This is a genomic window from Hymenobacter psychrophilus, from assembly GCF_900107135.1.
Taxonomy (GTDB): Bacteria; Bacteroidota; Bacteroidia; order Cytophagales; family Hymenobacteraceae; genus Hymenobacter; species Hymenobacter psychrophilus.
Window position 1 is genome coordinate 115344 of record NZ_FNOV01000004.1, and the last position, 57105, is coordinate 172448.

54 protein-coding genes (2 of these 54 running past the window's edge) are annotated in these 57105 nt (G+C 60.7%); 32 read left to right on the forward strand and 22 right to left on the reverse strand.

Annotated elements, in window-relative coordinates:
• Positions 1–1509, reverse strand: the 5' portion of a protein-coding gene (locus tag BLW21_RS07295; RefSeq protein WP_092738798.1) for a M1 family metallopeptidase. 1470 nt of this gene lie to the left of the window's left edge; 1509 of the gene's 2979 nt are visible here — the first part of the coding sequence; its start codon is at positions 1507–1509; its stop codon lies beyond the left edge, outside the window.
• A 157-nt stretch (positions 1510–1666) separates the two neighbouring features.
• On the opposite strand from BLW21_RS07295, the gene BLW21_RS07300 reads away from it, so the two are divergent.
• Entirely contained in the window at positions 1667–2089 is a 423-nt protein-coding gene (locus BLW21_RS07300; protein ID WP_092738799.1) for a hypothetical protein, read from the forward strand.
• A gap of 126 nt (positions 2090–2215) precedes the next feature.
• Here BLW21_RS07300 and rplS read toward each other — a convergent pair whose 3' ends face one another.
• From rplS to BLW21_RS07340, 8 genes are all read right to left on the reverse strand, one after another.
• On the reverse strand, positions 2216–2596 hold the full coding sequence (gene rplS, locus BLW21_RS07305; RefSeq protein WP_092738800.1) for a 50S ribosomal protein L19: 381 nt from the start codon (positions 2594–2596) through the stop codon (positions 2216–2218).
• A 140-nt stretch (positions 2597–2736) separates the two neighbouring features.
• Entirely contained in the window at positions 2737–3411 is a 675-nt protein-coding gene (gene trmD / locus BLW21_RS07310; RefSeq protein ID WP_092738801.1) for a tRNA (guanosine(37)-N1)-methyltransferase TrmD, read from the reverse strand.
• A gap of 11 nt (positions 3412–3422) precedes the next feature.
• On the reverse strand, positions 3423–4010 hold the full coding sequence (rimM, locus tag BLW21_RS07315) for a ribosome maturation factor RimM (RefSeq protein ID WP_092738802.1): 588 nt from the start codon (positions 4008–4010) through the stop codon (positions 3423–3425).
• Positions 4011–4103: 93 nt separating this feature from the next.
• Positions 4104–4679 carry a 30S ribosomal protein S16 gene (locus tag BLW21_RS07320; protein ID WP_092738803.1) on the reverse strand — a complete coding sequence of 192 codons (576 nt, stop codon included), beginning with the start codon at positions 4677–4679 and terminating at the stop codon, positions 4104–4106.
• A 194-nt stretch (positions 4680–4873) separates the two neighbouring features.
• Positions 4874–5629 carry an acyl-CoA desaturase gene (locus tag BLW21_RS07325; RefSeq protein ID WP_092738804.1) on the reverse strand — a complete coding sequence of 252 codons (756 nt, stop codon included), beginning with the start codon at positions 5627–5629 and terminating at the stop codon, positions 4874–4876.
• Between the two features lie 262 nt (positions 5630–5891).
• On the reverse strand, positions 5892–6599 hold the full coding sequence (locus tag BLW21_RS07330; RefSeq protein ID WP_092738805.1) for an RluA family pseudouridine synthase: 708 nt from the start codon (positions 6597–6599) through the stop codon (positions 5892–5894).
• A 123-nt stretch (positions 6600–6722) separates the two neighbouring features.
• Positions 6723–7538, reverse strand: a complete 816-nt coding sequence (gene panB / locus BLW21_RS07335) for a 3-methyl-2-oxobutanoate hydroxymethyltransferase (protein ID WP_092738806.1) — start codon at positions 7536–7538, stop codon at positions 6723–6725.
• Positions 7539–7777: 239 nt separating this feature from the next.
• On the reverse strand, positions 7778–10720 hold the full coding sequence (locus BLW21_RS07340; protein ID WP_139255120.1) for a putative LPS assembly protein LptD: 2943 nt from the start codon (positions 10718–10720) through the stop codon (positions 7778–7780).
• 88 nt (positions 10721–10808) lie between these two features.
• Between BLW21_RS07340 and BLW21_RS07345 the strand changes: the two genes are divergently transcribed.
• The 11 genes from BLW21_RS07345 (at position 10809) to BLW21_RS07395 (ending at position 19310) form a co-directional block, all read left to right on the forward strand.
• Positions 10809–11621 (forward strand): N-acetylmuramoyl-L-alanine amidase family protein, encoded by an 813-nt coding sequence (locus BLW21_RS07345; protein ID WP_394331646.1) that lies wholly within the window; start codon positions 10809–10811, stop codon positions 11619–11621.
• Between the two features lie 63 nt (positions 11622–11684).
• Entirely contained in the window at positions 11685–12689 is a 1005-nt protein-coding gene (locus BLW21_RS07350; protein ID WP_092738808.1) for an MlaD family protein, read from the forward strand.
• 293 nt (positions 12690–12982) lie between these two features.
• Entirely contained in the window at positions 12983–14611 is a 1629-nt protein-coding gene (locus BLW21_RS07355; RefSeq protein ID WP_092738809.1) for an acyl-CoA carboxylase subunit beta, read from the forward strand.
• 102 nt (positions 14612–14713) lie between these two features.
• On the forward strand, positions 14714–15061 hold the full coding sequence (locus BLW21_RS07360; RefSeq protein WP_449404341.1) for a DUF3592 domain-containing protein: 348 nt from the start codon (positions 14714–14716) through the stop codon (positions 15059–15061).
• 92 nt (positions 15062–15153) lie between these two features.
• On the forward strand, positions 15154–15369 hold the full coding sequence (locus BLW21_RS07365; protein ID WP_092738811.1) for a hypothetical protein: 216 nt from the start codon (positions 15154–15156) through the stop codon (positions 15367–15369).
• A 10-nt stretch (positions 15370–15379) separates the two neighbouring features.
• A complete protein-coding gene (locus BLW21_RS07370; protein ID WP_092738812.1) occupies positions 15380–15856 on the forward strand; it encodes a hypothetical protein in 477 nt (158 codons plus the stop codon).
• Positions 15857–15866: 10 nt separating this feature from the next.
• Positions 15867–16187, forward strand: coding sequence for a hypothetical protein (locus BLW21_RS07375; RefSeq protein WP_092738813.1), 321 nt, complete (start codon positions 15867–15869; stop codon positions 16185–16187).
• Positions 16184–16753, forward strand: a complete 570-nt coding sequence (locus BLW21_RS07380; protein WP_092738814.1) for an ATPase — start codon at positions 16184–16186, stop codon at positions 16751–16753. The genes BLW21_RS07375 and BLW21_RS07380 overlap by 4 nt, the downstream gene beginning before the upstream one ends.
• Entirely contained in the window at positions 16750–16932 is a 183-nt protein-coding gene (locus BLW21_RS07385) for a hypothetical protein (protein ID WP_092738815.1), read from the forward strand. Before BLW21_RS07380 ends, BLW21_RS07385 begins: the two co-directional genes overlap by 4 nt.
• Positions 16933–17098: 166 nt before the next feature.
• Entirely contained in the window at positions 17099–18277 is a 1179-nt protein-coding gene (locus BLW21_RS07390) for a hypothetical protein (RefSeq protein WP_092738816.1), read from the forward strand.
• Between the two features lie 166 nt (positions 18278–18443).
• A complete protein-coding gene (locus BLW21_RS07395) occupies positions 18444–19310 on the forward strand; it encodes a transglutaminase-like domain-containing protein (protein ID WP_092738817.1) in 867 nt (288 codons plus the stop codon).
• Between the two features lie 80 nt (positions 19311–19390).
• Here the strand turns inward: BLW21_RS07395 and BLW21_RS07400 are convergent, their stop codons facing one another.
• Both BLW21_RS07400 and BLW21_RS07405 read right to left on the reverse strand, forming a co-directional pair.
• Entirely contained in the window at positions 19391–19993 is a 603-nt protein-coding gene (locus BLW21_RS07400; protein ID WP_092738818.1) for a redoxin domain-containing protein, read from the reverse strand.
• A 128-nt stretch (positions 19994–20121) separates the two neighbouring features.
• The gene (locus tag BLW21_RS07405; RefSeq protein ID WP_092738819.1) at positions 20122–20775 is read right to left on the reverse strand and encodes a 4'-phosphopantetheinyl transferase superfamily protein; all 654 of its coding nucleotides are present in this window, start codon (positions 20773–20775) and stop codon (positions 20122–20124) included.
• A 169-nt stretch (positions 20776–20944) separates the two neighbouring features.
• Between BLW21_RS07405 and BLW21_RS07410 the strand changes: the two genes are divergently transcribed.
• The 7 genes from BLW21_RS07410 (at position 20945) to BLW21_RS07440 (ending at position 31192) form a co-directional block, all read left to right on the forward strand.
• Positions 20945–21871: a WD40 repeat domain-containing protein gene (locus BLW21_RS07410; protein WP_092738820.1), complete on the forward strand. Its 927-nt coding sequence runs from the start codon at positions 20945–20947 to the stop codon at positions 21869–21871.
• Positions 21872–22006: 135 nt separating this feature from the next.
• Positions 22007–23077 (forward strand): DivIVA domain-containing protein, encoded by a 1071-nt coding sequence (locus BLW21_RS07415; RefSeq protein ID WP_092738821.1) that lies wholly within the window; start codon positions 22007–22009, stop codon positions 23075–23077.
• A 165-nt stretch (positions 23078–23242) separates the two neighbouring features.
• Positions 23243–23605, forward strand: coding sequence for a dihydroneopterin aldolase (gene folB, locus BLW21_RS07420; RefSeq protein WP_092738822.1), 363 nt, complete (start codon positions 23243–23245; stop codon positions 23603–23605).
• Between the two features lie 236 nt (positions 23606–23841).
• Positions 23842–24261, forward strand: a complete 420-nt coding sequence (locus BLW21_RS07425) for a BlaI/MecI/CopY family transcriptional regulator (protein ID WP_092738823.1) — start codon at positions 23842–23844, stop codon at positions 24259–24261.
• A complete protein-coding gene (locus BLW21_RS07430; protein WP_092738824.1) occupies positions 24258–26807 on the forward strand; it encodes a M56 family metallopeptidase in 2550 nt (849 codons plus the stop codon). The genes BLW21_RS07425 and BLW21_RS07430 overlap by 4 nt, the downstream gene beginning before the upstream one ends.
• A 200-nt stretch (positions 26808–27007) precedes the next feature.
• Positions 27008–29644 (forward strand): DUF5916 domain-containing protein, encoded by a 2637-nt coding sequence (locus tag BLW21_RS07435; protein WP_175470893.1) that lies wholly within the window; start codon positions 27008–27010, stop codon positions 29642–29644.
• An 81-nt stretch (positions 29645–29725) separates the two neighbouring features.
• Entirely contained in the window at positions 29726–31192 is a 1467-nt protein-coding gene (locus BLW21_RS07440) for an alpha/beta hydrolase-fold protein (RefSeq protein ID WP_092738826.1), read from the forward strand.
• Positions 31193–31240: 48 nt separating this feature from the next.
• Here BLW21_RS07440 and meaB read toward each other — a convergent pair whose 3' ends face one another.
• Positions 31241–32218, reverse strand: coding sequence for a methylmalonyl Co-A mutase-associated GTPase MeaB (meaB, locus tag BLW21_RS07445; RefSeq protein WP_092738827.1), 978 nt, complete (start codon positions 32216–32218; stop codon positions 31241–31243).
• A 200-nt stretch (positions 32219–32418) separates the two neighbouring features.
• Between meaB and BLW21_RS07450 the strand changes: the two genes are divergently transcribed.
• Positions 32419–33813 (forward strand): DUF5723 family protein, encoded by a 1395-nt coding sequence (locus tag BLW21_RS07450; protein WP_092738828.1) that lies wholly within the window; start codon positions 32419–32421, stop codon positions 33811–33813.
• A gap of 13 nt (positions 33814–33826) precedes the next feature.
• Here BLW21_RS07450 and BLW21_RS07455 read toward each other — a convergent pair whose 3' ends face one another.
• The 3 genes from BLW21_RS07455 to BLW21_RS07465 form a co-directional block, all read right to left on the reverse strand.
• Positions 33827–34948 carry a PD40 domain-containing protein gene (locus BLW21_RS07455; RefSeq protein WP_092738829.1) on the reverse strand — a complete coding sequence of 374 codons (1122 nt, stop codon included), beginning with the start codon at positions 34946–34948 and terminating at the stop codon, positions 33827–33829.
• A gap of 211 nt (positions 34949–35159) precedes the next feature.
• Entirely contained in the window at positions 35160–35720 is a 561-nt protein-coding gene (locus BLW21_RS07460; RefSeq protein WP_092738830.1) for an NUDIX hydrolase, read from the reverse strand.
• 33 nt (positions 35721–35753) lie between these two features.
• Complete coding sequence (locus BLW21_RS07465) at positions 35754–36512, reverse strand: L,D-transpeptidase family protein (RefSeq protein ID WP_092738831.1); 759 nt, start codon at positions 36510–36512, stop codon at positions 35754–35756.
• A 183-nt stretch (positions 36513–36695) separates the two neighbouring features.
• Here BLW21_RS07465 and BLW21_RS07470 point away from each other — a divergent pair, with 183 nt between their 5' ends.
• The 6 genes from BLW21_RS07470 to BLW21_RS07495 all read left to right on the forward strand — a co-directional run bounded on the left by BLW21_RS07470 (position 36696) and on the right by BLW21_RS07495 (position 41932).
• On the forward strand, positions 36696–37649 hold the full coding sequence (locus BLW21_RS07470) for an alpha/beta hydrolase (RefSeq protein ID WP_217633845.1): 954 nt from the start codon (positions 36696–36698) through the stop codon (positions 37647–37649).
• A 133-nt stretch (positions 37650–37782) separates the two neighbouring features.
• Positions 37783–38193 carry a DUF4174 domain-containing protein gene (locus tag BLW21_RS07475; RefSeq protein ID WP_217633846.1) on the forward strand — a complete coding sequence of 137 codons (411 nt, stop codon included), beginning with the start codon at positions 37783–37785 and terminating at the stop codon, positions 38191–38193.
• A 113-nt stretch (positions 38194–38306) separates the two neighbouring features.
• Positions 38307–39023 (forward strand): DUF2461 domain-containing protein, encoded by a 717-nt coding sequence (locus BLW21_RS07480; protein ID WP_092738834.1) that lies wholly within the window; start codon positions 38307–38309, stop codon positions 39021–39023.
• Between the two features lie 183 nt (positions 39024–39206).
• Positions 39207–40358, forward strand: coding sequence for a geranylgeranyl reductase family protein (locus BLW21_RS07485; protein WP_092738835.1), 1152 nt, complete (start codon positions 39207–39209; stop codon positions 40356–40358).
• Positions 40359–40590: 232 nt separating this feature from the next.
• On the forward strand, positions 40591–41370 hold the full coding sequence (locus BLW21_RS07490; RefSeq protein WP_175470895.1) for a CPBP family intramembrane glutamic endopeptidase: 780 nt from the start codon (positions 40591–40593) through the stop codon (positions 41368–41370).
• Positions 41371–41452: 82 nt separating this feature from the next.
• Positions 41453–41932: an ankyrin repeat domain-containing protein gene (locus BLW21_RS07495; protein ID WP_092738837.1), complete on the forward strand. Its 480-nt coding sequence runs from the start codon at positions 41453–41455 to the stop codon at positions 41930–41932.
• Positions 41933–42256: 324 nt separating this feature from the next.
• On the opposite strand, the gene BLW21_RS07500 is transcribed toward BLW21_RS07495, so the two are convergent.
• The 4 genes from BLW21_RS07500 to BLW21_RS07510 form a co-directional block, all read right to left on the reverse strand.
• Entirely contained in the window at positions 42257–42688 is a 432-nt protein-coding gene (locus BLW21_RS07500; protein ID WP_092738838.1) for a hypothetical protein, read from the reverse strand.
• 30 nt (positions 42689–42718) lie between these two features.
• Complete coding sequence (locus BLW21_RS21070) at positions 42719–43441, reverse strand: hypothetical protein (RefSeq protein WP_139255121.1); 723 nt, start codon at positions 43439–43441, stop codon at positions 42719–42721.
• A gap of 27 nt (positions 43442–43468) precedes the next feature.
• Positions 43469–45592: a methylmalonyl-CoA mutase gene (gene scpA, locus BLW21_RS07505; RefSeq protein WP_092738839.1), complete on the reverse strand. Its 2124-nt coding sequence runs from the start codon at positions 45590–45592 to the stop codon at positions 43469–43471.
• A gap of 98 nt (positions 45593–45690) precedes the next feature.
• Positions 45691–47508: a methylmalonyl-CoA mutase family protein gene (locus BLW21_RS07510; RefSeq protein ID WP_175470896.1), complete on the reverse strand. Its 1818-nt coding sequence runs from the start codon at positions 47506–47508 to the stop codon at positions 45691–45693.
• A gap of 173 nt (positions 47509–47681) precedes the next feature.
• On the opposite strand from BLW21_RS07510, the gene BLW21_RS07515 reads away from it, so the two are divergent.
• From BLW21_RS07515 to dnaA, 4 genes are all read left to right on the forward strand, one after another.
• On the forward strand, positions 47682–48935 hold the full coding sequence (locus tag BLW21_RS07515; protein ID WP_092738841.1) for an outer membrane beta-barrel protein: 1254 nt from the start codon (positions 47682–47684) through the stop codon (positions 48933–48935).
• A 94-nt stretch (positions 48936–49029) separates the two neighbouring features.
• Positions 49030–49788, forward strand: coding sequence for a 5'-nucleotidase C-terminal domain-containing protein (locus BLW21_RS07520; RefSeq protein WP_092738842.1), 759 nt, complete (start codon positions 49030–49032; stop codon positions 49786–49788).
• Positions 49789–49919: 131 nt separating this feature from the next.
• Entirely contained in the window at positions 49920–50906 is a 987-nt protein-coding gene (locus BLW21_RS07525; RefSeq protein ID WP_092738843.1) for a bifunctional metallophosphatase/5'-nucleotidase, read from the forward strand.
• Between the two features lie 178 nt (positions 50907–51084).
• Complete coding sequence (gene dnaA / locus BLW21_RS07530) at positions 51085–52584, forward strand: chromosomal replication initiator protein DnaA (RefSeq protein ID WP_092738844.1); 1500 nt, start codon at positions 51085–51087, stop codon at positions 52582–52584.
• A gap of 128 nt (positions 52585–52712) precedes the next feature.
• Here dnaA and BLW21_RS07535 read toward each other — a convergent pair whose 3' ends face one another.
• The 3 genes from BLW21_RS07535 to BLW21_RS07545 all read right to left on the reverse strand — a co-directional run bounded on the left by BLW21_RS07535 (position 52713) and on the right by BLW21_RS07545 (position 54216).
• The gene (locus BLW21_RS07535; protein ID WP_139255122.1) at positions 52713–53186 is read right to left on the reverse strand and encodes a hypothetical protein; all 474 of its coding nucleotides are present in this window, start codon (positions 53184–53186) and stop codon (positions 52713–52715) included.
• A gap of 48 nt (positions 53187–53234) precedes the next feature.
• Positions 53235–53690 carry an OsmC family protein gene (locus tag BLW21_RS07540; RefSeq protein WP_092738846.1) on the reverse strand — a complete coding sequence of 152 codons (456 nt, stop codon included), beginning with the start codon at positions 53688–53690 and terminating at the stop codon, positions 53235–53237.
• 97 nt (positions 53691–53787) lie between these two features.
• On the reverse strand, positions 53788–54216 hold the full coding sequence (locus BLW21_RS07545) for an OsmC family peroxiredoxin (RefSeq protein WP_092738847.1): 429 nt from the start codon (positions 54214–54216) through the stop codon (positions 53788–53790).
• A 163-nt stretch (positions 54217–54379) separates the two neighbouring features.
• Between BLW21_RS07545 and BLW21_RS07550 the strand changes: the two genes are divergently transcribed.
• Both BLW21_RS07550 and BLW21_RS07555 read left to right on the forward strand, forming a co-directional pair.
• Entirely contained in the window at positions 54380–55873 is a 1494-nt protein-coding gene (locus tag BLW21_RS07550; RefSeq protein WP_092738848.1) for a GH3 auxin-responsive promoter family protein, read from the forward strand.
• A gap of 230 nt (positions 55874–56103) precedes the next feature.
• Positions 56104–57105 carry the 5' end (the start) of a SusC/RagA family TonB-linked outer membrane protein gene (locus tag BLW21_RS07555; RefSeq protein ID WP_092738849.1) on the forward strand. The gene runs 2163 nt beyond the window's last position, so only the first 1002 of its 3165 coding nucleotides appear in the window; it begins with the start codon at positions 56104–56106; the stop codon falls past the right edge of the window.

Here is a 57105-nt window from a genome sequence, read left to right on the forward strand (position 1 = left end):
TGCCGCCTGCATATCCTCAGGGTAGGGGTGGTGGAACTGCCACTGCTGGTAGTAGGCGCGCATGGCCGCATCGAATCGCTCCTGCCCCAGGTAACCGGCCAGGTATTGCAGCAGCAGCGCCGTTTCCGAGTACGTGATGAGGGTATAGTTGAAACGGCCGTAATCAGCCGAGGTAACCCCGCTCACGGGCTGGTCGAAGCCGCGGGCCGCCAGGGCAGCAATGGGCAACCGGTCCAGGGCCACGGCCGGTAAGTCGGCGATGCCCGTGGCAGTTTCTACTAAGGGCCACCTGGACAGCAAGCCCATTGCTCCACCGGCGGCCGTGTCGCGTTCGGCCACGCGCTTCTGCGTGTATGTGTTCAGGCCCTCATCCATCCAGGCAAAGTCCCGCTCGTTGGAGCCCAGAACACCATAAAACCAGTTGTGGCCCACCTCGTGCACAATGGCTACGGGCGGGGTTATGGTTACCATCGGATATTCCATGCCCGCGCCGGCACTGCCTACCCCATCTACGGCCGTAGCGGAGGCGTACGGGTACTCGCCCACCCAGCGAGAGTAGTAGGAGAGGGCCTCATTGACGTCCTGAAGGCCTTTTATCCACTGCGTTGCCTCCCGGTTGGTGAACATCACCCAGGAAGTGACCGTGCGGCCCGAAGGCAGCGTGATGCCGCTTTTGAGCACGTTGAAGCGCTTGTCGGCAAACCAGGCAAAGTCGTGGATGCGGTCCTGCACGTAGCGCAGGGTTTTGGTTTCGGGAGCCGAAGCCGGGAATTTGAGGTCGGAGCCAAAGTCTTCGGCCGTTTTCTTGCTGGCTCCGATGGCGGCCAGCGCATCCAGGCGCGCCAGTTCCTCGGGGTTTTGCAGTACGCCGGTAGCTCCTACCACGTAGTTGGCCGGCAGCGTAATGCGCACATCAAACGAGCCAAATTCGGAGTAGAATTCGCCCTGACTGAGGTAGGGCATCGGGTGCCAGCCCTTACGGTCGTACACGGCGGGCTTGGGGTACCACTGGGTTATCTGGTAGTGCTGGCCCACGTGCGCCAACCGGGAAAACGAATCCGGAATTTTCACCCGGAAGGGCGTGGTGATGGTGATACTGGCGCCGGCTGCCAGCGGCTGGGGTAGCAGCAGCCGGGCCATGTCGGGGTTGTCAGTGTCGTACTCCAGGCGGGCGGACTGGCCATTCACCCGAAATTCCAGGCTGTCGATGAAGCCGCGCTGGGCGGGCGTAGCAAACTGGAACGCCCGGTTGCCGTTGCGCAGCTGCTGGCGGGCAAAGGCCGTCGTATTGTCGCGGTAGGCATTGGGCCAGAGGTGAAACCAAATAAAGGGCAGCACGTCGGGCGAATGGTTGGTATACACGATTTGCTCGTGCCCCCGAAGTTCGTGGCGCTGGTCGTCGAGCGCTACCTCGATGGAGTAGTTGGCCTGCTGCTGCCACTCGGTGGCGGGCTGCTGGGCCAGGGCTGGCAGGGCCAGCAGACAGAGTAGGTAGAGGATTGTTTTCATGCAGAAACCAGATACAGCCGGAAGAGAGGAAGAATATGAAGCTAAAAATAGCCTCTCCGGCCGCGAGATGCGCTACAACCTTTCGCGGTTGCCCGCGTTTGCACGGAATAGTATTTTCCATGCCGCCATTTTAGCAGCGGCCTAACCATTCTTTCGCATGTCCTTCCACAAAATCCCCAAAGACGACACTCAGCACCAGGTTCACCTCGACGGCGCTATCACGCTACTCGGCAACAACTTGCAGGATGAAGCCAGCCGCGCCGGTCTCGACAACCACTTCCAGCGCTGGATTGAAGACCTTAAGGATGTCGACAACCCCCAACTCCACCAGATTGTGGTAGACCTGCAGGAGCTGAAGGCCCACTTCGGCGGTGGAGTTGTGAGTGAGGATACTGTTACCCGGCTCATGTCGCGCTTGGGTGCTAACACCGTGTCGGCTGCTGTTTTCGCCGACAACCCAAACACGGCTGAGCGCATTACTAAGCTGGGCGAAGCCCTCAGTGCGGCCTCCAAGCAATTGGGGCATAACGAAAACACGCCCGCCCAGGACCTGAAGAAGGACTCGGCCCAGAACAAGTAATACTGCCTGTTATCCTGCGTATGCTGCTTAATGCGCTACATATGCAGGATAACAGGAATTTTTACATGAAAAAGCCGGCTTCCCTAAAGAGGAGCCGGCTTTTTCTATGCAGGAAAGCAACGCTGCTTACGCGGCTACTACTTTGGGGGCGTTCAAACGACGCTCCTTGATACGAGCTGCTTTGCCCGACAGGCCACGCAGGTAGTACAGACGGGCACGACGCACCTTACCACGACGGATAACTTCTACCTTCTCGATGTTAGGCGAGAGCAGGGGGAAAATACGCTCGGTACCAATCTGGTTCGAGATTTTACGCACGGTGAACGTTTCACCGTTCGTGCTGGTGTTCTTGCGCTGGATTACAACGCCCTGGAACTGCTGCACGCGCTCCTTGTTGCCCTCGCGGATTTTTACGTGGACGTTGATGGTGTCGCCGGCGGCAAAACGGGGGAAGCTGGCGCGGCGCTCCTGGGACTCTTGCTCAATAAAATCGAGTAGTACGCTCATGGTTGAAAAGACGATAAAGGACGGTCGCGCCGCCCCGAGAGGTTTCGGGTAAAGAAGCGCAAATATAGCGCTCTGTTTTTAAATGGTGAAATCGTGAGGTGGTGAAAGGCTGGCAGTTGCCGGCTGGTTCCTTCTGCTCACTATTCCAGTAAGTCCGGGCGGCGCTGTTGGGTGCGGGCCAGGGCTTGTTCGTGGCGCCAGACGTCAATTTTCGGGGTGTTGCCCGAAAGCAGAATATCCGGCACCGGTTGGCCCCGCCATTCAGCGGGCCGGGTATAGATGGGCGGCGAAAGCAGGTTGTCCTGGAACGAGTCGCTCAGGGCCGATTCTTCGTTGCCCAGCACGCCGGGCAACAGCCGAACTACGGCATCAACCAGCACTGCCGCGCCCAGCTCACCCCCGCTCAGCACGTAGTCGCCTACACTGATTTCGTGGGTGATATAGGCCGTCCGAATCCGCTCATCGACGCCCTTGTAATGTCCGCAGAGCAACAGCAGGTTGCCACTGAGCGACAAACGGTTGACCAGCGGCTGGCGCATGGTTTCGCCGTCGGGCGTGAGGTAAATGATGGCATCGTAGGTGCGTTGTGCCAACAGCTCGTCGAAACAGGCTGCAATTGGCTCCACGCGCAACACCATGCCCGCACCACCTCCGAATACGTAATCGTCAATCTGGCCGTGCTTGTTGATGGCATAGCGGCGCAGATCATGCAAGTGAATTTCGGCCAGCCCTTTTTCCTGCGCGCGTTTCACGATGGAATGCGCAAAGGGACTAACCAGCAAATCCGGCTGGCACGTGACGATGTCAATCCGCATAGGTTGAACGGTTACGCGGCCGGCTCAGCGTCGTCCGAATCCTGCTCGTCGTTGGGCGAGGAAGGGCTCAGGTACACGTCGAGCAATCCGTCGGGCAGCTTCACCAGCAAGCGGCGGGCCGCTTGGTCGGCGCGCAGAATCAGCTCATCCACCACCGGAATCAGAACTTCCTGGCCCTGGTAGCGCATGCCCAATACGTCCTGCCGGGGCAGTTCGTAGAAAGCCTCCACAATGCCCAGCTCGCCCAGCGCCTCATCCACCACGAGGTAACCTACCACGTCGTGAAAGTAGAACTGGTCGTCGGCCAGAGCGGGTAGCTCGGCCAGCGGGCGCCAGAGTTTAGCGTTGCGCAGGGGCTCGGCGTCCTCAATTCGGTCGATGCCTTTCAGCTTGAACAAAACCTTGTTGTCGGTCTGGGGCTGAAATTTCTCGACTCCGTGGGCTACAAGTTTGCCGGGGGCGGCGGGCATTTCCAGCCACACCGTCTGCAGTTTGCGGTAGTCGTTGAGGTCGTCCACATCGAAGAAGGCCACCACAAACCCTTTCAGGCCGTGGGGCTTCCCGAGGGAGCCCAGTTGGTAGCAGTCGTCGATTTTCATGGGTGGGTTGAGCGTATAGTAGGATAAGTTGAGCAGTTGGAGGGTTGAAGGGCTAGTACCGCCTCTCCGCTTTCCAACTGCTCAACTCACTAACTATTCGGCAGCGGCTTCGGTGGTTTCTTCGGTCGAAGCAGCAGCTTCGGTCGTTTCGCCTTCGGCTTCCGCAGCAACTTCCTCAGCTACGGGAGCTGGGGCGTTGGCGGCATCGATGGCGGCCTGCTTGGCGCGTTGAGCTTCCGAACGGGCTTCCTTTACCTTGGTTTCGGCGGCCAGACGCTGCTGACGAGCCTCATCCTTGGCGGTGCCGAGGACGGTGCGCTTGCCTTCGATCTTGGAGTCCTTGTCTTCCTTCCAGTCAGTGTAGCGCTGGTCGGCAGTTTCCTGCGAAATAGCGCCTTTGATAACACCCAACTGCAGGTGCTTGCGGTAAAGCACACCCCGGTACGAGAGCATGGCCCGTACGGTATCGGTGGGCTGGGCACCTTTCATAATCCAGTCGAACGCCTTGTCGCCATCGAAGTTGATGGTGGCGGGATTGGTCTGGGGGTTGTAGGTACCGATTTTCTCGATGAAGCGACCATCACGCGGAGCGCGCGAGTCAGCAATAACGATGTCGAACATTGCGGCCTTCTTGCGGCCGCGGCGGGCGAGGCGGATTTTAACTGCCATAAACCGGTTGGGTTAAGCGACGCATCCCGTGCGTCTGGTTGAAAATGAGGTGCAAAGGTACTCACATATTGCGCGGATTAAAAGGATTGCCCGGATTCAAATCTGCTCCTTTTGCCTTTGCTTAGGTTGGAATCAATAAAAAAGGGTTTCCCCACGCGGAGAAACCCTTTTCAATACCGTAAGTATCCAGCCGATTAAGCGGCCATTTGCACGTCTTCCTGCCACTTGCGTTTGATTTTCACCACTTTGACTTTATCAAGCGCCCAGATGAAGGCGTAGGTAGGGTCAAGCTCCCACTTCCGCACGGCAAAGTTGACGCGCATGGGCAGCTTGTGGTGGTTGTTCTGGAACAGTTCGCCAAACGCTAGAAAATCGAAGGGCAGGGTGTTCTTGGAGTGGTCGTGGTTGTCGAAGTTCTGATAGCCGTACTTGTGGCCGCCCCAGTTCACGATGGCGCCATGAATCGGGCCCATCAGGAAGTGCAGCGGCAGCAGCAGAAACTGCCACCAAGCAGTAGCGAAGTTTACATAGAACAGCACGTAAAATGTGCCCCAGGCCACGCGGGAGTACCATTTGTCGCCCAAGTTCTCGATGAGGCTCCACTCGGGATAGTCACCCTCGAACCGTTCGGCGGCGGCATAGTCACGGTTGAGCACGGCATTGTAGATGTTCTTGGTCTTCCACATCATCGTGAAAGCATTCGACGAGTACAGCGGCGAGTGCGGGTCCAACTCGGTATCGGAGTAGGCGTGGTGCATGCGGTGCAGCAACGCGTAGGCCCGCGGCGACAGGAAAGAGGAGCCCTGGCAGATGTAGGTGAACAGGAAGAAGAACTTCTCCCAGAACTTGTTCATCGTAAACATCTTATGCGCCGCATAGCGGTGCAGGTAGAAAGTCTGCGTGAACAGCGACAAATAATAGTGCGCAACGAAGAAAATGAGTATTGCCATGAAGAGGGCAGAAAGAGTGAGGAGGTCGAAGTCAGGGAGCCGCCGAAGCGTATGAGCAGCAAAGCGCGGAAATGCTATATAAGTTCAGCAGTTGTACCGCAAAAATACGCTTACCCCCACCGCCAGTGCAATTTCCCTGCCTAAAAGGCCATAATGTTGTTGCGGTTGGCAAGGTTGGAAGGCACATGTGCCCGAAAACCAAGCCAACATTCTCCGCGAAGCGGAGTCGAAGAATGACGGTCTTTCCGTTACCTGTCAGCGGCTAGCAATACGTCTCGGCAACCTTCCAGTGGGCAATGTCCGGTAGCGGCGCCACAATGCGCATATCTTCTTTCGTAACCGGGTGTTTAAACTGTAGCTCGCGAGCGTGCAGGGCAATGCTCACATCGGGCAGTGGGGCCAGAAAACCGTACTTCACGTCGCCGACGATGGGCGTGCCCAGGCCGGTGCTCAACTGCACCCGAATCTGGTGAGGGCGTCCCGTGATGGGGTTTACCTGCACCAGATAGCGGTTGCCAGCTTCGCCCAGCACTTGGTAATCGAGGTCCGACTTCTGGCCTTGGCCGTGGCGCTCGGGGTAAGCTTTCGTGACGTTGCGAATGGGGTCCTTAACCAGCCAGTGGGTGAGGTGGCCTTCGATGGGAGCAGGGCATTTGCCGGTCAGGGCCCAATAGGTTTTGCTGATTTTGTTGTCGCGGAACAGCTCGTTCATGCGGCTCAGCGCCTTGCTGGTTTTGGCCAGCACCACCACGCCGCTTACCGGCCGGTCGAGGCGGTGCACCACGCCCACGAAGGCGGCGCCGGGCTTCTTGTACTTGAAGCGCAGGTACTCCTCAGCCTTGTTGGAAAGGGGCTCGTCGCCGGTAGCGTCGCCCTGTACGAGCAGACCAGCGGGCTTGTTGATGATGAGCAGGTGGTTGTCTTCGAACAGAATTTCTTTCTGCTCCGACCACAGGTTGGGACGGTTCACTCGGTGGTTAATTATGAATTATGGAATATGAATTTTGAATTGGAAGCGCATGACTCAATTATTCGAGTGCACGCCAATCAATTGGCCAATTCATACTCCATAATTCAACAGTCATAATTAAAATCAATACGCTTCGTCCGCAGTAGGGAAGCCGCGGGCTTTTACGTCACTGATGTAGCGCTGCACGGCGTCGTGCATAGCGTCGCCGAGGTCGGCGTAGCGGCGCAGGAAACGCGGCTTGAACTCCTTGGTAATGCCCAGCATATCGTGCACGACCAGCACCTGCCCGTCTACGTCGGGGCCGGCACCGATGCCGATAACCGGAATGGTGAGCTGCTCGGCGACCTTCTTGGCCAGGCCCGATGGGATTTTCTCCAGCACGAGGGCAAAGCACCCGATTTCCTGCAAGAGCAGCGCATCCTCAATGAGTTTCTGAGCCTCCACTTCTTCCTTGGCCCGCACCGAGTACGTGCCAAATTTATAAATACTTTGCGGAGTAAGCCCCAGATGGCCCATTACCGGAATGCCAGCCGTCAGAATCCGGGTGATGCTATCCTTGATTTCGGCCCCGCCTTCGAGCTTAATACCGTGCCCGCCCGACTCCTTCATGATGCGGATGGCCGAGCGCAGGGCTTCCGACGAATTGCCCTGATAAGAGCCAAACGGCATATCCACCACCACAAAGGCCCGTTTCACGGCCCGCACCACGCTCTGGGCGTGGTAAATCATCTGGTCGAGCGTGATGGGCAGCGTGGTTTCGTGGCCGGCCATCACGTTGGAGGCCGAGTCGCCGACGAGTAGCACGTCGATGCCTGCACCGTCCAGAATCTGGGCCATCGAGAAGTCGTAGGCCGTGAGCATGGAAATTTTCTCGCCGCGCTCCTTCATGGCCAGCAACTGGTGCGTGGTCACGAGTTTCACTTCCTTGTGTTGGGACATGTGTTTTAGCTGTTAGCTAGTAGCTGATGGCTGTCAGCTTCTGTTCGGTAGAATAATTTTCTCCTGGAAAGTCGCCCAAACCTCTCGTAACTGTGCATAAGGAGCTGGGAGCAAAGCACAGGATTGCTTTGCCGGCTTTAGGCGACGCTCACCGGGGACGGAGAGCAACGCGGTGGGTCCTTTGGGGAAACCCGAACAAAGCTAATAGCTATTAGCTTACAGCTGATAGCTAAGTATACCTACAGGTTGTTGAGGAAGGTGCGGTTGCGGCTCAGCTTGAGGCTTTGCAGCAGCGCCGATTTGGCAGCAATGGTAATAAAGTAGCCACGGGCCGGCCCGAAGGGTGTCCAGGTGCCGTTTATTTGCCAGCAGTGCAAGTCCTTGGTGAGGTCGAGGCGGGTGAAAGCAGGCGTTTTGTTCACAAAGTCGTAGTTGCTGCTGAAGCCGAAGCGCAGGGATTCAGTCAGTTTCACCGAGCCGTTCAGGTTGAGCGAGGCGGCCGTGTAAGGGCCCGGGCGCACCCGGCCAAACCGCGCCGGTAGCGGCCCCTGGTTCTGGTAGGTAAGGCCAAAAGTGGTGTTCAGCTCCCAGGGAATCTCGAAGTTTACGTAGTCTTCGTAGGGGTTGAGCGGGGTAACGGCCCCAAGCTGCGGATCATTGAGCGGTGCGACGTCGCGCTTCACGGCCGATTTGCGGTTGCCCTGGCTGGGATTGAACTGGTAGCTCAGGTTTAGGCTGGCGCTGGTGAGGCGGGCCAGTCGCACCTTGGACTGTTGCCACAGATACTTATCGCGCAGCCGGCCCAGCGAATCCTGCTGGTAGGGGTTGAGGCTGCCGTTGATGAACACCGTGAGCTTGCGGGCCACCTCGGTATTGAACGAGAACGAAATTGGCTCCAGCTGAAACGTGTCGCGGCCCAAATCGTAGCCGCCCGAAAAGGTCAGGTCCCGAATCAGCGACACCTTGTTGAAGGGCGTGGTGCCGGTGGTGTCGTCGGAGTTGCGCACCTTCATTTCCACCGAGTTCTGCAGCTGGAAAGACAGGCGCCGGTTGGAACGGTTGAGCGGTACGCCGTAGATGAAGTTGTTGAACTGCGGAAACGGCACGCCATCCCCATACAGTGGGTTGGAGGAGTAGAGCTGGCCGGTAGCGGGGTCGCGCAGGTCGTCGAGTTTTACGTTCTGGAAAGCTGCCGAACCCGGCAACTTTCCGGGGGCGTAGCTGAAACCCACACTAGGCGTAACCTTGTGGCGCAACGCCTGAAACTTGTGGTTGCCCTTGCGGATAATAGTACCGTAAAACGACGTGTTCAGGTTGATATTGGCCGAGCCCGTAGGCAGACGGTTAAAGCTGACCACCGTATCGATGGCCACGGCCCGGGCTAATGGGTTGTAGCTGTATTCGAGCCGCTTGAAGTACCACACCTCGTTGTAGGTAATGCCGGGGCTGATATTGATGTGCTTGACGGTGTAGCTGCCCAGCGTAATGTTGAAGTCGTGCTTCATGCCCGTCTGGGAGTTGCGTAGCAGCTGGCTTAGGTTGCCGAGCTTGATGGGCACAATGTAGGGCTCGCGCGAGCCGCCCAGCAGCGGAATGGATCCGCTATTGAGCAACCGGGCCGGTACATTGTTGGTCAGGCTGTTCTGGAACGTGAGGTTGTAGGAAAACGCCAGCTGCTCGTAGGCCTTGCGGGGCCGGATTTTCAGAATGTCGTACACGTATTGCCGGGCCAGGCCCACCGTCAGGTCGGGCAGGTTGGCCGTCATCGTGCCCAGCCGGGTATCCTGGGTTTGGCTGAGTTGCAGCGAGTAGTTGATGGGCGCGTTGCGCAGCTGCTTGGAGTAGGTGATGTTCGACTGAAAGGCCGCGCTCAGGTAGTTGCGCTGGTTGAACACGGCACTGCGCTGGTAGGCGCCGTTGCTCGACGTCAGGTTCACGCTGGCCGAAAACCGCCCGCCTCCTGGCTGCGGTACCGGCGTGTGCCGCCACGAAAGGAAGAACGAATTCTGGGAGCTGGGCGGCGTGTAAGTAGGGTTGGTGTTGGCGTCGGTGCTATTGAAGGTGCGCTCGATAGGGTTCGAATTGAAGCCGAACGAGAACAGTCCGTTGTACTTGTAACGGGTGATGTACTGCATCTCGGCCGTGCCCCGCCAGCCGCCGAACCGGTCGCCATTGCCGGCGTAAATGTCGCCCGTCAGGCGCACACCAATGTGGTCGTTGGCGGCCCAGTAGTAGCCGCCGTTGCGCAGAAAGAAGCCCCGGTCGGCGGCCTGGCCGAAAGTAGGAATGATGAGACCCGAAGCCCGCTTGTTGGATTTAGGCGTGGGGAAGTAGCCAAACAGGAAGCCCAGCGGCGTCGGAATATCCCCGATAACCAAGTTGAAAGGCCCGGTGATAACCTGCTGCCCGGGGATGAGCTTCATCTTGGAAGCATTGATATAGAAGTGCGGGTGCTCGAGGTTGCAGGTGGTGTAGCTGCCGTGCAGGCCATTGATGTCGCCGTTGGGCTGGCGCTTGATTTTTTCGGCATGAATGAAGCCCTCGCCCTGCTGGGTCACCACATCGGTAATGCGGCCGCGCTTGCTCTTGATGTTGTAGTCGATGCGGCCGGCCTGGTAGGTTTCGGCTCCCTGCGTGAACAGCGGCCGGTCCTGCATCTTGCCCGTCGAGTCGGCCACGCCCTCGGCCGTTACCAGGTTGCGCTCGTAATCCACCGTAATCAGGGCTGCCTTCAGGTTCACGTCGCCGTAGGTTACATCGGCTTTATCGAAGAGAATGGCGCGTTTATTCTGCACCTCGAACCGGATGGAGTCCTTGGCCTTATAAAGCACGGTCGTCTCCACGGCACCCTTGCGGCCCACGCCCAGGCCCACCGAGTCGGGCGTGCCGCCTACCCGCAGGCCGGTGGTATCGGCGCGCACGCGGCCGTCGGGCTTGGGCGGATTCACGATGGTAGGCAGCGGGCGCACATCGCCCTGCACGTTGGTGCTCGGCGACACTTGGGTGCCGGGCGCCGGGGTTGGCTGGGGCACCTGCTGGGCCGGCAGCGGCTGCTGGCGGGTAGGCGTCGGCGTTGTCTGGGCCCGGGCCGGAGCCGTCAGCAACCCCAGGCTCAGCAGCAGCGTAAGCACCACAACCGGCGCTGGCAGGTGCCCGAATAAACGTGTTAAGAGATGAAACACAGGCGCGAATAGAGCCACGTAGTTATTTATCGTTTATTTTGTGGCGGTTTGCAAAGGTAGCCGGTAGCTGCCTCAACTAACGAACTCCGTGCGGAATATTGTCGCTCTGGGCACGGCGGCCCTTCTTCTTTTCGCCGAATTTACTTCTCCCCTCACCCCGGCCCCGCGGTCGGCGGCCCCGCCGCCCGTGCGCTACCGGCTCCGAACGGTGGTGCTTGATGCCGGGCACGGGGGCAAAGACCGCGGCTGCACCGGCGTTTCGGCCCGCGAAGCCGACGTGGCCCTGAAGCTGGTACTGGCCCTGGGCAAGGAAATTGAGTCGAAAATGCCCGATGTGAAAGTGGTGTACACCCGCAAAACCGACGTGTTTGTGGAACTGGCCGACCGCGCCAATATCGCCAATAAGCTCAACGCCGATCTGTTCATCTCCATCCACTGCAACGCCAGCTCGCCCGCGGCCCACGGCACCGAGGTCTGGACCATGGGCCCGCATAAAACCGATGCCAACCTGGCCGTAGCCAAGCGCGAGAATTCGGTAATTCTGCAGGAGGACAACTACAAAGAGCAATACAACGGCTTTGATCCTACTTCGCCGCAGAGTCATATTCTGTTCAGCCTGTTTCAGAGCGCCTACATGGTCAACAGCCTGCGCTTCGCTCAGAAAATCGACCAGCAGTTCCGCACCACGCTCAAGCGGCCTTCGCGGGGCGTGAAGCAGGCGGGCTTTCTGGTGCTCTGGAAATCGGCCATGCCCTCCGTACTGATTGAGTCAGGCTTTCTGACCAACCGGCAGGAAGAACTGTATCTGAACGATAAAACAAATCAGGCGTATATGGCCTCGGGCATCTACCAGGCTTTCCGCGAATACAAGCAGGAGCTGGAAACCGGCTCGGGCGACTAACCCGGCCATATAACTGCCGGCCCGTCTGCTGACTCTTTCCCCTCCATATAACCGCGACCTCCCGTGTCCAAAGAAATAAAAGTAGCCCTGCTGGGTATAGTAGCCGTGGCCCTGCTCATTTTTGGCTTCAACTTCTTGAAGGGCAGCAATATCCTGTCGTCTGACCGCACGTACTTTGCCAAGTATGACAACGTAGACGGGCTGGCTATTGGCAACCCCGTGATTCTGAACGGCATCAAGGTGGGCCAGGTGAAGCAGATGGAACTGCTGCCCGAGGAAGCCAACCGCGTAAAAGTGTCGGTCGAGCTGCAGAAGGGCGTAACGGTGGGCGACTCGACCGTGGCCAGCCTGAGCGGCTCGTTGCTGGGCTCGAAAACCATTACCCTGTTTCTGGGCCGCAACTCCCAGGTGTTTGATGGTGGCGAGGAGCTGAAGTCGTACACCGTGGCCAGCCTCACCGACGCGTTCCAGGCCAAGGCCCTGCCGGTGCTGGGTACCGTCGATTCGACGCTGACCAAGGTAAACGCCTTCCTCAATAAGGATGCCCGCCTGAGCCTGCAAGCCACGCTGCTCAACAGCCAGGCGGCCACCGAGGCGCTCAAAAACCTGCTGCTGCTCAACCAGCGCAACATCAACCAGATTACCAGCAACATGGCCACGCTCACGGCCGACCTGAACAAGACAAGCAAGAAGTTCGACCGCGTAGCCTCCAACTTCGCCCTGCTTAGCGACTCGCTAAAGGATGCGCCCGTCGGCCCGGCCATGCGTAAGCTCAACAACACCATGACCGAGGCCCAGAGCGCCATTACCACCCTCAACCGCTCGCTCACCGACCAGCAGGGCTCGTTGGGTAAGCTGCTCAGCGACAGCACTCTCTACCGTAACCTCAACGCCACCGCCGCCAGCTCCAACGCCCTGATTTCCGACCTGCAGGCCAACCCCAAAAAGTACGTGCATTTCTCGGTGTTTGGCGGCGGCAAGAAGTCGAAGAAGGAAGTGGAAACCACCGTGACCAAGCCCAACGGCACGGTTATCGAAACCGAAATGGAAACCAAAACGGTGAAATAGCCCGGCCGGCTTCCGCCAATCTGCTTACCTTTGAAATCCGCCCACCCAGGCGGATTTCTTTGCTTTTAACTGGTATCTGAAATGGTTGGAACTGGTAACAAGGACAGTGTCATGCTGAGCATGTGGCGCATAGAGCCAGAGTACGCCAGCCGTAGTCGAAGCATCTCTACCACCAGGTAACTCTGTTGACTAAACGAAGCGGTAGAGATGCTTCGGCAGGCTCAGCATGACCGTTCTTTCTAGCAGTTCAAATCTACCCCACCCAATTCTACCCACCCACCCATTCCCACCCCATGAACCTCGAATTCAACAAAAACGAAGACAGCCTTAAGCAACTCCTGTTTCAACTCTCGCAGCGCCGCAAGCGCGTGGCCCTCGGCGGCGGCGAAAAGCGCATTGCCAAGCACAAGGAAAAGGGCAAGCTCACGGCCCGGGAGCGGATTACGTATTTGTTGGACGAGGGCGCGGAAACGGTGGAAATCGGAGCCTTCGCGGGCGAAGGCATGTACCAGGAGGAAGGCGGCTGCCCCGGCGGCGGCGTGGTGGTGGTCATTGGCTGGGTGCAGGGCCGGCAGTGCGTGGTGGTGGCCAACGACGCCACCGTGAAGGCCGGGGCCTGGTTCCCGATTACGGCCAAGAAGAACCTGCGGGCCCAGGAAATCAGCATCGAAAACAAGCTGCCCATCATCTACCTCGTCGATTCGGCGGGCGTGTACCTGCCCATGCAGGACGAAATCTTTCCCGATAAGGAGCACTTCGGCCGCATCTTCCGCAACAACGCCGTGATGAGTTCTATGGGCATCGTGCAGCTGGCCGCCATCATGGGCCCCTGCGTGGCCGGCGGGGCCTACCTGCCCATTATGAGCGACGAGGCCATGATTGTGGACGGCACCGGCTCGGTATTCCTGGCGGGCTCCTACCTGGTGAAATCGGCCATTGGCGAATCCATCGACAACGAGACCCTGGGTGGGGCCAGCACCCACTCCGAAATTTCGGGCGTCACGGACTACAAGTTCGAAAACGATGAGCAGTGCCTCGACCACATTCGTAACATCTTCGACAAGATGGGCGGCCAGGCCACGGCCGGCTTCTCGCGTAAGGAAGCTGCCGCGCCCAAGGAAAACCCCACGGAAATGCTGGGCCTGCTGCCCGCCGACCGCGCCAAGCCCTACGACATGATGGACATCATCAACCGGCTGGTCGACAATTCGGAGTTTGAGCCCTACAAAGACCTCTACGGCCAGACGCTGATTTGCGGGCTGGCGCGCATCGAGGGCTGGGCCGTGGGCATTGTGGCCAACCAGCGCAAAATCGTGAAGACCAAGAAGGGCGCCATGCAGATGGGCGGCGTCATCTACTCCGACTCGGCCGACAAGGCGGCGCGCTTCATCATGAACTGCAACCAGAAGAAGATTCCGCTGGTGTTCCTGCACGACGTGTCGGGCTTCATGGTGGGCTCCCAGAGTGAGCACGGCGGCATCATCAAGGACGGGGCGAAGATGGTGAATGCCATGGCCAACTCGGTGGTGCCCAAGTTCTCGGTCATCATCGGCAACAGCTACGGAGCCGGCAACTACGCCATGTGCGGCAAAGCCTACGACCCGCGCCTGATCGTGGCCTGGCCCACCGCCCAACTGGCCGTGATGAGCGGCGCGGCGGCCGCCAACACCCTGCTCCAGATTCAGGTGGCCTCGCTCAAAGCCAAGGGCCAGGAAATCACGCCCGAAGCCGAGAAGGAGTTGCTCGACACCATCAAGGCCCGCTACGAGGAGCAACTCTCGCCCTACTACGCCGCGGCCCGCCTCTGGGTCGATGCCATCATCGACCCGCTGGAAACCCGCAAAGTCATTTCCCAGGGCATCAGCATGGCCAACCACGCGCCCATTGAAAAGGCGTACAACGTGGGCGTGATTCAGGTGTGAGGAACAATTAATCCGTGAAATGGCAGCAGGATGTGGTACGGTATAACATTTCTGGTAGGAATAGGCCTAATTGGAGCAAGCTTCTATGTCTTTAGTAGTAAGATGGCACTGCTCAAACATGGTGAAGTAACGACTGCTACGGTTGTTGAGGTGAAGCGTATCACTGACAGTGATGGATACAGCTACCGTCCAGTGTATCGTTATGTAACCCGCGCAAACGAAGTGCTAACCCACGAGCCGAATTATTCCAGCAATCCTTCCAACTGGGAAGTAGGGGAGGTGATTCAAGCAGTTTATGACCCCAATGACCCTGCAGAGGTCACGATTTTGACGTACTTCGGCACCTTCGGCGTTAGTGCAATTCTCTTGGCCGCTGGAGTTGCTGCTATTATTATGGGTGGGGGCTATTACCTGGCTAGTAATTTTCTAAGCAGCTTTAGCCAGAAATAGCGCTGCATACTTAACGATGCTCCAGGCCCGCCAACTCTATTCGGAGCGGCGGGCCGCTGGCGTAATGGGGGCAGCGGCTTATCTTCATGTCTATGAAAACGCTCTATATCCTGGCGGGCTGCAACGGGGCGGGCAAAACCACGGCCGCTTATGCGCTAATGCCGAATCTGCTGGGTTGTCGGGAGTTCGTGAATGCGGATGAAATTGCGCGGGGCTTCTCGCCGTTTCAGCTGGAAACGGTGAGCGTGCCGGCCGTTGGGAGAATAATACATTCGTTCCGATTGAGAAGATATACAACGTGGACGTGATTCAGGTGTGATGACTATTTTGTTAGATGAAGTACCGCAGTTTCGCTGGCAAACACATTTAGGCCGACTGCTACCGGCAATCCGTCAGCAGGTGGAGGAATTGACCTGGGTTATTTCGAATCTGCAATGCTGGCACCTTGGGGACTTCATTCCGACAGTTGCCGAATGGGAAGAGCAGATGGAGCGCTACTACTCATACACGGTAGTATCTGGCAAGACGCTGTATGACACCATGGCTGACACCGATATACAAGTGGTGTGGGGTGTTTTCTGTGGCGTAACGGGCAACGCGCCAGATTTATCAAAAGATGAAGTGCCTTACGCTGACGGAAACAGAGAGCTATGGACAAAGCCAGAGGCGTTTCAATTGGCAGCTTCTGAAATAGAAATAGTTTGCTTCGATAGCGACGTGACTTTGGTGAAGTTTCGGAATGAAAACATTGGTCGGCAGTTTTTAGAAGTGTTTTCTGACGGGAAAATCCTTTAGACAACAACTTATGTACAATGACTTCAATAAGCAGCAGAAGGAACTTTGCGATTTGATGATTAGCCTCTCAGAAGAGGCGTGGTGTGCAGGCTGGATGGACGGGCTGGAATACGCTTTATGGCATATCGTAAATCATGGGCCAGCACGATACGGCCGTAAGCTTATCAGTGAGGAAACTATCCAGCAGTTAAAAAAACTGTCTCAACATGCTCAAAGCTGGATAACATTTGATGAGCTAACCGAAGAAACAGCAGTTCCTATATCTGAATGGCGTCAAATGTTCCAACTAGCCAACCCGAATCAATACTTTATAGAATTGGGGGACTCATGAAAACGCTTTACATCCTGGCGGGCTGCAACGGAGCGGGCAAAACCACGGCCGCCTACGCGTTGCTGCCGAATCTGCTGGGTTGCCGGGAGTTCGTGAATGCCGATGAAATTGCGCGGGGCCTCTCGCCGTTTCAGCCGGAAACCGTGAGCGTTCAGGCCGGCCGGCTGATGCTCACGCGGCTGCGGGAGCTACTGGCGGCCGGCGAAACGTTTGCGCTGGAAACCACGCTGGCCACGCGGCACTACCTGGCCTTTATCCGAGAGGCCCGGCAGCGGGGCTACGCGGTGCATCTGCTGTTTTTCTGGCTTAGCTCCGTGGAAGCCGCCGTCGAGCGGGTCCGGGTGCGGGTGCTGGAAGGCGGCCACAACATCCCGGAAGAGGTAATCCGGCGGCGCTATGAACTGGGGCTGCGGTATTTTTTTGGCCGATACCGGAACGCCGTGGATAACTGGACGTTTGTTGATAATACGCACGGAAGACCCGAGAGAATAGCTGAGCACGAGTCAGGACGGACAGCTATTCTAAATCCTGTAATTTGGGAATCCTTAACCGCCCAGCACAGATGAACCAACCATCACAAGGCACTACTACCAGTCAGCAGATTCAGGAAGGCTTGGATGCAGCCTATGAGCATATGCTGGCTTTTAAACGCTACAAACAAACGCCGGTCGTCATCGTGCAGAATGGGCAGGTGGTAGCTGTTTCCCCTGATGAATTGCCCCCCGCCGCCTCAAAAGCAGCTTGAGTATTGTCGCCGTTGCTTCTCATACCCCGGCCCGCCAGTTCCACCCGGGGCGGCGGGCCGCTGGCGTTTTGGGGGCGCCGCCCCAGCGTGGGGCCGTTGCAACCTGACTAAAGCGCCAAAAACCTGAAACGGCCGTAATTTGCCCGCCCACTTCGCTTATTTCGCTATGGCCAAGAAGCCAACCCCGGCTCCCCAGCCCGCCCTCGTCCACATTCCGGTTGCCAGCGCGGGCGCCGACTCGCTTTCCAAGGAGCAGAAAGCCTTTAACCGGCTCACCAAGCGCATTGGCAAGCTCGAAGGGGAAGTGAGCGAATTTCGGGCCGCCGCCGACCAGCTGCGCCAGCGGGTGCAGAACGAGTACCGGCCCCTGCAAACCCGGCACCACGACCAGCGGGCCGCCTTGGTACGGGCGCTGGGCCACGCCTACGAGCACCAGAAGCTCACCAAAACCGAGCGCAACAAAATTGTGGATTTAGTCGTGCACCGCTGCGCCGACCTGCTCGACCGCGGCTACGACGATTTGGAGCCTATTTTCGATACGCTCGACCCGCCGCCCACGGCCGAAGAGGCTGCCGCGCTGGCCGCCGATGAAGCCGACCTGGAGGCGCAAACGGCCGAGATGATGAAGGATATGTACCGGCGGCAGTTCGGCATCGAGTTCGATGAGGATGCCGACGTGAGCACGCCCGCGAAGTTTCAGGCCTACGTGACCCAACAGCTGGCCGCCCGGAAAGCCGAGTACGAGCAGCAGGAGGCCGAAGCCCAGGAGCGCCGCGCCAAACGCAAAAAGAGCCCCAAACAGCAGGCCGCCGCCGACAAGAAAAAGGCCGAGGAGCAGAACACCACCCAGGCCGTGCGTACCTTGTACATGGACCTGGTGAAGCACCTGCACCCCGACCGGGAGCCCGACGAGGCCGAGAAAATCCGTAAAACCGAGCTGCTGGCCCGCGTCACGACTGCCTATAAGGCCGGCGAGTTGCTCACGCTGCTGCGCCTGCAGCTCGAACTCAATCGCATCGACCAGGCCCACCTCGAAAACCTGGCCGAAGACCGGCTGCGCTACTTCAACAAGCTGCTGCGCGAGCAGGCCCGCGAGCTGGACCAGCAGCTGTTCGACGAGCAAACGGCGTTGCAGAGTTTCACCGGGCAGGGGTACTTTTACACCACTAGCCGCGCTGCGATGGAGTTGGATTTTCTGCACATGAAGGCGAACCTGGAACAGAAAATCCGGCAGCTCGAAGCGGAAGTAACGGCCTTCGGCCACGACCCCAACGCCCTGAAGGCATTCCTGAAAGACTACAAAATTCCGCGGCCCGGCGCGGGGCCGATGTATATTAAGCTGTAAAGCGGATCTTCGCGATACAGCGGTTTTCAGCCGAACAAAGTGGCCTGGTCGGGGTGTTACCTACTGGCAACCCGCGGCGCAAATCCGCGTCGGTTGTGTCCATTCGTTTCTGGTGCCCGTTTTGGCGCCCGCCCTGTTTTCATTACCGCCCGCCGCTTTCTCCCTCATGACCAACCGCGAAATCAAGGCCCTCATTTCCCTGCTCGACGACCCGGAAATTGCTCCTCATGCGGAGGACAAAATCCAGACGCTGGGCGAAACCATTATTCCGTTTCTGGAGGAAAGCTGGGAAGAAAGCCTCGACCCGCGCCAGCAGCAACGCCTCGAAGACCTGATCCATCATCTGCAGTTTGAGGGCCTGCAGCAGCGCTTTCGGGTGTGGCGCGAGGCAGGGGCCGAAAACCTGCTGGAGGGCATGTGGCTGCTGAATTCCTACCAGTACCCCGACGCCGATTTTCAGAGCCTGAACCGGGCCATCGAGCAGCTGCGGTTCGAGGTCTGGACGCTGCTGCAGCCCGAAATGCACCCCGCCGACCAGGTCCAGACGCTCAACCACGTGCTGTTTCGGGCCCATAAGTTCGCGGCCAACACTCAGAACTTCCACTCGCCGGCTAACTCCATGCTGCACCGGGTGCTGGAAACCAAGCGTGGCAACCCGCTCACACTCTGCGTGATTTACCTGCTGGTGGCCCAGCGCCTTAAACTGCCGGTTTTTGGCGTGAACCTGCCCAACCTGTTCGTGCTCACCTACCAGCTGGAGCCGCCCTTGGAGCCCTTCTACATCAACTGCTACAACCGCGGCCTGGTGCTTTCGCGCACCGATATCGAGCATTACGTGCAGCAGCTCAACCTCACCCCCAACGACATCTTCTTCCAGCCCTGCACCCACCTCGACATTGTGCGCCGGGCCCTGCGCAACCTGCAGCTTAGCTTCGAGAAGCTGCAGGAGCCCGCCAAGGCCGTGGAAGTCGGTCAGCTGCTGGCCATCCTCACCGACGACCCGCAACCCTCCGACACTGACCCCAACGAATAGCAGCGAAGAGTAAACGGCCACGGCCGGCCCGCGCCCTGGCGCAGGCCGGCCGTGGCCGTTTACTGGGAAGCAAGTCTGGATTAAAACCGCTTAATCAGGCAGCCGGCGGCACGTTTGTCGGCTACGCCGGCGGGGCGGCCGGCCAGCAGGTTGTCGAGCACCTGGGCCAGGTACTTTTCCTTTACGTAGTTCTCCACCTGCGGATTATCATCGATGGCACCTTTGTAGCGCACCGCAAAGCCGCCGTTGGCAGGCTGCAGCACAATTACTTCGGGGGTTTTGGTGGCGCCGAGCAGCGTGCTCACGGTCTGGCCTTCGTCGGTGAGTAGTGTTAGGGAGGCGCCACCAGTGGCCTTTACTTTCACCTTTTCGTTGGCATCAATAGCGGCCTCCACATTAATGGGCGTGTCGATGAACAGGAACTGCACGCCTTTGCCGCCGTAGTCGGCGCTGAGGGCCGCCAGCCGGTTCTGGTAGAGCATCGAGAAAGGGCAGGTCTGGTTGATGAACACCACAACCACCGCTTTGCTGCCGGCGTAGTTTTTCAGGCTGACTTCGGTGTTATCCTGCTTGAGGCTGAAATCGGCAACTGAGCGGCTGCCCTGGGCGCGGGCCGAGCTAACGGCGAAGATGCCGAACAGCAATGTGGCGGCGGCGAACAGGGAAATGCGGCGGAAAGTCATAGGGAAGTGGTAAAATTGTGAGCAGTGAAATCGTGAGTTGCTGTCTGCAGAATCTGGTGGCGCGCATTGCGCAAAGTGAGTTGTAGCACCTTTGGGGCTACAACTCACCGTTTCACTAGCTCATCATTTCACATTTCATCTACGCAGTAAGTGAGCACGTAATCGGGGGTGGGCTGAAAATAATGAATCTGGTGTTGGCGGCGGGAGTTTTCTAACAGCAGGTGTCCCGTCAAAACACCGGCCTCCCGTCGCTCAAACGGATTGAGCAGCAATTGCTCTTTAAACACCAGCCCCCGGCGACTATGCAGCTTGTAGAGCGTTTCCTTGGCACTCCAGTACAGGCAGTGCTTGGCTGCATCGTTGCCGGCGTCGGCCTGTTCGGTTTCCGATAGAAACCGCCGGGCCAGCTTTTGGGCTTTTGGGCGGATGAGTTCAATATCTGTGCCAACGGCTGCGGCACCCCGGGCAACCAGCGCCGCCACCCACTCGCCCGAGTGCGACAACGACACGCTGAAAGCGGGCAGACCGGTGAAATAAGGCCGACCGTTCGGGTCGTTTTCGAGCGGAGTGGGCGCATCGGTCAGCTCGCGCAGCAGCTGTGCGGCCAGCACGCGGGCCGCCAGCCACTGTTGGGCCCGCAGCTCGTCGCGGCCGTCGGGGAAGTGGGCCAGATAGTGCGCTGGGGTCGGAAGCTGCTCCCAGAGTCTATCTGCCGGCTCCGTCAGGTGCCACAGGCCCAGCAGAGCAGTAGCGGAAACAGGAGAGAGCGAATGCAGCGGCATGTGGTGGTTTGGCGATTTGGTGGGGCTATTTCGAGGGCAAAGGTACTGTCATCCTGCGCTTGCGCAGGACCGTATCACGTTGCTACGGTCGCTCCAGCGTGACACGGTCCTGCGCAAGCGCAGGATGACAGTACCTTTGCTCACCAAGCTATCAAACTATCAAACCACCGTGCGCCCATCTGTTCAGAAACTCGCTACCCTCACCGGCCACCGCGACTGCGTGTATGCCCTCACCGGCACGGTAGGGGAGGAGGTGGTGTATTCGGCCGGGCCCGACGGGTTGGTAGTCGCCTGGAACGCCGCCGCGCCGGAGCAGGATGGTGAGCTGGTGGCAAAGGTGGAAAATTCGGTGTACGCGCTGTGCCGGCTGCCAGAGCGCGATTTACTGGTGCTGGGCCATAATTTCCAGGGTGTGCAGGTGATTGACCTGGCTAGCAAACAACTGGCCTTCGCTACCGCACTGCCGCCCGTGGCCATCTTCGATATCTGCTATTCCGAAGTCCGGCAGCGCCTGTACGTGGCCCTGGCCGATGGCACGCTGGCGGTATTGCGCACCACCGATTTCCGGCTCGAAACCCTGCACCGCATCTCCGATAAAAGCCTGCGCTGCCTGGCGCTGCACGAGAAGCGTGGTGAGCTGGCCGTGGGGGGCTCCGACTGGCAGGTCCACATCCTCGACGCCGATTCGCTGGCCACTAAGTACACCATTGCCGAGGCCACCAACTCGGTGTTCACCTGCGCTTACTCGCCCGATGGCGGCCAGCTGCTGGCTGCCGGCCGCGACGCCCACCTGCGCACCTACGACGTGGCTGCTGGTTATGCGCCACTACGCACCGTGGTGGCCCATATGTTTACTATCAACCACCTCATTTTTTCGCCCGACGCCCGCCTGCTGGCCACCTGCAGCATGGACAAGAGCATCAAGCTCTGGGACGCCGCTACCGGGCAGCTGCTACGCGTTGTTGACCGCGCCCGCCACGCCGGCCACGGTACCTCCGTAAACAAGTTATTTTGGCCGGGAAGCCAGAATAGGCTAGTTTCGTGTAGCGACGACCGTAGTCTGGTGGTCTGGCAGGTAGAAGAAGCTAGGAGTTAGGAGCGAGAAGCTAGAAGGATGATTCGGCTGGCTGGAGTCAGCGAAAAGGCTCCTAATTTATTGCTCGATTCTGCCGGCCTTTCTGTCTGCCGTCTTCAATTCTAGCTTCTGGCTCCTAATTCCTAGCTTCTCAAAATGAAAATTACCGCCCTCGATATCCGGCAGCAAACCTTTGGAAAAGCCCTTCGTGGGCTGGATAAGGACGAAGTGCAGGCCTTTTTGCAAACCGTTTCGCAGCAGTGGGAGCGGATGGGCGACGAAAACCGGGAGCTGCGCCTCAAGCTGGAGCACGCCACCCAGGACGTGAGCAAGATGCGCGAGGTGGAAACCAGCCTGTACCGCACCCTCAAAACGGCCGAAGACACCAGCAACAGCATCACCGAGCAGGCCCAGCGCGATGCCGACCTGCGTATTCGGGAGGCCCAGCTGCAGGCCGAGGAGCTACTGGCCGCCGCCCGCCAAAAGTCGCGCACTGTGGTGGAGGATGCCTACCAGCAGGCCGAGCGCACAGTGGCCGATATGAAAAAGGAAGCCAACGCCCTGGGCCAGGAATGCCAGCGCCTCGAAAACCTGTTCGATGGCCTCACCCGCGACTTGCACCACCTGGCTTCCGACGCGCTGGATAAAGTGGAAAAAGCCCGCGCCCGACCCAAATCCGGCGCGGCGGCCATCCTTTCGCGGGCGGCCAGCGTAAAGGTGAACCGGCCACCCGCGGCCGACGAACTTTCCACCCCTGACGCTTCTGCCATGTACGTTTCCACCGCCGCTACCACTTCGGCCGCTGCTATTGCCGCGCCGGTTCCGGCCCGATCCGAATCGGCCGCCACCAATGGGTCGGCCGAAAGCCGCGCCACCCAGCCCGCCACCACCGGCTACAACCCCAAGCCGGGCCAGCAGCCCGACCCCAGCCAGGAGCCCGAGCGCCCGCGCAACCCCGACCAGCAGCCCGGGCCCGAAATTGAACGCCCCGGCGCACCGGCCGAAAACCCGGGCATCTCGCCCGCGCCCCGCATCGACCCGCCCGGCCCCATGCGCGTGCCCGATCCTGCGCCGCCGCGCGTGGAGCCCCCGGCTCCCGATATCCAGCCCATCGGCCCCAGCCACCCCGAAATTACCCAGCCTTCGCCCTCCATCCACCCTGGCCAACCAGGCATGGCTGCCACTCCCGTTTCGCTGGGCGAACGGTCATTTTTCGACGATATTTAATCGCATATGTTGCAGATGAAACTGATTTCGCAGATTGCGGATGCAGTTTTCTGCTCACTGAATAAAGCCTGCCTCTTGGGGCAGGCTTCGTTGTTTTTAAATGACTGATTGCGGCTGAGTGCTCGAACGTTAAACTCACCATTTTACCACTTCACCATCTTACCTATGGGCCAGATTGCACTCGAAGGCATGGAGTTCTTCGCCTTCCACGGTTATTACGACGAGGAGCAGAAAATCGGCAATAAGTATGGCATCGACCTGTTTATCGACACCGACCTGCACGCGGCCGGAACCTCCGACCAACTGGCCGAAACGGTGAACTACGAGGTGCTGTACCGGGTGGTGAGCGAGGAAATGCAGGCCCCCGCCCGTCTGCTCGAACACCTCGGCCACCGCGTACTCGACAGGGTGCTGGCCGAGTTTCCGTACGTGAACGGTGTGCGTGTCAGTGTCTCGAAGTTCAACCCGCCGCTGGGCGGCATCTGCCACCGGGCCCGCGTTACGCTGGAGCGCCGCCGCACCCAATAATACACCGCGTTCTTTCTGGCCGCTGCCTCCGACTGCCGGATGTAGCAGCTTAGCCTGAATTTTATAAAACTGCCCTCTAAAGCCTGTTGCGTACTGTGCGGCGGGTTTTGGAGGGCAGTTTTATATGCGCTTTTTAGTATTTACGAATTAATTCGTACTATATATTTGGATATACGACAGGTTTCGTATATGTTTGAAGTACGAATAATGTCGTACCTTCTATTGCTTGATTCACAATGACTAAAAAGATGATACCCAAGCCCACCGAATCAGAACTGGAGATTTTGCAGGTGCTCTGGCAGCATGGTCCCAGTACGGTGCGCTTCGTGAACGACGAGCTGAGCCAGCGCCGCGAAATCGGCTATACTACCACGCTCAAGCTGCTGCAGCTGATGCTGGAAAAAGTGCTGGTGCTGCGCGACGACGACACCCGCACCCACGTGTACCGGGCCGCGGTGCGCGAGGAGGAAACCCAGGGCCTGCTACTCGACAAGTTTGTGGACAGCGCCTTCGGGGGCTCGGCCATGAAGCTGGTGATGCAGGCGCTGGGTAACCGGCGCACCTCGCGCGAGGAGCTGGCCCAGATTCGCCGTCTGCTCAACGACATCGAGATTCAAAACGATACCAACTCACCCGCTAACGACGCTGCGCAATGAACTGGCTCGAACAACTGCTGCCTCCGGCCCTGGTGCGGGCCCTGGGCTGGACTTTGCTTCATTCGCTCTGGCAGGGGGCGGTAGTGGCGCTGGCGCTGGCCGGCCTGCTGCTACTGCTGCGCCGCCACTCGGCCCAGGTGCGCTACCGCACCACCGCCGCCGCTTTGGTTACGCTACTGCTGCTGTGCGGCCTCACATTCGGGCGCCACTATTACCAGGCGCCACCAGCCGGCCCGGCCACCATTGCCATAGTGCCGCCAACCGAAGCGGGAACCGCGCTGGCCGCTGTTGTAGCGGCAGCCCCGGCTGCCCGCTTGGCCGGCAACCCGGCCGCGCCCGGCTGGCTTAGCTCGTGGCAAACGTATTTCGATGCCAACCTGCCGCTGCTGGTTACCGTGTGGCTGATGGGCCTGCTGGTGATGATGCTGCGCCTGTTGGGTAGCCTGGCCTACGTGCAGCGCCTGCGGCGCTACCGGGTGCAGCCACTAGCCGCCGAGTGGCAGCAGCGGCTGGCCGCCCTGGCCGACCGTGCCGGCCTGAAGCAGCGCGTGGAGCTGCTCGAATCGGCCCTGGTAAAGGTGCCGGTAGTGGTGGGGCATTTGCGGCCGGTGGTGCTGCTGCCGCTGGGTGCCGTTACGGGCCTGGGTACGGCGTACCTGGAAGCCATTCTGGCCCACGAGCTGGCCCACGTGCAGCGCCGCGACTACCTGCTGAATCTGCTGCAGGCCGTGGCCGAAACGGTTCTCTTCTATCATCCGGGCGTGTGGTTTATGGCGGCCTGCCTGCGTACTGAGCGCGAAAACTGCTGCGACGACGTGGCCACGGCCCTGGTGGGCGGCAACCCGCTCACGGTGGCCCGCGCCCTGGCCGCCCTGGCCGAACTGACGGCTGCTCCCGCGCCTGTCGGTGCAGGCTTGGCGCTGTCGGCGCTGGGGCCCGATGGTTCGGTGCTGAGCCGCATCCGGCGGCTGGTGCAGGGCCGGCAGCGGCCCACGTTTGCCGAGGGCTTTATGGCTGCCTGCGTGGTACTTGTGGGCGTGGTGGTATTGAGCACTGCGGTGGCAATGGCCCGCCCGGCCGCTATTTCGTTGGCCGCCACGCTGGCCAAACCGGCTGCCGCCCTGCGCCGCGCTACTATGCCGGCCCCGATGCCACCTGCGGCAGCAACACCTGTTTCGGCCGCCGCAACCAGCGCCGAAGTCGGTTACCAGGAGTCGCTGCGTATTTTGAGCGTGTCGGCCGACGGGAAGGCCCGTGCCCGGCTCGGCAGTACCGAAGTAAGCTTCGATACTGTTCGCAACCCGCGGCTGATGCGCTGGTCGCGCGCTGGCCGCCGCGGCAACGACGCCGGCACGGTGATTATCAAGCGCGATAAGAAAGGCCGCCTCACGGAGCTGTTTGTGGATGGGCAACCGATTGACATTGCCCCGGCCCGCAAAAAAGGCGACCAGGTAGATGTGGTGCAGCTTGATAGCCGCTCGGTCAACCGGCCGCAAACCGATGCTCAGCAGCGCCTGGAAGAACTATCGTTGCGCATGAGCCGGGCGGCTTTGAGCGGCAGCTCAGCCAGCGCCACCGACGCGCGGGAACTGTCGGCCCTGGCACTGCTGGAGGCACAAAAAGCCCTAAGCGAAACAGATGTTGACAACATCACCCGCGATGCGCTGAGTAAGGTCGATTTTGAGGGCATCACCCGCGACGCTTTTGCCCAGGCCGAAAAGGAGTTGCAGGCCGCCGCCAAAAGAGCCCGCACCGATGAGGAGCGGGAGATGCTGGAAGACCAGCTGGACGAGCTACGCGACCGGCAGCAGGACCGGCTGGACGAACTGCACGACCAGCAGCAGCAGATCCGCCAGGACGCCGACCAGCAGCGCCGCGACCGGGAGCAGCAGCGTCGTGACCGAGAACAGCAAATGCGTGACCGGCAACAGGGGTTCCGCGACGCCGATCAGGCCCGCCGCGACGTTGAACAGGCCAAGCGGGATGCCGAACAGGCCAAGCGTGACGCAGCAACGAATGCCCTGCTGCGGGAACTGCGCAAGGACAACATCATCCAGAACACCAAAAACCTGCAGTTCAGCCTTTCGGCCAGCGGCCTGACGGTGAATGGCAAAAAGCAGCCGGCCGCCGTGCAGCAGAAGTATCTGCGGCTGGTGGAGCAGCTGCAGGGCCAGCCGCTGAAGGGCAACTACAACTTGAACTACCAGACTTCGGGCTCGACAACGACGACCGTGGGTTCTGGCTTGGGGCGCAACCTGCCTACGCCGCCCATGCCACCAGCGCCGGCTTCTCCGCCGGCCCTGCCCGCGCCGCCGCCCCCGCCGCCCGTGCTCACAACCGACGAAATCCGGGCCGAGCTGCGCCGCGACGGGCTGATTGGAGCCACTGACAAAGGTTTCCAGTTTCAGCTCAACAATAAAACCATGACCGTAAACGGCCAGCCGCAGCCCACTGCCGTGGCCGACCGGTACCGTCGCCTGCTGGGGGTGGAGCCCGCCACTGCTGGCAAAAGCAGCCGCACTATCCAGATTTCCGTGAGTGAGTAGCGGCATATGCCCGGACCGGCCGCCGCTGCAACGGCGGCCGGTTTTTTATCCGGAAGTTTCCTGGCAAACAGGCAACGGTTGAGGTGCCCGCTGCATCTATGGCGGCAAGCCGCCGGCCCGGGAATGGTTGCTGGCGGCGTTTTGGCCCGGTTGCCGGGTTTTGGGGCGGGGTGGTTCGTTACTTTTTTCTGCTGATTGGTTTGATTTCTTTACTCTCTCGTCGATTCGTCGTGAAGCATTTCTATGCCCTGTTGGGCCTGTTATTTTTGCTGCTGCTGGCTGGGCCGGGGCACGCCCAGAAGCTGGCTGCCGGCGCTAAAACCGCCGCGGCCGACAGCGCCGCCCTGCCGGCTCCGAAACGGCAGTTCCGGGCCACGCGCATTACCGAGGCCATCAAAATTGATGGTGACCTGGATGAGGCAGTCTGGCGGGAGGCGCCGATAGCGACCAGGTTCATCGAATCCCGGCCCACGCCCGGCCGGCCCGAGAAGCACGCCACCGAGGTGCGCATACTCTACGATGATGCCGCCTTTTACATCGGGGCCGTGATGCACGACGTGAGCCCCGATTCTATCTTCCGCGAGCTGACCCAGCGCGACGATTTGGGCAATACCGATTACTTCGCTGTATTCCTCGATACCTACCACGACAAGCTCAACGGCTACGGCTTCTTCCTGACGCCCGGCGGCGTGCAGCTCGATGCCCGCTACTCGCCCGCCGGGGGCGAAGATTTCAACTGGAACGCCGTGTGGATGAGCCAGACCAAGCTGCAAGGCAACGACTGGATAGCCGAAATCCGAATTCCATACTCGGCCATTCGCTTCAGCGACGCGATGGAGCAGGTGTGGGGCATCAATTTCGTTCGGCAGCGCCAGAGCACCCGCCAGCAGTTTTTCTGGAACGAGGTGAAGCCTCAGGTGGATGGTTTTGTAAACCAGTGGGGCGAGCTGCGCGGCCTGCGCGACATCAAGCCGCCGCTGCGCCTCTCGCTCACGCCCTACGTGTCGAGCTACTACAACCACTACCCCTTCAACGAGCAGGGCAAACGTAATTCCAGCACCAGCTTCAATGGCGGGGCCGATGTGAAATGGGGAATCAACGAAAGCTTCACGCTCGATGCCACGCTGGTTCCCGATTTTGGGCAGGTACAGAGCGACAATCAAGTACTCAATCTTTCGCCCTTCGAGGTGCAATACAACGAGAACCGGGCGTTTTTTACGGAGGGCACCGAGCTGTTCAATAAGGGCGGGCTGTTTTATTCGCGCCGGGTAGGCGGCCAGCCGCTGGGCTTTTATGATGTGGATAGCCGGCTAAGGGGCCGCAACAGGGAGCCTGATGGGCAAATCCGACAGGGCGAGTATGTGGTGAGCAACCCCGGCGTAACGCGGCTGCTGAACGCCACCAAAATATCGGGCCGTACCAAAAGCGGGCTGGGTGTGGGCGTGTTTAATGCCTTGAGCAACAACGTGTACGCCACCGTGCAGGACAGCACTACCGGCGAGCGGCGCGACGTGCTTACCCAGCCGTTTTCCAACTACAACATTTTCGTGCTCGACCAGAGCCTGAAAAACAACTCCTACGTTTCGCTCATCAACACCAACGTAACGCGCCAGGGCAGCACCTACGACGCCAACGTAACCGGCGGCCTGTTCCGGTTCGCCGACAAAGCCAACCGCTATGCCATCAAGGGCCAGGCCAACTACTCGCGGCGCCGGGGCACCGAGTTCGGCTCCGAGAAGCAGATTGACAACCAAGACGGGTACAAATACCAGCTGGAGCTGGCCAAAATCAGCGGCAACTGGAACTGGAGCGTCAACCACGGCATCGAGTCGGACACCTACGACCCCAACGATTTGGGCATCCTGTTCTCCAACAACTCCATCAACCAGGAGGCATCGGTCAGCTATAACAAGTACGAGCCTTTCTGGAAGCTGAACCGGTTCAACACAAACTTTGGCCTTTACCAGACCCTGCTCTATAAGCCCACGCGCTACCAGGATGTGGGCTTCTACTCGAGTTTCAACACCACTATCACCAAAAACTTCTTCTCGTTTGGTGGCAACATGGATGGTGGTTTGGTCCGGCACGAATTCTTTGAGCCCCGCCGCCAGCCGCTGGGGGAATACTACGTGCGCGTTCCGGCCAATATTGGCATGAACGGCTACGGCAGTTCCGATTACCGTAAAAAGCTGGCCTACGACGTGAGCCTGGCCGGCCGCTGGTACGCCGCCGACGGGGCCCGCACCGGTCGCAACGGCTACGACATCAACGTCAGCCCGCGCTACCGGGCCACCAACCAGCTCACGTTTCGCTACAGCTTCGACTGGTCCCTGCGCCGCAACGAAATCGGCTACGCCGGTAACCTGAACAAAAATGAGCCACTGGACCAGCCGTTCATTAAAAACAACGTGGCCGACGTAATCCTGGGTCGCCGCAACCGCACCACCACCACCAACACGGTGTCGGCCGGCTACACGTTCACCAATCGTATGTCGTTCACCATCCGCACCCGCCACTACGTGAGCGTGGCCCGCTACCGCGACTTTTCGCGCCTGAACCCTGCCGGTCAAGAGGAAACCGTGGGCTACCAGCGCAACCGCGACAACAGCTTCAACGCCTTCAACGTGGATGCCGTGTTCTCGTGGTGGTTTGCGCCCGGCTCGCAGATGACGGTGGTCTGGAAAAATGCGAATGCCAGCTCCCTGGCCGGCGACCAAACCCTGCCGCAGTACTTCACCAACTTCAATAACACGCTCAACACGCCCCACAACAACTCGGTGTCGGTGAAAGTGCTCTACTACCTTGACTACTTGACGCTGCGTCCGAAACAGAAGTAGCGGCCCGTTGTATGTGCCCGTTGCTGGGCGCGGCAAGCACGGTTCAATTTTGTCTTACTGCTCCTAACGCGCTGTCTCGCCATGAAACGGATAAGCCTGCTATTGCTCTTATTGCTGACGTTGCTGGAGGCGGCCCGCGCCCAGCAGTTCGTGGTTAGCTACCCGGCCGGGGCCTACGGCGGGCCGTTCAGCGGCAACGTTATCCTGTACCTTTCGCGCCGGAACGTGGAACCCAAAAACCAGCCCGGCTGGCCCTGCTACCGGCTGGCGGTGCGCAATGTTAGGCCGGGGCAGGCCATTACCTTCTCCGATTCGGCCCTTTCGTACCCCACGCTGCTTTCGCGCCTGGAGCGGGGCGAATACTATGTGCAGGCCGTGTGGGACCTGAACCGGGGGGGGCGCAGTATCGGGCAGAGCGTGGGCAACCCCTACAGCCCGGCTCGGCGCGTTACGCTGGGCGCGGCCACCGACACCTTCCGGCTGGTTTGCTCCCAAACGGTGGCGGCCCCCGAGTTTGTGGAAAGCATTTTCTGCAAAGAATTCAAAGCTCCTTCGGCCCTGCTGACCCGCTTTTCGGGGCGGGCAGAATCTCTCGACGCGGCCGTGATTCTGCCCGCCGACTACCACCGCCACCCGCGCCGCCGCTACCCGGTGCTGTTCACGGTGGGCGGTTTCGGCGGCGACTACCACCACTACTCGCGGGCCATGAGCACCGACACGCTGCCGGCCACCCCCATTGACACATTGGCCTGCATTCGGGTGTACCTCGATGGGGCCACTGCGTTGGGGCACAGCGTGTACGCCAATAGCGCCAACAACGGCCCCGTCGGCGACGCCTTTGCCACCGAGTTTCTGCCGCTGCTCGACCAACGGTACCGCACCAACGGGGCCCGGCTGCTACGCGGGCACAGCAGCGGTGGCTACGCGGTGGTATACCTGCTCACGCACTACCCGCGCCTGTTTGCCGGCGGCAACGCCAGCGCCTCCGACCCCGTAGATTTCCACCGTTTCGAGCTGACCAACCTCTATACCGCCACGAAGCGAGTGGAGATGAGGGACTCGGTAACTTATGGTGAGCTGCTGCCAGTGGCCTCGGCCTACGACCGGCCCAACATTGTGCACCGGCTGGAAGACATCATTTACCGGGGCGAGCAGGAGGTGTCGTTTGATGCCGTGTTCAGCCCGCGCGGCCGTAACGGGCTGCCCCAGCCGCTGTTCAACTCCACTACCAATGTGCTCGACCGGCGGGTTTTTGTGCACTGGCGGCGGTACGACCTCACCCAGTACGTGCGCCAGAACTGGTCCCGCCTCCGGCCCTACCTCAACGGCAAGCTGCGAATTTCGGCTGGTAACGAAGACAGCTACTACCTTAACTTTTCGGCTATGCTCATGGAGCAGGAAATGAAGAAGCTCGGGGCCGATATGCCGTTTGCCTACTATCCCGGAAACCATTTTAGCGTGATGACTCCGGAGTACAAGCGGGCGGAAATCATGTGGCTTAAAGCCACTTATCTGAACTGGCTGGCCCGAAATCCCGCGAAGAAATAGGGGTGGGGAAGCTAACTGAACCTCGTCAGTAAATACCTGCGGCCTTGCCTACAGCCCCAGCAACTCGCCAGCGGCCCCGAAGGCCGATTTGCGGCCTTCGCGCACAGCCCGCTCGATGGCAGCCAGCTGCTCGCGCACTGCGGGGCGCTGGTAGAACTGGGTTTCCAGGTTCTGGCGGATGGTTTCGTGCAGCCAGTGCAGGTTTTGCTCCTGGCGGCGCTGCCCGAAGTAGCCGCTTTCTTGGGTTTGGGCTACGTAGCGCTCCACTATTTCCCACACCGTGGGCACGCCCTGGCCAGTGAGGGCCGAGCTAACCGTTACTTCGGGAACCCAGCCGCTGGGGGCCAGCGGGTAGAGGTGCAGCGCGTTCTGGTACTCGCGGCGGGCGCGGCGGGCAGCCAGCTCGTTGCCCTGGTCGGCCTTGGTGATACTGATGGCATCGGCCATTTCCATGATGCCCTTCTTGATGCCCTGCAGTTCGTCGCCGGCCCCGGCCAGCATTAGCAGCAGGAAAAAATCGACCATGCCGTGCACGGCGGTTTCGCTCTGGCCCACGCCCACGGTTTCCACAAAAATAACGTCGTGGCCGGCCGCCTCGCACAGCAGCAGGGCCTCGCGGGTGCTGCGCGTAACGCCGCCCAGGCTGCGGCCGGCCGGCGAGGGGCGGATGAACGCCTGCGGATGAAAGGCCAGCTCATTCATGCGGGTTTTGTCGCCCAGAATGCTGCCCCCGCTACGCTGGCTGGTCGGGTCGACGGCCAACACGGCCAGCCGGTGGCCTTTTTCGCGCACCAGATGCAGGCCTAGGGCCTCAATAAACGTGCTCTTACCCACGCCCGGCACGCCCGTAATGCCCACCCGCACCGAGCGGCCGGTGTGGGGCAGCACCGCATCGAGCACCTGCTGGGCCAGTTCCTGGTCGGAGGGCAGCGTGCTTTCCACCAGGGTAATAGCCTGGCTGAGCCGTACGCGGTTGCCGGCCAGAATCCCCTCGATATAGTCGGAAGCAGAAAAACGTTTGGGCACGAGGAAAGTAGGGTGGAGCGTTATCTTTAGCGGCGCGGTTGACGAAACAAGTGGTGCAATTGGTGAATACCGTCATCCTGAGCTTGCGAAGGACCTTGCTACGGTTTTTTCAACGTGGCAAGGTCCTTCGCAAGCTCAGGATGACAGGTTTGTCTCACCACCCTCGCAAGCTACTGCCTCCACCTCAATTTCCTGTGCCCATGAACCGCTTTTTACTCCTGACTACTGCCGGCCTACTGGCCCTGCCCGGAGCCGGCTGGGCCCAGACCGAACTCAGCAACTTCACGGCCACCGGCCGGGGCGGAGTGGCCACCACGTTTGCTACCGACTACCAGGCCATTGGCATCAACCCGGCCAACCTGGGCCGCCGGGGTGGGGCGCTGGTGTCCTTCACCATTGGCGAGGTGGGGGCAGGCGTCAGCTCGCAGTCCCTCACGCGGCAGCAGCTGCGCAAGTTTGTGTTCGATACCAACGAGGCCCTTACACCGGCTCAAAAGCAGGAGTTTGCCCGCGCCTTTACCTCCGACAACGTGGCCAACTTCAGCGCCGATGCCACTACGCTGGGGCTGTCGGTGCAGCTGCCGGTGATTGGGGGCGTGGCCGTGAGCCACCGGCTGCGCACTTCGGGGCACATCGGCCTGAACCAGAATGCGGCCGAAATTGCCTTTTTGGGCCGTGATGCGCCGATTTATCAGGCGGCGGTGGCCGGCAACTTGCCGCTGGTATCGGAGGCGCTGGCCGGCACCAATCTGCAAATGACGTCTCTGAGCGAGTTCAACGTGGCCTGGGGCAAGCGGGTGCTCGATTTACCGCTGTTCCAGCTTTCGGCCGGGGCCGGCTACCGCTATATTCAGGGCGTGGGCATCATTGATATCCGGGTAGAGCCGGGCAACCTGCGGGCCTACAGCTCCCTCTCGCCACTGTTCGACGTCAATTATGGCAGCGTAACCACCAACCCCAGCTTCAACCTGAAAACCGGCGCGGGCCTCAAGCCCGTGGGCCAGGGCCACGGTTTTGATGTGGGCCTGGCCGCCGAAGTGGGCAAAACGGTGCGACTGGGCCTGGCCGTTACCGATCTGGGCCAGATGACCTGGACCGGCAACCTGCTCACGGCCAACGACCAGAAGCTCAAAAAGCTTAAATCGGAGGGCATTGGCTCCTACAACTTCATCAAGGAAGCCGCCGAAATCTTCGCCACCGGTACCGATAGCCTGTTCGAGTATAAAGCCAGCCAGGAGCGCCGCGCCAACCTGCCCACCAGGCTACGGGCCGGGGCCGGGGTGCGCCTGAGCGAGTATTTCGAGGCTGGCTTCGACGTAACGCTGCCCCTCAACGACGTGGCCGGCAACCTGACTTCGCCCTTCGTGGGTGCGGGGCTCGATTTCAAGCCCACCCGTTGGCTGCGCTTGAGCAGCGGCCTGGGCGGCGGCGCGGGCTACGGCCTAAGCGTGCCGCTGGGCATTACCCTCAGCACTTCCTTCTACGAAGCTGGCATCAGCACCCGCGACGTGGTGGGGCTGGTGGCCTCCGAAAACCCCTACCTGTCGGCCGCCGCCGGTTTTCTGCGGTTCCGGTTGGGCAGCAAGAGCAACTGAGTCACTTATTCACTCATTTTGGCTCCGTGATGAAGTTCGGCAACCCCAGCTTACCGCGGCGGCCGCCGAGCTTAAGGCCATCGTCGATGTATTTGGCCTCGGCGGAGTTGGGGTTCTGGATGAGGCCGAGGAACGGATTGTCTTCGCGCGACACGTAGATATTGCCGTCGGGGCCGCGCTGCAGGGAGCCCACTTTGCGGTTAGCCGATTTGCCGACGACAGTGGCCTGGCCCGTTTTCAGGTCGATCTGGTAGATTTGGGCCTCGCCGCCGCCTTCGCCGTTGCTGGAGCCGTAGAGCTTGCGGCCGTCGGGCGAAAACTCAACGCCGTAGGCCTCGGGGTAGGGGCCGTAGGAGCGCGGGTTGCCCACTTTCCCGGTCGTGCGGTCAAAGTCGAATACCTCGTACTTATTGGCTTCGCGCCACAGGGCCAAAGCCAGCTGGCGGCCGTCGGGCGAGAATTTCATGGCCCCGATGGCGTTGCGGCCGGGGCCGGCGTGCATGCTGCCCACGTTGCTCATCACGGGCTTGCTCTGCACCCCGTCGGGCGTTACCAGAAAGCTCACGAAGGCGTTGGAGTTCCAGCGGTGGGCCACCACCCACACGTCGCGGCCGTTTTGGTGGCGCACGGCGGCCAGCTTCTCGGCTACCGGGGCCACGAGCAGGGCGTTGAGGCGTACCATGTCGCCCAGGCCGTTGTCGCGGGTCATGTCGAGGGTGGAATAGCGCAGGCCGTTGGGGCCACCCTGCGCACTGGTCGTGAAGATGTAGAACACGTTGCCGCTGCCCGGGTCGGGCACAATCAGGGCGCTTTGGGTGCTGGAGCTGGAGCCCATCAGCTTGCGGCCGTTGGGCATTACCTGGTGCTGGCGGTTGAATACGACCTCGCCGTTGGTATAGAACAACAGCTGGCCCTGCTTATTGGTCGCCACGGCCGAGCCCTCATAGGTGGCCATTTTATTGGTAAGTAATGGCGTGGGCGTGCCGCCATCGACTGGAAACTGCAGGCCCGCCTGCTGCCCAAACAGCCAGACGGATTGTTCGCGCTGAGCGAAGGCCGCGCCGGATAGCAGCAGCAGCGCCGGCAGCAATAAAGGCAAAATCGAAAGTCGTTTCATCGTGGCAAAAGGATTCATGCGCGGTTGAAAGGCAATATCGTGCCAGTTTGGGTGGATGGGGGGCGTGATGTGGGGGAGCAGGTGAGCAGGTGGGGAGGGCAAGAGGTTGAGCTGTCATCCTGAGCGGAGCGAAGGACCTTATCAGGTTGGAGCGAGTCGTTCATACGATTGTCGCCCTAAACTGGTAAGATCCTTCGCTCCGCTCAGCATGACAGCTCTACTTCTCACTTCAAACTGCCCACTCCCCGGCCAGCAGGCGCGGAATGAGGGGCTGGATGATGCGGTAGCTGGCGCCCCAGAGCGGATAGTCGGTCCCGACGCGGTAGAAGGGTACGCGGCGGGGACCGGGCCAGCCGGGTAGCTCCCAGGTTTCCTCCACGTGGTTGAGCTCATCGGCCAGATGGCGGAGCGGAATTTCCAGCACCTCATCGACCTCCCGGGCCTGCCACTGCCAACGGGCGGGCCGCTGAATGCACCCCAGAAACGGGCTGATGCGGAAGCCGCTGGGCACGGCCACGGTGGGCAAAGCGGCCAGCAGCTGCACGTGGGCGGGTGGCAGATGTACTTCTTCGAAGGCTTCGCGCAGGGCCGTGGCCCGCAAATCGGCATCGGTAGGCTCGGGCTTGCCGCCCGGAAAGGCCAGCTGCCCGCCGTGCACCCCGAAGGCCGTGCGCCGCACCATCACGAGCTGTAGCTCACCGGCCGCGTCGCGGAATATGGGCACGAGTACGGCGGAGTCGCGTAGGTTTAGGGGAATTGGAAAATCGTGAATGGAAAGCAGCTCGGCCATAGACGCAAGGTACGCCGACCGGGCCGGCGGGGTTCAGCGCACCACGTAGGTCCCGGTAGCGGCCACCTTTACCGTGGGCAGCTCGTGATGGGTTTCGAAATACTGGTAGCCCGGGGCCAGCTCCTGCCAGAAGGCCAGATGAGTCCCGAGCGGGCGGCGGGCCAGCTGGTCGGCCGTTAGCTCGAAGGGGAAGATATATACCGGAATGCTTGCCTGCCCGGCCGCCCGCGCCTCCACGGCTAGCACATACAGCTCCCGGATGCCCGCGTCGGTGATGGGCAAACAGCCAACGGTTACGTCGGAGCCGTGCAGGAAAATATTGTCGCCGGGGTCGAGGCCCGCGGGCGTGCGCAGCTGGTCGGCGGCGTTGGGGTAGTCGAGGCCCAGCGAGAGCAGGTACTGGCTGTTGGGGTGGAAGCGGTTGATGGCGTAGAAGCCTTCCGGAATCTGCCCGTCGCCGGCCCGGCGCTTGGGGCCCAGCGTGCCCGAGGTGCCGGCCAGCGCAAATGTACGCAGCAGCCCGAATGGCCCCGCGCCCCGGTTACGCCCCCACACCTCCACCCGCCGCCCGATTTTGAAAGCCCGCACGAATAGCTCTAGCTGCTCCGGTGCCACCCCATGGCGGCGCAACAGAGCCCGCACTGGTCCCTGGTATTGGGCGTAAGCCTCGCGCACTCGGGAATAGCGGAGTTGTTCGGTGCGAAAGGCCGCGTCGGGTTCGGGCTGTTGGGTGGCCGAACGGGCCCCCAGAGCTGCGGTTAAGGCCAGTGCAAGTAACAGCAGCGAGCGCATAAGTGGAGGCTGGGAAGAAGTGCTGGCCAGTTGAATTGGTAGCCGGCTGCTTAACGCCGAGTATAGCGTCCGCAGTATATAAACCAAGTTGCCGGGCATTGGAACTAGTTGCTAGCGCTAATAATGCTCGGCAACAGAGCCGCTTATCCGGCCCGGGTAGCCGTTTCTGCGTACACGCTCTGCATGAAGCCTCCCTACCAGCCCGACCCGCTCGGCCCCGACTTCAGCCAGTTGGTGCTGCCCCAGCTACCCGACTACGAAGGCCCCGTGCAGGCGGTGCTGGTCCGCTACTTGCCCGCGCCCGCCGCGCCTGCCGCCGGGGCCGTGCTCTACGTACACGGCCTCAACGACTACTTTTTCCAGCGCGAAATGGCCGGGCAGTACGCCGCCCACGGCTACCACTTCTTCGCTCTCGACCTGCGCAAGTACGGCCGGGCCCTGCTGCCCCACCAGCGCCCCAACAACGTGCGCGACCTGCGCGAGTACGACGCCGACCTCAGTGCGGCCCTGGTCGAAATCCAGGCTGCCGGCCATACGCGCCTCGTGCTCAGCGGCCACTCTACCGGCGGCCTCATCACGGCGCTGTACGCGGCCCGGCACCCGGGTAGCTTCGCGGCGCTGGTGCTCAATAGTCCGTTTCTGGCCCTGAACCAGCCGTGGCTGCGGCGCAAGGTAGTGGCGCCGTTGGCCGGCGCCCTGGGCCGGGCGCTGCCTAATTTACCCCTGCCGGCCGGCCTGCCCGATACCTATGGCCAGAGCCTGCACCAGGCATATCGGGGCGAGTGGGATTATAACCTGGCCTGGAAGCCCAACCACGTTTTCCCGGTGAATGCTGGCTGGCTGGGCGCTATTCTGCGGGGCCAGCGGCAGGTGCGGCACGGGCTGGAGCTTCCGTTGCCCGTGCTGGTGCTGCACTCCGAACGCAGCGCCGGCGGCCGGCAGTGGCGGGAGGAGTTTCGCCGCGCCGACATCGTGCTCAACGTGGCCGATATCCGCCGCCTCGCACCGCGCCTAGGGCCGCAGGTCAGGCTGCACGCCCTGCCCGGGGCCGTGCACGACGTATTGCTGTCGGTGCCGGAAGTGCGGGCCGCCGCCTACGCCGAGCTATTCCGCTGGCTGGCTGAAACGGTTGGCTGAAGCACCCCGGCGTTCTGGCAAACGCCGCCCATAACACAAGCTCCTATCTGTGGCTGCCAATAAAGCCAGGGCACCACTCCGGGGGCTCCGGCGTTAAAGGCGTATGCTGATTCGAAATTTCGCTTTTCTGTTGATGACTGTAGTACTGCTGCCCGCCGCCACTACCCTGGCCCAAACCGCGCCCGGTGCTTCGTTGGCCGTCACCGTAAAAGCGGCCCACTGGCGGCAGCGGGTGCTCCTCGTCTGCGCTCCAACGGCCACCGATGCCCAGCTCCTGAAGCAGCGCGCGTTGCTGCAACCTGCCCGCGCCGGCCTCCAGGAGCGCGACCTGCTGGTGCGCGAACTGCTCTGGAACACGCTGTCGGAAGCCGACCGCAACTACCTGCGCCAGCTGGGCGTGAAAACCGATGCGTTCCGGGTGCTGCTCATCGGCAAAGACGGCGGCGTAAAGCGGCGCGATACTGAGCCGGTTGCACCAGCGGCCCTGTTTGCGACCATTGATGGCATGCCCATGCGCCGCCAGGAAATGAAGCGGGCGGAGTAGGATAGTTATTCAGAATGGTACGTCATTAAGAGCGCAGCGAAGAATCTCGCGTGCCAAAGTAATTCTGTTGTCAGGGGTTAGCATTGCATGCGAGATTCTTCGCTGCGCTTTGAATGACGTACCCTTCTGACAACCGACAACCAGCCGCTGCCGCTACCTTTGCCCTCATGAACCAGTCTGCTCTTTTCGCCTTTCTCCAAGACCTCAGCCAGCACAACGAGCGAGAGTGGTTTCAGGCCCACAAACCGACTTACGATGAGCTGCGCTGCGAATTTGAAGTGCTGGTCGGGCAGATTCTCAACGCTCTGGCCGCCGACGAGCCCGCCCTGGCGACACTGGAGCCCAAGAAGTGCATCTTCCGTATCTACCGCGACGTGCGGTTTTCCAAGCGAAAGGAGCCCTACAAAACCCACTTCAGCGCCTATTTCGCGGTGGGCGGTAAGCAGAGCGTCGGCCCCGGCTACTACTTCCAGCTCGGCCCCAATGGCCAGACGCTGATGGCCGGCGGCATCTACCAGCCCGAAAAGGAGCAGCTGGCCCGCATCCGCCAGGAAATCGACTACAACGGCCCCGCATTGCACCGTATCCTGGAGGTCCCCGGCTTCCGGCAGTTCTATCCCGGCCTGGAGGGCGACAAGCTCAAACGCCCGCCCGCCGGCTACCCCGCCGACCACCCGGATATCGAGCTGCTCAAGCACAAAAGCTTCGTGGTGTCGCACGCCGTGCCCGACGCCACGGCCCGCCAGCTCAACCTGGCCGAGTACGTGCCCGCCGCCTTCCGCACCCTGCGCCCGTTCGCCGATTTTCTGCGCGACGCAGTGGAGGGGTGAATTTGAGTGAGAAGCTGATTTGGGAGCGGTTTGGTGAAAATAGCTGTCATCCTGAGCGGAGCGAAGGACCTTATCACGTCTGCATTTTTTACACACTCGTGATAAGGTCCTTCGCTCCGCTCAGGATGACAGTATATTTGCCTGCCGCATTTTCCCTTACTTCCCCCTTCCCAGCACCCCAAAATGCCCTACGATTACGACGTGCTGATAGTAGGAGCGGGGCCGGCGGGCACGGCCTGCGCGCTGGGGCTGGCCGGCAGCGGCCTGCGGGTGGGCCTGCTCGATAAGGCCCAATTCCCGCGCGACAAGGTGTGCGGCGACGCTATTCCCAGCCCGGCCCTCAAGGCCCTCACCCGCCTCAACCCGGCCTGGGCTGCCGAGCTGCGCGAGCTTACGGCCGGGTACCGCACCGACATGCGCACTAGCCGGCTTGTGTCGCCGGCCGGTACCGGCGTGAGCGTGCACTGGCAGGCCCCCGCCTTCAACTCGCCGCGTCTGCAGTTTGATGATGCCCTGCTCACGCTCGTGCGCCGCCACACGGCCACCGACATCCGCGAAAACAGCGCCGTAAAAACCGTAACGGCCGATGCTCAGGGCGTGACGGTGCAGCTCGCCGACGGTGCCTCACTCACGGCCCGGCTGGTGGTGGGCTGCGACGGCGCCCACTCGGCCGTGGCCCGCGCCCTGGCCCCGGCGCCCCTCGACCGGACCCGCCACTGCGCCGCCGTGCGGGCTTATTTCGAAGAAGTGGATGACGTGCCCGCCACGACCAGCGACTTTCTGTTTCTGGGCCGCTACCGGGCCGGCTACTGCTGGGTGTTTCCGGTGGGCGCGGGCCGTTTCAACGTGGGGTTCGGCATGCTCTCCTCGGATGTGGCCCGCCAGAAACTCGACCTGAAACTGGTGTTGCAGGAGCTGCTCGCCACCCATCCGCACCTAGTGCCGCGCTTCACCCGGGCCCGGCAGCTGACGCCGATTCAGGGGTTCGGGCTGCCGCTGGGCGGCTCGGCCCGGCCCCTCACCGGCCCCCGCGCCCTGCTCTGCGGCGACGCGGCCGCCCTCATCGACCCGCTGCAGGGCCACGGCATCGATACGGCCGTTATCAGCGGGCTGCTGGCCGCCGACCACGCCGCCCGCTGCTGCGCCGCCGATGCGTTTGGCCCCGAGGCCCTGGCGCCCTACGCCGCCGCCGTGCAGCGCCGCCTGGGCCGCGACCTGGCCCGCCGCTACCGCCTCATGCGCCTGCTGGCCCGCGCGCCCTGGCTGGTCGAAGGTGCTTTCCGGGCCGCCCAGTGGCCCCCGCTGCGCCGGGTGCTGGTGCGGGCCATGGCCTAGTTGGGTGCTGAGGTAATGGGCTGAGGAAACTCGGTGATGCTAATGAGAACGTCATGCTGATTCGGGATGCTTCCTAAGTAGTTGCGATGAAGTCCTCCAATTTGGGGCTGAAGCAACTCAACCCCAAATTGGGGGATTTCATCGGGTTTTTCCCCCGGTTATCGCTTTTCTCATTTCCTGGCGGGAGTTGCCGGCGCACTTTTGAGGCATGTTCACCACTACCTCAACCGCCATGAGAAAGCGCCTCCTACTTGCAGCCGTTACGATTTCGGCCTTTTTGCTGGCTGCCTACGGCCCGCGCTACGGCCTGCTATTGCTGGGCCTGAAGCTCCCCCAGCTTTCCGACTGGCAGTTCTCGCTCTATCTCACCTGCTCGTGGATTGCCATTCCGATGCTGACGCTGGCCGCTTGGTACGGGCCCCGCCGGGTGCTGCGGGAACTGGGGTGGCGGGCCTCTGTAGGTACGGGCCTGCTGATGGGCCTGGCGTGTACCTTGCCCATGCTGCTGGGCTACGCGGTGCTGTTTCCACTGACTACCACGGCCGGGCCCGCCCTGTTTTCGGCGCTGTTGCGCGGGGCCTTCTGGGCCGGGCTGAGCGAGGAGACGCTCTTCCGGGGCTTCCTGTTCGGGCAGCTTTACCGCCGCGTAAAGCTGCCCTGGCTGCTGGTGGTGCTGGTAGAGTCTGGTATTTTCGCCACGAGCCACCTTTACCAGAGCCACGATTTTGCTTCGGCCGTGAGTGTGCTGGCTGTCACGTTTGGGGGTGGGGTCTGGTTTGGCTGGCTCTACAAAAGCTGGCAGAATCTGTGGGTGCCCATCTTCCTGCACATGTTCATGAATGGCTGGTGGATGCTGTTCGACGTGGCGGATACGGCCGTGGGTAGCGTGGGAGCCAACGTGTTTCGGGTCATGACCATCGTGCTTTCCGTGCTGCTCACGCGCTGGCACCTGCGCCGCCAGGCCGCCCGGCTGGCAGCGCCACTGGTAGGGGCCGAGCTGGCCACAGTATAAGGTGTGCGACGCGTGGGCACAAGGGTTGCGGTGATGGTACCTTTGCCGCCGGCCAACGCCGCCCACCCAACCAAACTCGCTCATGTCCGCTACTCCATTGCAAGATCAACTCATAGCCGCCGTCCGCCAGAACGATGCAGCCACCATCACGCGCCTGCTGTCCGAAGGGGCCGACGCCAACGCCCCCGACGGTCGCGGTTTCACACCCTTGGTGCTGGCCGCCTACGACGCCCACCTCGACGCCACCCGCGCCCTGCTCGCCGGCGGGGCCAACCCCAACCAGCCCGTCGGCGGCGGCAATACCGTGCTGATGGGCGTCGCGTTCAAAGGCCACACCGGCATGGCCCAGCTGCTCCTCGACCACGGGGCCGAGCTCAACGCCCGCAACGGCGAGGGCAGCACGGCTCTTATGTTCGCCGTGCTGTTCGGCCGCCACGAGTTCCTGGACCTGCTCCTCGCCGCCGGCGCCGACGCGACCCTGCGCGACAACAAAGGCCAATCGGCCCGCGACCTGGCCCGCCAAAAAGGCAACGACCATGCCCTGGCAGTACTGCCCGAGTAGCCCCAACCAACTCCTCCCGAAATGCCCAACGCCCCGCTCTCCGGTTTGCCGGAAGGCGGGGCGTTGGTATTATCAGGAACTCCGAACGGCAGGGTTTTTACATAGGACTTATGCACCTGCCTTGATTTGTAGCCCCAGCGGGGCGCCATGTTTATAGAACCTAATGTGAAACAACAGTTAGAGCCCCTTAGGGGCGGCATAATTCGTTGCAACGGCGCGGGCGAATTATGTCGCCCCTACGGGGCTCTAGCGCCCCAAGAAGCGTTTTAGTTATAAATATGCCGCCCCTCCGGGGCTACAAAACAATCAAGTGCGTAAGTCCTATTACAGGATGGCCGTGCTATCGAGCTGGGCCAGCTCGGCTACCGGGCCGGGCAGTTGCGTGCGGCGCAGCAGCAGCGCCAGCTCCGGAGGCAGCGCGGCCACCGTGAGCGGCACCGCCGGCCGGGCCACCAGCCGGTACTGCGAATCGGTGGGGGCGTGGAGCTGGATTTTGGCGAACGAGAACATCCCTCGCCGGGCGTAGCGGGCCGCGCCGGAGGCTTCGGCCGGATCGGCGCCGTCCGCCAGTTGCGCCGCCCCGGTTTCGGGCCGCAGCAGGAAATGCTGGTGCAGTGCCAGCAACGCCTCCTGCGAAGCCGCCACCGACTCCGGCAACCGCCCGCCTCCGGATGCTATGTGCAGGATGTGGCCCTCAGCATCGGTGGCGAAGTAGTCAATGTCGGCGTCTAGTTGGTCGGCGGGGAAGATGTGCATGATTGACAAATAGCTTTGATTATGTCAATATTATCCACCAAATGTTAATTCTGGATTGGCTCCCGATTTTAAAGCTGCCGGAAGGTTTTCTAGAAAATGGTACACTAGACGCGGGTCTCTGAGTAACCCTGGATTCATATCTAGATGAGCCATTAGTTGAGGTGAAATAGTTTCAACACTCATGATGGTTCTGCCATCTATAATAGCTTTTACTAGAATTAGAGCACCGGTTCGCAATACTATTTCATCAACATTATAACAAGCTGCTATTAGTTGTGCTGCAGCGCTTGACAACTGTGCAGTTGATTCAGCTACTGGTTTGCCTAAGTAGGTTGCTTCAAGTGCAGCTTTGCCTTTATTATATATATCGTGAACTTCTCTTTGAGTTTTTGGCCGTTTTGTCCAGAAAATCAGACTTTGAATAAACGAGCCCCATACAGGTTCTTCTTCTGATTTATAGTCAAAGCCGCACACACTCATGAATGCGCTTGTGCTATCCAATATATTTTCTAGATCTTCATTCTGAATATAATTTTGCGGAATACTTATATATACAAATGCTTGTTGCTTTTTAGACTCACTTTCAACAGCAAAACCTTTGTCTATAGTTTCTAAGTAACCAAAAATTATATCGTTCTTGTCTACATCTCCTTTCTCGTTTTTTAATCGTATTATTTTCCTTCCATTTTTATCTAATCCAAATGCTTGCAATATTTCTGCAATCAGTTTTAACGATTTTGATTTAGTATTCATGAATTTTAGAATTAAATATTTAGTGCTTTACTCCCCCAGCTTTTCTAGAATCTCCTGGGCGGCCACAGCAATGACCGTTCCGGGGCCGTAGACGCCGGCTACTCCGGCGTCGAAGAGAAACGCGTAGTCCTGGGCCGGGATGACGCCGCCGGCAATGACGAGGATATCCTCGCGGTCAAGCTGCTTGAGCTCCGCGAGCAGCTGCGGAATCAGGGTTTTGTGGCCGGCGGCGAGGCTACTCACGCCCACCACGTGCACGTCGTTCTCGGCCGCCTGGCGGGCCACCTCGTCGGGCGTCTGGAACAGGGGCGCAATGTCCACGTCGAAGCCCACGTCGGCGAAGCTGGTGGCAATGATTTTGGAGCCCCGGTCGTGGCCGTCCTGGCCCATTTTGGCCACCAGCATGCGGGGGCGGCGGCCTTCGCGAACAGCAAAGGCATCGGCGGCCTCGCGGGCCTTGGCAAACTGCTCGTCGTAGCTCATCTCCTGCGAATACACGCCCGAAATAGCCCGGATAGTAGCTTGGTGGCGGCCGTAGACCTTCTCCAGCGCATCCGAAATTTCGCCCAGCGTGGCGCGCAGGCGGGCGGCGTTTACGGCCAGGGCCAGCAGGTTGCCGTTTTCGTCGCGGGCGGCTTCCATGAGGGCCGTTAGCGCCGCCTGCACGGCCGCTTCGTCGCGGGCGGCTTTGGTGGCTTTGAGGCGGGCAATCTGCGACTCGCGCACGGCGTCGTTGTCGATGTCGAGCACCTCAATTTGCTGCTCCTCGGAAGGGCGGTAGCGGTTCACGCCCACCACAATTTCCTTGTTCGAATCGATGCGGGCCTGCTTGCGGGCGGCGGCTTCCTCGATGCGCATTTTGGGCAGGCCGGTTTCGATGGCCTTGGCCATGCCGCCCAGCTCCTCCACCTCGTTCATCAGAGCCCAGGCTTTGTCGGCCAGCTCGTGGGTGAGGGTTTCCACGTAGTAGGAGCCACCCCAGGGGTCCACCACGCGCGTCACGTCGGTTTCGTGCTGGAGGTAGAGCTGGGTGTTGCGGGCAATGCGGGCCGAGAAGTCGGTGGGCAGGGCAATGGCCTCGTCGAGGGCGTTGGTGTGCAGGCTCTGGGTGCCGCCGAGGACAGCCGCCAGGGCTTCCACGGCGGTGCGGGCCACGTTATTGAACGGGTCCTGCTCGGTGAGCGAGTAGCCCGAGGTCTGGCAGTGGGTGCGCAGGGCCAGGCTTTTCGGGTTCTGGGGGTTGAACTGCCGGATGAGCTTGGCCCAGAGCAGGCGCCCGGCCCGGAGCTTGGCAATTTCCATGAAGTGGTTCATGCCGATGGCCCAGAAAAACGACAGCCGGGGCGCGAAATCGTCAATCTTGAGGCCCGCGGCCAGTCCGGCGCGCACGTACTCCAGGCCGTCGGCCAGGGTGTAGGCCAGCTCCAGGTCGGCGGTGGCCCCGGCCTCCTGCATGTGGTAGCCCGAGATGCTGATGGAGTTGAATTTGGGCATGTGCGCGGCCGTGTATTCGAAAATATCGGCAATGATGCGCATGCTCGGCAGCGGCGGATAGATGTAGGTGTTGCGCACCATGAACTCCTTCAGAATATCGTTCTGAATGGTGCCCGCCAGCTGCTCGGGCGCTACGCCCTGCTCCTCGGCCGCCACAATGTAAAAGGCCATAATCGGCAGCACGGCCCCGTTCATGGTCATGCTCACCGACATCTGGTCCAGCGGAATCTGGTCAAACAGCAGCTTCATGTCCTCCACCGAGTCGATGGCCACGCCGGCCTTGCCCACGTCGCCCTGCACCCGCGCGTGGTCGGAGTCGTAGCCCCGGTGGGTCGCCAAATCAAAGGCCACGCTCAGGCCCTTCTGCCCGCCGGCCAGGTTGCGCCGATAGAAGGCGTTGCTTTCCTCGGCCGTGCTAAAGCCCGCATACTGGCGCACAGTCCAGGGTTTCTGCACGTACATCGAGCTGTACGGCCCCCGTAGGTAGGGCGCGATGCCCGCCCCGAAACCCAGGTGGTCGAGGTGCTGCACATCGGCGGCCGTGTAGTAGGGCTTGAGCGTGATGCCCTCGGGCGTAGTATTCGGCTCGGAGGCGGGAGCAGCGGCCGGCGCGGGCAGTTGGGCGGCGTCGTAGGGTATCTGGGAGAAGTCGGGCATGGTGGGGCAAATTGTACGTGCCCGGCGGGGATTTCTGCCGGACATGTTAGGGCGCATGGCAGGCGCCCACTTAGCAAAAGAATACTATAAAAGAGCGGTTACTCCGCCTCAGTGGCTCCAGCCGTCGCAGTTGCCGCGCCTCGGCCCTGCAGGCGGGCCAGTACGTCTTCGGTGCTGTAGCCTTCCACCACAAATTCTTTCAGCCCGAAGATCTGCACGGCATCCTGCATGGTCGCCAGGTCGGCCGTGAGCAGAGCCGGGGGAGTGTAGTTGACCTCATCGAGCGGTAAGCCGCTCACGGTGCGGGCCAGCCGCCCGAACTGCAGGGGCGTGGCGTACATGAGCGTGGCCTGCTCGGCCGAAGAAAACAGCACCGACAGCGTACCCTCGGGGTGGGCGTGGTGCAGTTCGGGCCGCTCCAGCTCGGGCAGGGTTTGCAGGAACGATTCGAGGATGGTTTCGTTCGTGTGGGCGCCCAGCAACACCAGCGCCGCCCGCTTCTTTTTCAGCTCGCGCCGCTCGAAGTGCAGGGCCGTGGCCAGCCGCAGCACCTCGATGGGGTAGGTGGCCCGGGTGGTATCGAACGTGGGGCTACGCAGCAGGCGCTTGGGGTTGAAGTCGAACTGCTCGTGCGCGTTTTGGTAGCGGTTGGTGCCGATGACCACCTGCTCGCCGGTGGCAATGCGCCGGAACTGTATCTGGGCCGTTTCGTGCAGCATTCCCAGCACCTGGCCGGTAGCGGCCGGTAGTCCGCCGGCGGCTTCGAGCTGCTGAAATAATGCCCAGGCTTCGCGGGCCAGCGTGTCGGTGAGGGTTTCGAGGTAGTAGGAGCCGGCGGCCGGGTCCTGCACCTGGCCCAGGTGGGCCTCCTCGCGCAGCAATACCGGTAGGTTGCGGGCCAGGCGTTCGGCAAACTCGTTGGGCTCGTGAAACAGGCTATCGAAGGTGCCCACGCTCACGGCATCGGCCCCGCCAAGCACGGCGCTCATGGCTTCGGTGGCGTGGCGCAGCAGGTTGGTGTGCGGGTCGAGGGTGGTCTGGCTCCAGGTGGCGGTGCTGGCGAAAATCGTGAGGTTCGCGGCCGCTTCGGCCGGCAGCCCGTAGGCGTGCAGCAGCGTGGCCCACAGCCGGCGCAGGGCCCGCAGTTTGGCAATTTCGAAGAAGTAGTTGGGCGCCACGGCCACGTGCAGGTGCAGGGCCGCGGCCACCTCGGCTACCGGCAGCTCGTCGGTAGGCAGCTGGTTCAGGTAGGCGGCGGCGGTGTTCAGCGTGAAAGCAATCTGCTGGGTGGCCGTGGCTCCACGGTTGCCGTAATAGGCCATATCCAGACCCAGGGCCCGGAATTCGGGCCAGTTTCGGCAGGTCGCCAGCACTTCGCGCAACTCCTGCTGCTGGGATACTAAGTCGGGCAGATGATGAGTGAGGGGGTCGAGCACCAAAAAGCCGCGCAACGGACCCGCCCCGGTTTCTACCAGCCGTGCCAGTAGCCCCGCCGCGCCGCGTACCACCGAGTAGCCCACGTACGTATCGGCCAGCGGCAGCTGCTGGGCCAGGTAATCGGTATCAAATTCATCGGCTTGGGCCAGCACAAAGTGGGCGCCTTCGGCTCCCAGCTTCAGCGCCGCCGCGGCCCGGTCTATGGCCTCGTGGCCCCGGCTGGCGGCCGGTACCACGTAGGTAGGCACGTTGCGCCATGCACCAGCCGGCCGCACCAGCGGCGCGGGCGCGCCGCCCAACTCCGCCAGGGCCTCCTGATGATAGAAAGGCTCTACGGCAAAGCCATCGGGCGTTTGCCAGCGCAGCGTGGCCGGGTCCTGGCCCTTCAGGTCGCGGGTCAGGCGCGCCTGCCACTGGGCGGTGGTCAGGGGCTGAAATTCGGGAAAAGAAACCGGCACGGGTTGCGGCGAATCGGCCATAAGGCAGCGGGGTGGGGTGGGAAATAACGGCCCCCGGGGGGACGGGCTAAAGATACGGGGTAGGGGCCGGAAATTGGGTTTGGCGGCCATAAATGCCCGTGCTATCTTGCCCTGTTTTCCTGTTAAGCCCTGGTGAAGCTAACCACTTATTTACCCTTTTATAGTTGTTTCGAATGCTAAAAAAACTACTCCTGGTATCCCTGTTGGGTATTTCCTGCCAAGCTGCGGCCCAAACCAACTTCCGGCCCGGCTACGTCGTTACGCTCGGCGGCGACACGCTGCGGGGCGAAGTAGATGCCCGCGGGGCCGTGCGCAATGCGCGCCTGGCCCGCTTCCGCCCCACTCCCGACGCCGCCATTACCGATTACCGGCCGGGCCAGTTACAGGGCTATGCCGTCACGGGCGAACATCTTTACCAGCGCGCCACCGTGCTACTGGCCGACTCGCTGGGCCCAGGTGCGGCCTTGGGAGCAACCCCCGATACGGTGCAGCGAGTGTCATTCGTAGAGGTGCTGGTGCGCGGGCCCCTGCACCTGCTTTACCTGCGCGACGAGCAGCGCATCGACCACTACTACGCGCAACTGGGGGCTCAGCCCCTGCACGAGTTGCGCCAGCGCGTGGTGAAGCTGGAGCGCGAGGGACGCCTTTATCAGCAGCAAACCAACGAGTTCCGGCGCACGTTGGCCGAGTTGATGACGTCGTGCCCGAGCGTGCAGCCCCGCCTGAACACCCTGCGCTACCAGTCCAATGAGTTGGTGCGCGCGGTACAGGCCTACAATGTTTGTGTCGGCGAAAGCGCCGTGCTGCTGCCTGCCGCCGCCCGCAGAACCTACCTGCAGCTGGGCCTTGTGACGGGAGCCGAGGTTAGCCATCTGAAAATTGCTGGCAACCCGTTCAAATTGCCCATTAAAGGCACCAGCGCAATCGGTCCCGTTGTTGGCGTTGGACTGACGCTGCATACGGGGCTCAGCCGCAACGTAACATTTCGCCTGGAGGCCCTGTACGAGCGGCAGAAATATAACCGCCTAGTGCCCTACGGGGATGATCCGCAGGCCAGCTCAACGGCCAATCCCGAAAAGTACGCCACGCTCAGTACCCTGCGTGCGCCACTGCTTGTGCGTTACACCTACCCTAAGGGCCGCCTACGACCAATGGTTTATGCCGGCTTCACTCTGGGCTTTTTTCTGCAGGCCGATGTGGAGGACATCGTCAACGTACCCCGCCCGCCTCTGAGCCCGCTCGAGCTGGCCTACAATCTTAAAACAGAGCCTGAGCAGGCGTTCACCGGGGGGCTAGGCCTCACAACGGCCCGCCCTAACGGCCGCAACGCTAGCGTCGAGTTGCGCTACGAATACTCCAACGGCTTCAACGCCCTAACCGACCTCAACCGTTTCTATCTGTTGCTGAGCTATGACCTAACCAAATAGCGCGCCCCGGTAACCCGGCGCACCCCAACTCTGCCGATTCCGGCGGCATTGGCGTACCTTTGGAGCCGGCTTTTCTTTCTGCTGCCGATTGCCAATGCGTATTCTTCGTTCTCCTATAGCGGCCCTGAGCCTGCTGGCGGCTGTGTCCTTCACTTCGGCCTGCCAGCGGGCCGTTTATCAGCCCCAGGCCCGGCTGGCACCCGTTACGGCCCAGCCGGTCGGCAAATCCATCCCCGACGATGCCCGTGCCACGGCCATCATCGCGCCCTACCGCGAAAAGGTGGTGTCGCAGATGACGACGGTGCTGGGCAACGCCCCGGTGGCCCTGACCAAAAAGTCGGGCGAGTCGCTGCTGTCCAATTTTGTGGGCGACTTGCAGCGCATTGAGGCCGGCAAGGCGCTGGGCCGGCCCATTGCGCTGGGCGTGGTAACCAATGGCGGCCTGCGGGCGCCCATTCCGGCCGGCCCCGTAACGGTAGGCACGGTGTTCGAGCTGATGCCGTTTGAAAACCAGCTGGTGGTGCTCGATGCGCCCGGCACCGTGGTGCAGCAGCTGTTTGATTTTGCGGCCCGCACCAGGATGGCCGTTTCGGGCGCTACGTTCACCGTTACGCCCGAGGGCAAGCCCAGCGCCATCCTCATCGGCGGCCAGCCCTTCGATGCAACCCGCAACTACTCCATTGCCATTTCCGACTACCTGGCCGGCGGGGGCGATTCCATGGCGTTCTTCAAGCCCCTCAAGCCCGAAGGCACCGGGGTGCTGTTGCGCAATGCCATCATGAACTACATCAAGGAGCAAACCGCCCAGGGTAAACCTGTTCAGGCTGCTATTGAGGGTCGCGTAAGCCGTTAATTCTCGACGACTAATCGTGCGGGTACCGACGCAGGCGCATCTGCCCGCAAGCTGCCACAAGCAGGCGTTCTGCTTGCTCAGCTGAACGCCTGCATACTTATTTTTTCTTTTTCGCCTTCCAGTTTTTTGCCATGCCGACTCCTGAATCAGCATCATCACACTTCATCAGCGAGAAGCAGCGGTTAAGTCGGAGAGAGTTTCTGAAGTACAGCGGCGTGGGCGTAGCTTCGCTGGCCCTGCTGGGCGGGGCTTCCGTGCCGGCCACCGCCGCTGCCGCCGATGATAAAGCGGTGCGCCTGACTATTCTGCACACCAACGACATGCACTCGCGCATCGAGCCGTTTCCGGAAAATGCGGCGCAGTGGGCGGGTATGGGCGGTATGGCCCGGCGGGCAGCCCTCGTGGAGCAGGTGCGCCAGCAGGAGCCCAACGTGCTGTTGCTCGATTCGGGCGACATCTGGCAGGGCACGCCGTACTTCAACTTCTTTCAGGGTGAGCTGGAGTTTAAGCTCATGAGCCAGATGACCTACGACGCCAGCACCCTGGGCAACCACGATTTCGACAACGGCCTCGAAGGGTTGCACAAGCAGCTGCCCAATGCTACGTTTCCGTTTCTGAGCGCCAACTACGACTTTACCGGCACGCTGTTGGCCGGCCGTTTTCAACCCTACAAGGTGTTCGAAAAGCAAGGCGTGCGCATTGGCGTGTTCGGCGTGGGCATCGAAATGGCGGGCCTCGTGGAAGACAAGAACTTTGGGGCCACCAAGTACCTCGACCCTGTAGTAGTAGCCCGCGACATGGTGGCCCGCCTGCGCGGTGCCGAGCGTTGCGACCTGGTCATCTGCCTCTCGCACTTAGGGTACAAGTACGAAGGCCCCAAAATCGACGACCGTAAGCTGGCCGCCCAGGTAGCAGGCATCGACCTGATACTGGGCGGGCACACCCACACGTTTCTGGAGCAGCCCGAGCCCATTGCCGGCCCCAACGGCCACACCACGCTCATCAACCAGGTTGGCTGGTCGGGCATCAACCTGGGCCGCATCGATTACTCGTTTGCCCGCAAAAGCCGCCGCCCTACGGTAGCGGCTACGGCTGTGCTTCCGGTTTCGGTGGCCTAGATTGGAGGTGGGAGTAGAGACGTGTTAAAATGGGATGAAATACAAGGCCGCCCCCGGTTTTTTGTCTCCATAGTTTTCCACATTTTTGTCTCCCCCTAAAAAAAAAGCGGCGTAGCAACGCCTGCATTATCTGTCCTGTTCTCACCCGCACCCCCGTTGCTTTTGCCCTGCTTGCCTGATGTCGAAGGATTGCCATACGGTCTGGGCTAATTGTCTTCGCGTCATCAAATCAACAATTGGTGAGCAGAGCTACCGCACATGGTTTCAACCCATTGTGCCGGTGCAATTGCACAATAATGTGCTCCTGATTCAGGTGCCGAGTACCTACTTCTACGAGTTTCTGGAGGAGCACTACGTGGAGGAGCTCAAGCGGGCCATTCATCAGGAGCTGGGGGTGGAAGGCCGGCTCGAGTACAGCATCGTGGTCGATCAGGGCAACGCCCAGCAGAAGCCCCGCACGCTGAACCTGCCCACGGCCCGCCGGGCGGCCGGGCCGGTCACTTCCAATACGGCCGCCGCTACTTCGCTGGCCCAAAGTGCCCAAACCTCTTCGGCTCGTAACGAGGCCGCGGCATCTGTGCGGCCCGCGCCTGCGCCCAACATTCTGCGCAACCCCTTCGAGGCCAGCAAAAGCATCGACCGCGACTATCTGAAGTCGCAGCTCAACGGCACCTATACCTTCGAAAACTACATCGAGGGCGACTGCAACCGCCTTTCCCGCTCGGCGGGGCTGGCCGTGGCCAACAAGCCCGGCACCACCAGCTTCAACCCGCTCATGATTTACGGGGGCGTGGGCCTGGGCAAAACCCACCTGGTACAGGCCATCGGCAACCACATCAAGGCCACGAACACCGATAAGTTCGTGCTCTACGTGTCGGCCGAGAAGTTCACCAACCAGTTCATCGAAAGCCTGCGCTCCAACCAGGTCCAGGACTTCGCCAACTTCTACCTGCTGGTCGATATCCTGATTCTCGACGACGTGCAGTTTCTGTCGGGCAAAGACAAAACCCAGGAGATGTTCTTCCACATCTTCAACCACCTGCACCAAGCCGGCAAGCAGATTGTGATGACCTCCGACCGCCCGCCGCGCGACTTGGTGGGCCTCGAAGACCGCCTGCTTTCGCGCTTCAAATGGGGCCTGACGGCCGATTTGCAGAGTCCCGACTTCGAGACGCGCATGGCCATCATCCAGAACAAGATGCAGCAGGACGGCATCGACATTCCGCCCCAGGTGGTGGAGTACCTGGCCCACTCGGTGAACACCAACGTGCGCGAGCTGGAAGGCGTGCTGATTTCGCTGGTGGCCCAAAGTAGCCTCAACCGCCGCGAAATCGACCTCGAAATGGCCAAGCAGGCGTTGCGGCACATTATCGAGGAGGTGGAGGCCGAAGTCAACCTCGACTTTATCCAGAAAACCTGCGCCGAGTATTTTAGCGTGCCGTTGGAGCTGCTTAAGGCCAAGACGCGCAAAAAGGAAGTGGTAACGGCCCGACAGGTGGCCATGTATTTCGCCAAGGAGCACACCAGCCACTCGCTTAAAAGCATCGGTCACCATTTCGGGGGCCGCGACCACAGCACCGTCATCCACTCGGTGCAAACCGTTTCCGACCTCATCGATTCGGATAAGTCGTTCCGCGGCACCATCGTCGAGCTGCGCAAGAAGTTTGCCGGCAGATAGGTCTCTTTTAAACTTTTAGCTGAGCGCTTATAGCTGTTAGCTTTCGTTCAGACGACAAAAGATTTTTGCAACGAAGAAGGCCCCGCACTTAACCAAGTGCGGGGCCTCTTTCGTTTTTCAGCTAGCAGCTAGTCTTTCAGCGGGATGTTGTGCTTGTTGGCGAAATCCTTTACCTGGTCACGCATGAAGCGGCGGCGTTTCAGGCCCCGTACCTGGCGCAGGCTCAGGGCATGCGAGTTGCCATCGTTCAGGCGCAGGCGCAGTTGCTGGCCACCTATTTCGAGCGTGCTGATAGTTTCGGCGGCGAAGGCCTGCTTGGCCTTGAAGAGCCCTTCCTTGTGCACGATGTAGCCTGGCGTGAACTCCAGATAACTCTGGGTGCCGAAAATAGGGGCGTTATGCACCAGCACGTAACCCAGGTAAATCAGGCTGAATACCAGAAACACGTAGTGCAGGAAATACATGTCGGTGGCCCCTGCATCGGTTATAATCAGCGAAACCGTGTAGGCTACCCACATCAGGCCCAGAAAAATCTGGCCCCAGAAGGGAATACGTTGCGTATTGGCTGGCCGGAGACGGACACGGGTAGAATTGGGGTGCATAAGGGGCAGTGGAGAGCCGGGGGAAGGCGTAAAAGTAAGAAGTTGTTTTTAGTTGCCCGGCTCTGGCCCCGGCTTTAGCCGCGCCGCAACCAGCTGCAAATCGAGGCTGCCCTTGAGCAGCTGCGAGATAGAAGCATTTTCCTTGGCGTTTTCGGCGTACCGCTGAAACGCTGCCGGCGCCAGGCCGGCCGCTTCGGCTTCGGTGCTCAGGCCGCTACCAACCCCTTTTGGGCACACCGCCCAAAGTATCGTTGGGTGGCCTTCGGCCTGGTCTGGATAGGTTGGGCGGGGGTGCCGTTCAGGCTCAGCCGCCGGGCCAGAAAAAGGGTGAAAACAGCTGGCATGCGCCGTGGCCAGCAATTCTCCGGGCTTGGTGCCCTTCTGGCCATTCACCAGCGCGCCGGCCGCATAAACCGCCCGTACCACCATGCCACGCTGCGACCAGACTTCACTGCAGCCGTTACTGTCGCCCCACCAGACGGCGTTGCCTCGTTGATAGGCCATACCTATAATAGGGTTCTGCAGAAAATAAGCTGCCCAACGGCGGAAACAACCAGCGCGGCCGTTGAAATACTCCAAGTGCCGCGCCGGCTGGTGCCACTTACTTCAGCTTTGCCGAAGCCAGTTCCATCTCCGGCACGGCCTTCAGCAGCTGCGACATGGGGCAGTTCTCTTTGGCTTTTTCGGCATACTGCTGAAACTCCTCCGGCGAGAGGCCCTGCACCTCGCCCTCCGTGCTGAGGGATATTTTAACAACTTTCGGCACCTCGCCCGACGTGTCGAGCGTTACCTTCGATTCGGTTTTAATCTGCTTTACCTGCTTGCCGTCCTTGGTCAGGATGCTGGTCAGAAACATCGTGAAGCAGCCGGCGTGGGCTGCCCCGATAAGTTCCTCGGGGTTGGTGCCCTTCTCTCCCTCAAAGCGGGCGCCAGTGGAGTAGGGGGCCTGCACGGTACCACTTTGGGTCGAAATCTCGCCGCTGCCTTTAATGTCGCCGTGCCAGACGGCTGTTCCTCGTTGATTGGTCATGGGTTGGGGTTTGAAAGCTGAAGTATAAAGTCAGTAGCTCCCCATACGCGGACCGGGCGCTAAAGGATAGGCCGCGGCCGCTACTCCTATTTATATATAGGCAGGGTATCTTTGGCTGGCCACTGCACATCATCACGCAGTTTTCCCACATTTATTTCTCCCGATGGGTCTGAAAGCCACTTTGAGCCGTCCGCTGGCCGCCTATATCGTCCGCCAGTACGCCCGCTGGCAACACGACCCCATTGGCACCCAGCAGCGCGTACTGCGCGAGCTGCTGGCCCAGGGCACCCGCACCGCTTTCGGCCAGGCCCACGACTTAGCCGGCGCCCGCACGGCCACCGACCTGGCCGCCCGCGTGCCCGTGCGCGACTATGAAGGGTTGCGCGCGTGGTTTGAGCGCATGAAAACCGGCGAACCCAATGTGCTCTGGCCCGGCCGGCCGCTTTACCTGGCCAAAACCAGCGGCACCACCAGCGGCGCCAAGTACATTCCACTCACCCGCGACAGTATTCCCAACCACCTCAACGGGGCCCGCGACGCGCTGCTGCACTACGTGCAGCGCACCGGTAAAAGTCAGTTTCTCGATGGTAAGCTGATGTTTTTGTCGGGCTCGCCGGAGCTGGAAACGCTCAACGGCATCCACGTCGGCCGGCTGTCGGGCATCGTCAACCACCACGTGCCGGCCTACCTGCGCCGCAACCAACTGCCCAGCTACGATACCAACTGCATCGAAGATTGGGAGCAGAAGCTGGAGCGGATTGTGGACGAAACCCTGCCCGCCCCGATGACGCTCATTTCGGGCATTCCGCCGTGGGTGCAGATGTATTTCGACCGTGTAGTGGCCCGTACCGGCCGGCCGGTGGGGGAGGTGTTCCCGGGCTTCGACCTGTTCGTGTACGGCGGCGTCAACTTCGAGCCCTACCGCCGCAAGCTATTCGACACCATTGGCCGGCCCGTCGATAGCCTGGAGCTATTTCCGGCTTCCGAGGGCTTTCTGGCTTTCCAGGACGAGCCGGGCAACCCCGGTCTGCTGCTGCTACTCGATGCGGGCATCTTCTACGAGTTCGTGCCCGCCGAGCGGTTTTTCGAGCCTAACCCGCCCCGCCTCACGCTGGCTGAAGTGGAGCTCGACCGGCAGTACGCCGTAGTGCTCACCAGCAATGCCGGTCTGTGGGGCTACAGCCTCGGCGACACCGTGCGCTTCGTGGGCCGCTACCCGTTCCGGGTGGTGGTTACAGGCCGCATCAAGCACTTTCTATCGGCCTTCGGCGAGCACGTTATCGGCGAAGAAGTGGAGCAGAGCCTGCGCGAGGCGCTGGCGGCTCATTCCGAAGTCGAGGTCACCGAGTTTACGGTAGCGCCGTTGGTCAGCGCCGATCCGGCTACGCCTTCGCGCCACGAGTGGTTGATAGAGTTCGCCCGCCCGCCCCGCAGCTTAGCTGCATTTGCTGCTGTGCTCGATGCCGGCCTGCGGCGGCGCAACTCCTACTACAACGACTTACGAACGGGTAATATCCTCGCCTCCCTACAGCTTACGGGCCTGCCAACCGGTGCTTTTCAGCAGTATATGAAGCAATTGGGCAAGTTGGGAGGACAAAATAAGGTACCGCGCTTGAGTAACGACCGGACCTTGGCACAGGGATTAACCGGTACCTAGTGGCGTCGAAATGCCTGCAATTGAATCTTATTGATAAAAGGTTAGGACTTTTAATGGAAATTTAATGCCTAAGCACCAAATAGCGCAGCTTATTTGATGCGAATTGCAATAAATGTTACAGCAGTTGCTTACTTTTAGCGGGAAGATGGGTGTTGCCTGCGTTTTTAATATTTGGCGGTAACTCTTATCTTGCCACTCAGTTCAAATCCACCAAACTCTTTTTCACTCACATGCGGAAAGTTTTATTAACTGCGGCTCTGTTCGCGCCTGTCCTGTTGCAGCAGGCGGCCGCTCAGGACCGGCAAATCTCCGGACGGGTCACAGACCGCGCTTCCGGCCAAGGACTCCCTGGGGTTACAGTACTGGTTAAGGGTACGACTATTGGTGTATCTACCAATGCCGATGGTACCTACACCATCAGTGCTCCATCTTCTGCAACTACGCTTACTTTCTCCTCTATTGGCTTCGTTTCGTTGGAGCGACCCATTGGAACAGCTTCGACAGTTGATGTAGGACTGTCGACCGATTCCAAGGTGCTCAACGAAGTAGTTGTAACGGCCGTTGGTATCGAGCGTCAGGAAAAGTCGCTGGCTTACGCAGTTGATGTTATCAACAACAAGTCCCTGACTCAGGGCAAAGAAACCAACCCTATTGCCTCGTTGCAGGGTAAAGTTGCCGGTGCCAACATCAGCAGCTCCAGCGGTGGCGTAAACAGCTCTAAGCGGATTGTACTTCGTGGCAACCGCTCGTTCCAGGGCGAGAACCAGCCCGTGTTCGTTGTTGATGGTATTATCATCAACAACTCGAACATTCAGCCCAGCACCGGTACCATCAACCAGGTGGATACGGGTAACCGGGTAGGTGATATCAACCCCGAGGACATCGAGACGATGACCATCCTCAAGGGCCCTTCGGCTGCGGCTCTCTACGGTTCGGTAGCGGCCAACGGCGCAATCATTATTACCACCAAATCGGGTAAGAACGCTGCTGAACTCGGCAAGAAGGCTCAAATCAGCTACTCTTCGTCGTTTGTAGCCGAAACGCCGCTGAAGCTGCCAGACTTCCAGAACGAATATGGCTCGGGCTTCGACAACGAGTTCTATCCGGAGGAAAACACCAACTGGGGCCCCCGGTTCGATGGCAGCGAGGTACAGTACGGTTTCACGCTGCCCGATGGCAGCAAGAACATCCAGCGTTACGAGGCCAAGCCGAACAACGTGCGTGATTTCTTC

Coding starts and splice junctions, on each gene's coding strand:
- BLW21_RS07520 (WP_092738842.1), top strand. CDS start 49,030: ATGCGTATTCTTCGTTCTCCTATAGCGGCCCTGAGCCTGCTGGCGGCT.
- BLW21_RS07460 (WP_092738830.1), bottom strand. CDS start 35,720: ATGGCCGAGCTGCTTTCCATTCACGATTTTCCAATTCCCCTAAACCTA.
- rimM (WP_092738802.1), bottom strand. CDS start 4,010: ATGAAAATCGACGACTGCTACCAACTGGGCTCCCTCGGGAAGCCCCAC.
- BLW21_RS07360 (WP_449404341.1), top strand. CDS start 14,714: ATGGCACTGCTCAAACATGGTGAAGTAACGACTGCTACGGTTGTTGAG.
- rplS (WP_092738800.1), bottom strand. CDS start 2,596: ATGAGCGTACTACTCGATTTTATTGAGCAAGAGTCCCAGGAGCGCCGC.
- folB (WP_092738822.1), top strand. CDS start 23,243: ATGGGCCAGATTGCACTCGAAGGCATGGAGTTCTTCGCCTTCCACGGT.
- BLW21_RS07415 (WP_092738821.1), top strand. CDS start 22,007: ATGAAAATTACCGCCCTCGATATCCGGCAGCAAACCTTTGGAAAAGCC.
- BLW21_RS07385 (WP_092738815.1), top strand. CDS start 16,750: ATGAACCAACCATCACAAGGCACTACTACCAGTCAGCAGATTCAGGAA.
- scpA (WP_092738839.1), bottom strand. CDS start 45,592: ATGCCCGACTTCTCCCAGATACCCTACGACGCCGCCCAACTGCCCGCG.
- BLW21_RS07525 (WP_092738843.1), top strand. CDS start 49,920: ATGCCGACTCCTGAATCAGCATCATCACACTTCATCAGCGAGAAGCAG.
- BLW21_RS07455 (WP_092738829.1), bottom strand. CDS start 34,948: ATGAATCCTTTTGCCACGATGAAACGACTTTCGATTTTGCCTTTATTG.
- BLW21_RS07465 (WP_092738831.1), bottom strand. CDS start 36,512: ATGCGCTCGCTGCTGTTACTTGCACTGGCCTTAACCGCAGCTCTGGGG.
- BLW21_RS07475 (WP_217633846.1), top strand. CDS start 37,783: ATGACTGTAGTACTGCTGCCCGCCGCCACTACCCTGGCCCAAACCGCG.
- BLW21_RS21070 (WP_139255121.1), bottom strand. CDS start 43,441: ATGAATACTAAATCAAAATCGTTAAAACTGATTGCAGAAATATTGCAA.
- BLW21_RS07320 (WP_092738803.1), bottom strand. CDS start 4,679: ATGGCAGTTAAAATCCGCCTCGCCCGCCGCGGCCGCAAGAAGGCCGCA.
- BLW21_RS07430 (WP_092738824.1), top strand. CDS start 24,258: ATGAACTGGCTCGAACAACTGCTGCCTCCGGCCCTGGTGCGGGCCCTG.
- panB (WP_092738806.1), bottom strand. CDS start 7,538: ATGTCCCAACACAAGGAAGTGAAACTCGTGACCACGCACCAGTTGCTG.
- BLW21_RS07545 (WP_092738847.1), bottom strand. CDS start 54,216: ATGACCAATCAACGAGGAACAGCCGTCTGGCACGGCGACATTAAAGGC.
- BLW21_RS07400 (WP_092738818.1), bottom strand. CDS start 19,993: ATGACTTTCCGCCGCATTTCCCTGTTCGCCGCCGCCACATTGCTGTTC.
- BLW21_RS07355 (WP_092738809.1), top strand. CDS start 12,983: ATGAACCTCGAATTCAACAAAAACGAAGACAGCCTTAAGCAACTCCTG.
- BLW21_RS07500 (WP_092738838.1), bottom strand. CDS start 42,688: ATGCACATCTTCCCCGCCGACCAACTAGACGCCGACATTGACTACTTC.
- BLW21_RS07395 (WP_092738817.1), top strand. CDS start 18,444: ATGACCAACCGCGAAATCAAGGCCCTCATTTCCCTGCTCGACGACCCG.
- BLW21_RS07440 (WP_092738826.1), top strand. CDS start 29,726: ATGAAACGGATAAGCCTGCTATTGCTCTTATTGCTGACGTTGCTGGAG.
- BLW21_RS07405 (WP_092738819.1), bottom strand. CDS start 20,775: ATGCCGCTGCATTCGCTCTCTCCTGTTTCCGCTACTGCTCTGCTGGGC.
- BLW21_RS07495 (WP_092738837.1), top strand. CDS start 41,453: ATGTCCGCTACTCCATTGCAAGATCAACTCATAGCCGCCGTCCGCCAG.
- BLW21_RS07515 (WP_092738841.1), top strand. CDS start 47,682: ATGCTAAAAAAACTACTCCTGGTATCCCTGTTGGGTATTTCCTGCCAA.
- BLW21_RS07490 (WP_175470895.1), top strand. CDS start 40,591: ATGAGAAAGCGCCTCCTACTTGCAGCCGTTACGATTTCGGCCTTTTTG.
- BLW21_RS07535 (WP_139255122.1), bottom strand. CDS start 53,186: ATGCACCCCAATTCTACCCGTGTCCGTCTCCGGCCAGCCAATACGCAA.
- BLW21_RS07390 (WP_092738816.1), top strand. CDS start 17,099: ATGGCCAAGAAGCCAACCCCGGCTCCCCAGCCCGCCCTCGTCCACATT.
- dnaA (WP_092738844.1), top strand. CDS start 51,085: ATGTCGAAGGATTGCCATACGGTCTGGGCTAATTGTCTTCGCGTCATC.
- BLW21_RS07365 (WP_092738811.1), top strand. CDS start 15,154: ATGAAAACGCTCTATATCCTGGCGGGCTGCAACGGGGCGGGCAAAACC.
- BLW21_RS07425 (WP_092738823.1), top strand. CDS start 23,842: ATGACTAAAAAGATGATACCCAAGCCCACCGAATCAGAACTGGAGATT.
- BLW21_RS07550 (WP_092738848.1), top strand. CDS start 54,380: ATGGGTCTGAAAGCCACTTTGAGCCGTCCGCTGGCCGCCTATATCGTC.
- BLW21_RS07380 (WP_092738814.1), top strand. CDS start 16,184: ATGAAAACGCTTTACATCCTGGCGGGCTGCAACGGAGCGGGCAAAACC.
- BLW21_RS07450 (WP_092738828.1), top strand. CDS start 32,419: ATGAACCGCTTTTTACTCCTGACTACTGCCGGCCTACTGGCCCTGCCC.
- BLW21_RS07325 (WP_092738804.1), bottom strand. CDS start 5,629: ATGGCAATACTCATTTTCTTCGTTGCGCACTATTATTTGTCGCTGTTC.
- BLW21_RS07485 (WP_092738835.1), top strand. CDS start 39,207: ATGCCCTACGATTACGACGTGCTGATAGTAGGAGCGGGGCCGGCGGGC.
- BLW21_RS07470 (WP_217633845.1), top strand. CDS start 36,696: ATGAAGCCTCCCTACCAGCCCGACCCGCTCGGCCCCGACTTCAGCCAG.
- BLW21_RS07510 (WP_175470896.1), bottom strand. CDS start 47,508: ATGGCCGATTCGCCGCAACCCGTGCCGGTTTCTTTTCCCGAATTTCAG.
- BLW21_RS07300 (WP_092738799.1), top strand. CDS start 1,667: ATGTCCTTCCACAAAATCCCCAAAGACGACACTCAGCACCAGGTTCAC.
- BLW21_RS07375 (WP_092738813.1), top strand. CDS start 15,867: ATGTACAATGACTTCAATAAGCAGCAGAAGGAACTTTGCGATTTGATG.
- trmD (WP_092738801.1), bottom strand. CDS start 3,411: ATGCGGATTGACATCGTCACGTGCCAGCCGGATTTGCTGGTTAGTCCC.
- BLW21_RS07480 (WP_092738834.1), top strand. CDS start 38,307: ATGACGTACCCTTCTGACAACCGACAACCAGCCGCTGCCGCTACCTTT.
- BLW21_RS07370 (WP_092738812.1), top strand. CDS start 15,380: ATGACTATTTTGTTAGATGAAGTACCGCAGTTTCGCTGGCAAACACAT.
- BLW21_RS07540 (WP_092738846.1), bottom strand. CDS start 53,690: ATGGCCTATCAACGAGGCAACGCCGTCTGGTGGGGCGACAGTAACGGC.